This is a genomic window from Arthrobacter sp. Y3223065 (genome assembly GCF_059090885.1).
The window spans coordinates 1-57,206 of record NZ_JBNHGC010000001.1; the positions used below are offsets into that span (position 1 = coordinate 1).

The 57,206-nt window shown below is 65.5% G+C and carries 50 protein-coding genes, 1 other RNA gene and 6 pseudogenes (1 of these 57 running past the window's edge); 34 read left to right on the forward strand and 23 right to left on the reverse strand.

The features are described from left to right. Window positions 1-289: 289 nt before the first annotated feature. The 4 genes from AC5RUK_RS00005 to AC5RUK_RS00020 are packed head-to-tail and all read right to left on the reverse strand — an operon-like array spanning window position 290 to window position 7,030. Window positions 290-1,474 carry a Wadjet anti-phage system protein JetD domain-containing protein gene (locus AC5RUK_RS00005; protein ID WP_494151021.1) on the reverse strand — a complete coding sequence of 395 codons (1,185 nt, stop codon included), beginning with the start codon at window positions 1,472-1,474 and terminating at the stop codon, window positions 290-292. Then, the gene (locus AC5RUK_RS00010) at window positions 1,471-4,860 is read right to left on the reverse strand and encodes an ATP-binding protein (protein WP_494151022.1); all 3,390 of its coding nucleotides are present in this window, start codon (window positions 4,858-4,860) and stop codon (window positions 1,471-1,473) included. Before AC5RUK_RS00010 ends, AC5RUK_RS00005 begins: the two co-directional genes overlap by 4 nt. After that, window positions 4,857-5,546 carry a DUF4194 domain-containing protein gene (locus AC5RUK_RS00015; protein ID WP_494151023.1) on the reverse strand — a complete coding sequence of 230 codons (690 nt, stop codon included), beginning with the start codon at window positions 5,544-5,546 and terminating at the stop codon, window positions 4,857-4,859. Before AC5RUK_RS00015 ends, AC5RUK_RS00010 begins: the two co-directional genes overlap by 4 nt. Beyond that, window positions 5,543-7,030, reverse strand: a complete 1,488-nt coding sequence (locus tag AC5RUK_RS00020; RefSeq protein ID WP_494151024.1) for a DUF3375 domain-containing protein — start codon at window positions 7,028-7,030, stop codon at window positions 5,543-5,545. The genes AC5RUK_RS00015 and AC5RUK_RS00020 overlap by 4 nt, the downstream gene beginning before the upstream one ends. A gap of 125 nt (window positions 7,031-7,155) precedes the next feature. Here AC5RUK_RS00020 and AC5RUK_RS00025 point away from each other — a divergent pair. From AC5RUK_RS00025 to AC5RUK_RS00085, 13 genes and pseudogenes are all read left to right on the forward strand, one after another. Continuing rightward, window positions 7,156-7,983: pseudogene (locus AC5RUK_RS00025) on the forward strand (TadA family conjugal transfer-associated ATPase); the annotation flags it as partial. Continuing rightward, window positions 7,980-8,837 carry a type II secretion system F family protein gene (locus AC5RUK_RS00030; protein ID WP_494151025.1) on the forward strand — a complete coding sequence of 286 codons (858 nt, stop codon included), beginning with the start codon at window positions 7,980-7,982 and terminating at the stop codon, window positions 8,835-8,837. The pseudogene AC5RUK_RS00025 and the gene AC5RUK_RS00030, both read left to right, overlap by 4 nt. Next, window positions 8,834-9,775 (forward strand): type II secretion system F family protein, encoded by a 942-nt coding sequence (locus tag AC5RUK_RS00035; RefSeq protein WP_494151026.1) that lies wholly within the window; start codon window positions 8,834-8,836, stop codon window positions 9,773-9,775. Before AC5RUK_RS00030 ends, AC5RUK_RS00035 begins: the two co-directional genes overlap by 4 nt. Before the next feature lie 70 nt (window positions 9,776-9,845). Further along, on the forward strand, window positions 9,846-10,058 hold the full coding sequence (locus tag AC5RUK_RS00040) for a hypothetical protein (protein WP_493989302.1): 213 nt from the start codon (window positions 9,846-9,848) through the stop codon (window positions 10,056-10,058). A gap of 1 nt (window position 10,059) precedes the next feature. Continuing rightward, window positions 10,060-10,509 carry a TadE family protein gene (locus AC5RUK_RS00045; RefSeq protein ID WP_494151027.1) on the forward strand — a complete coding sequence of 150 codons (450 nt, stop codon included), beginning with the start codon at window positions 10,060-10,062 and terminating at the stop codon, window positions 10,507-10,509. 70 nt (window positions 10,510-10,579) lie between these two features. Beyond that, window positions 10,580-11,029 carry a hypothetical protein gene (locus AC5RUK_RS00050; RefSeq protein WP_494151028.1) on the forward strand — a complete coding sequence of 150 codons (450 nt, stop codon included), beginning with the start codon at window positions 10,580-10,582 and terminating at the stop codon, window positions 11,027-11,029. A gap of 86 nt (window positions 11,030-11,115) precedes the next feature. Beyond that, window positions 11,116-11,529, forward strand: coding sequence for a pilus assembly protein TadG-related protein (locus tag AC5RUK_RS00055; protein ID WP_494151029.1), 414 nt, complete (start codon window positions 11,116-11,118; stop codon window positions 11,527-11,529). Between the two features lie 206 nt (window positions 11,530-11,735). Continuing rightward, a pseudogene (locus AC5RUK_RS00060) lies at window positions 11,736-12,218 on the forward strand (ATPase, T2SS/T4P/T4SS family); the annotation flags it as partial. 106 nt (window positions 12,219-12,324) lie between these two features. Continuing rightward, window positions 12,325-13,044: an OB-fold protein gene (locus AC5RUK_RS00065; RefSeq protein WP_494151030.1), complete on the forward strand. Its 720-nt coding sequence runs from the start codon at window positions 12,325-12,327 to the stop codon at window positions 13,042-13,044. A 141-nt stretch (window positions 13,045-13,185) separates the two neighbouring features. Continuing rightward, window positions 13,186-13,536: pseudogene (locus AC5RUK_RS00070) on the forward strand (CpaF family protein); the annotation flags it as partial. Next, a complete protein-coding gene (locus tag AC5RUK_RS00075; protein ID WP_494151031.1) occupies window positions 13,533-14,390 on the forward strand; it encodes a type II secretion system F family protein in 858 nt (285 codons plus the stop codon). The pseudogene AC5RUK_RS00070 and the gene AC5RUK_RS00075, both read left to right, overlap by 4 nt. A gap of 26 nt (window positions 14,391-14,416) precedes the next feature. Continuing rightward, window positions 14,417-15,145, forward strand: a complete 729-nt coding sequence (locus AC5RUK_RS00080) for a type II secretion system F family protein (RefSeq protein ID WP_494151032.1) — start codon at window positions 14,417-14,419, stop codon at window positions 15,143-15,145. Window positions 15,146-15,224: 79 nt separating this feature from the next. After that, window positions 15,225-16,076, forward strand: coding sequence for a hypothetical protein (locus AC5RUK_RS00085; protein WP_494151033.1), 852 nt, complete (start codon window positions 15,225-15,227; stop codon window positions 16,074-16,076). 110 nt (window positions 16,077-16,186) lie between these two features. On the opposite strand, the gene AC5RUK_RS00090 is transcribed toward AC5RUK_RS00085, so the two are convergent. The 5 genes from AC5RUK_RS00090 to AC5RUK_RS00110 all read right to left on the reverse strand — a co-directional run bounded on the left by AC5RUK_RS00090 (window position 16,187) and on the right by AC5RUK_RS00110 (window position 20,300). Further along, entirely contained in the window at window positions 16,187-16,429 is a 243-nt protein-coding gene (locus AC5RUK_RS00090) for a hypothetical protein (RefSeq protein WP_494151034.1), read from the reverse strand. A 398-nt stretch (window positions 16,430-16,827) separates the two neighbouring features. After that, window positions 16,828-17,523 (reverse strand): DUF4145 domain-containing protein, encoded by a 696-nt coding sequence (locus AC5RUK_RS00095; RefSeq protein ID WP_494151035.1) that lies wholly within the window; start codon window positions 17,521-17,523, stop codon window positions 16,828-16,830. Window positions 17,524-17,767: 244 nt separating this feature from the next. Continuing rightward, on the reverse strand, window positions 17,768-18,454 hold the full coding sequence (locus AC5RUK_RS00100) for a hypothetical protein (RefSeq protein WP_494151036.1): 687 nt from the start codon (window positions 18,452-18,454) through the stop codon (window positions 17,768-17,770). Window positions 18,455-19,155: 701 nt separating this feature from the next. Next, the gene (locus tag AC5RUK_RS00105; RefSeq protein ID WP_494151037.1) at window positions 19,156-19,740 is read right to left on the reverse strand and encodes a hypothetical protein; all 585 of its coding nucleotides are present in this window, start codon (window positions 19,738-19,740) and stop codon (window positions 19,156-19,158) included. A gap of 245 nt (window positions 19,741-19,985) precedes the next feature. Further along, window positions 19,986-20,300, reverse strand: a complete 315-nt coding sequence (locus AC5RUK_RS00110) for a hypothetical protein (RefSeq protein ID WP_494151038.1) — start codon at window positions 20,298-20,300, stop codon at window positions 19,986-19,988. Window positions 20,301-20,681: 381 nt separating this feature from the next. Here AC5RUK_RS00110 and AC5RUK_RS00115 point away from each other — a divergent pair, with 381 nt between their 5' ends. The 4 genes from AC5RUK_RS00115 to AC5RUK_RS00130 all read left to right on the forward strand — a co-directional run bounded on the left by AC5RUK_RS00115 (window position 20,682) and on the right by AC5RUK_RS00130 (window position 26,734). Further along, entirely contained in the window at window positions 20,682-20,906 is a 225-nt protein-coding gene (locus AC5RUK_RS00115; RefSeq protein ID WP_494151039.1) for a hypothetical protein, read from the forward strand. Between the two features lie 382 nt (window positions 20,907-21,288). Continuing rightward, complete coding sequence (locus tag AC5RUK_RS00120) at window positions 21,289-22,821, forward strand: zinc ribbon domain-containing protein (RefSeq protein WP_494151040.1); 1,533 nt, start codon at window positions 21,289-21,291, stop codon at window positions 22,819-22,821. A 3-nt stretch (window positions 22,822-22,824) separates the two neighbouring features. Beyond that, window positions 22,825-24,453 carry a serine/threonine-protein kinase gene (locus AC5RUK_RS00125; RefSeq protein WP_494151041.1) on the forward strand — a complete coding sequence of 543 codons (1,629 nt, stop codon included), beginning with the start codon at window positions 22,825-22,827 and terminating at the stop codon, window positions 24,451-24,453. 10 nt (window positions 24,454-24,463) lie between these two features. Then, window positions 24,464-26,734, forward strand: a complete 2,271-nt coding sequence (locus tag AC5RUK_RS00130) for an FHA domain-containing protein (RefSeq protein ID WP_494151042.1) — start codon at window positions 24,464-24,466, stop codon at window positions 26,732-26,734. Window positions 26,735-26,953: 219 nt separating this feature from the next. Here AC5RUK_RS00130 and AC5RUK_RS00135 read toward each other — a convergent pair whose 3' ends face one another. Then, a complete protein-coding gene (locus AC5RUK_RS00135; RefSeq protein ID WP_494151043.1) occupies window positions 26,954-28,297 on the reverse strand; it encodes a S8 family peptidase in 1,344 nt (447 codons plus the stop codon). 302 nt (window positions 28,298-28,599) lie between these two features. On the opposite strand from AC5RUK_RS00135, the gene prfB reads away from it, so the two are divergent. The 14 genes and pseudogenes from prfB to smpB all read left to right on the forward strand — a co-directional run bounded on the left by prfB (window position 28,600) and on the right by smpB (window position 42,866). Further along, complete coding sequence (prfB, locus tag AC5RUK_RS00140; RefSeq protein WP_494151044.1) at window positions 28,600-29,718, forward strand: peptide chain release factor 2; 1,119 nt, start codon at window positions 28,600-28,602, stop codon at window positions 29,716-29,718. 258 nt (window positions 29,719-29,976) lie between these two features. Continuing rightward, window positions 29,977-31,182 (forward strand): substrate-binding domain-containing protein, encoded by a 1,206-nt coding sequence (locus tag AC5RUK_RS00145; RefSeq protein WP_493989185.1) that lies wholly within the window; start codon window positions 29,977-29,979, stop codon window positions 31,180-31,182. Between the two features lie 113 nt (window positions 31,183-31,295). Next, complete coding sequence (locus AC5RUK_RS00150) at window positions 31,296-32,060, forward strand: ABC transporter ATP-binding protein (RefSeq protein WP_493989186.1); 765 nt, start codon at window positions 31,296-31,298, stop codon at window positions 32,058-32,060. A gap of 173 nt (window positions 32,061-32,233) precedes the next feature. Then, window positions 32,234-32,932, forward strand: a pseudogene (locus AC5RUK_RS00155) (ABC transporter ATP-binding protein); the annotation flags it as partial. Window positions 32,933-33,063: 131 nt separating this feature from the next. Next, the gene (locus tag AC5RUK_RS00160) at window positions 33,064-33,939 is read left to right on the forward strand and encodes a branched-chain amino acid ABC transporter permease (protein ID WP_493979079.1); all 876 of its coding nucleotides are present in this window, start codon (window positions 33,064-33,066) and stop codon (window positions 33,937-33,939) included. After that, window positions 33,936-35,165 carry a branched-chain amino acid ABC transporter permease gene (locus AC5RUK_RS00165; RefSeq protein WP_494151045.1) on the forward strand — a complete coding sequence of 410 codons (1,230 nt, stop codon included), beginning with the start codon at window positions 33,936-33,938 and terminating at the stop codon, window positions 35,163-35,165. The genes AC5RUK_RS00160 and AC5RUK_RS00165 overlap by 4 nt, the downstream gene beginning before the upstream one ends. Next, window positions 35,162-36,757 (forward strand): class I adenylate-forming enzyme family protein, encoded by a 1,596-nt coding sequence (locus AC5RUK_RS00170; RefSeq protein ID WP_494151046.1) that lies wholly within the window; start codon window positions 35,162-35,164, stop codon window positions 36,755-36,757. The genes AC5RUK_RS00165 and AC5RUK_RS00170 overlap by 4 nt, the downstream gene beginning before the upstream one ends. Beyond that, window positions 36,754-37,395 carry a TetR/AcrR family transcriptional regulator gene (locus tag AC5RUK_RS00175; protein WP_493989190.1) on the forward strand — a complete coding sequence of 214 codons (642 nt, stop codon included), beginning with the start codon at window positions 36,754-36,756 and terminating at the stop codon, window positions 37,393-37,395. The genes AC5RUK_RS00170 and AC5RUK_RS00175 overlap by 4 nt, the downstream gene beginning before the upstream one ends. After that, complete coding sequence (locus AC5RUK_RS00180; protein WP_494108664.1) at window positions 37,388-38,140, forward strand: 3-hydroxybutyrate dehydrogenase; 753 nt, start codon at window positions 37,388-37,390, stop codon at window positions 38,138-38,140. The genes AC5RUK_RS00175 and AC5RUK_RS00180 overlap by 8 nt, the downstream gene beginning before the upstream one ends. Continuing rightward, window positions 38,137-39,120, forward strand: coding sequence for an alpha/beta fold hydrolase (locus AC5RUK_RS00185; protein ID WP_494151047.1), 984 nt, complete (start codon window positions 38,137-38,139; stop codon window positions 39,118-39,120). The genes AC5RUK_RS00180 and AC5RUK_RS00185 overlap by 4 nt, the downstream gene beginning before the upstream one ends. A gap of 88 nt (window positions 39,121-39,208) precedes the next feature. Beyond that, window positions 39,209-39,910 carry a cell division ATP-binding protein FtsE gene (gene ftsE, locus AC5RUK_RS00190; RefSeq protein WP_493979073.1) on the forward strand — a complete coding sequence of 234 codons (702 nt, stop codon included), beginning with the start codon at window positions 39,209-39,211 and terminating at the stop codon, window positions 39,908-39,910. Further along, window positions 39,907-40,821 carry a permease-like cell division protein FtsX gene (gene ftsX / locus AC5RUK_RS00195; protein WP_493989193.1) on the forward strand — a complete coding sequence of 305 codons (915 nt, stop codon included), beginning with the start codon at window positions 39,907-39,909 and terminating at the stop codon, window positions 40,819-40,821. Before ftsE ends, ftsX begins: the two co-directional genes overlap by 4 nt. A 100-nt stretch (window positions 40,822-40,921) precedes the next feature. Continuing rightward, complete coding sequence (locus tag AC5RUK_RS00200; RefSeq protein ID WP_494151048.1) at window positions 40,922-42,301, forward strand: peptidoglycan DD-metalloendopeptidase family protein; 1,380 nt, start codon at window positions 40,922-40,924, stop codon at window positions 42,299-42,301. Between the two features lie 91 nt (window positions 42,302-42,392). Beyond that, a complete protein-coding gene (gene smpB / locus AC5RUK_RS00205; protein WP_127511404.1) occupies window positions 42,393-42,866 on the forward strand; it encodes an SsrA-binding protein SmpB in 474 nt (157 codons plus the stop codon). Window positions 42,867-42,927: 61 nt separating this feature from the next. Here the strand turns inward: smpB and AC5RUK_RS00210 are convergent, their stop codons facing one another. Further along, window positions 42,928-44,067 (reverse strand): carboxylate-amine ligase, encoded by a 1,140-nt coding sequence (locus tag AC5RUK_RS00210; protein WP_494151049.1) that lies wholly within the window; start codon window positions 44,065-44,067, stop codon window positions 42,928-42,930. A 136-nt stretch (window positions 44,068-44,203) separates the two neighbouring features. On the opposite strand from AC5RUK_RS00210, the gene ssrA reads away from it, so the two are divergent. Beyond that, window positions 44,204-44,573, forward strand: a transfer-messenger RNA (tmRNA) gene (ssrA, locus tag AC5RUK_RS00215). A 70-nt stretch (window positions 44,574-44,643) separates the two neighbouring features. On the opposite strand, the gene AC5RUK_RS00220 is transcribed toward ssrA, so the two are convergent. From AC5RUK_RS00220 to AC5RUK_RS00240, 5 genes are all read right to left on the reverse strand, one after another. Then, complete coding sequence (locus tag AC5RUK_RS00220) at window positions 44,644-45,837, reverse strand: heparan-alpha-glucosaminide N-acetyltransferase domain-containing protein (RefSeq protein WP_494151050.1); 1,194 nt, start codon at window positions 45,835-45,837, stop codon at window positions 44,644-44,646. Between the two features lie 359 nt (window positions 45,838-46,196). Further along, on the reverse strand, window positions 46,197-46,565 hold the full coding sequence (locus tag AC5RUK_RS00225; protein ID WP_494151051.1) for a hypothetical protein: 369 nt from the start codon (window positions 46,563-46,565) through the stop codon (window positions 46,197-46,199). A 515-nt stretch (window positions 46,566-47,080) separates the two neighbouring features. Continuing rightward, entirely contained in the window at window positions 47,081-48,193 is a 1,113-nt protein-coding gene (locus AC5RUK_RS00230; protein ID WP_494151052.1) for a sensor histidine kinase, read from the reverse strand. Window positions 48,194-48,213: 20 nt separating this feature from the next. Beyond that, window positions 48,214-48,936, reverse strand: coding sequence for a response regulator (locus AC5RUK_RS00235; RefSeq protein WP_494151053.1), 723 nt, complete (start codon window positions 48,934-48,936; stop codon window positions 48,214-48,216). A 1,046-nt stretch (window positions 48,937-49,982) separates the two neighbouring features. Continuing rightward, window positions 49,983-50,561, reverse strand: a complete 579-nt coding sequence (locus AC5RUK_RS00240; RefSeq protein ID WP_494151054.1) for a TetR/AcrR family transcriptional regulator — start codon at window positions 50,559-50,561, stop codon at window positions 49,983-49,985. Between the two features lie 309 nt (window positions 50,562-50,870). Between AC5RUK_RS00240 and AC5RUK_RS00245 the strand changes: the two genes are divergently transcribed. Next, window positions 50,871-51,371 (forward strand): DUF2269 domain-containing protein, encoded by a 501-nt coding sequence (locus tag AC5RUK_RS00245; protein ID WP_494151055.1) that lies wholly within the window; start codon window positions 50,871-50,873, stop codon window positions 51,369-51,371. Between the two features lie 54 nt (window positions 51,372-51,425). Here the strand turns inward: AC5RUK_RS00245 and AC5RUK_RS00250 are convergent. From AC5RUK_RS00250 to AC5RUK_RS00275, 6 genes and pseudogenes are all read right to left on the reverse strand, one after another. Beyond that, window positions 51,426-51,625 (reverse strand): annotated as a pseudogene (locus tag AC5RUK_RS00250) (cytochrome c biogenesis CcdA family protein); the annotation flags it as partial. Window positions 51,626-51,683: 58 nt separating this feature from the next. Then, on the reverse strand, window positions 51,684-52,469 hold the full coding sequence (locus AC5RUK_RS00255) for a GNAT family N-acetyltransferase (protein ID WP_494151056.1): 786 nt from the start codon (window positions 52,467-52,469) through the stop codon (window positions 51,684-51,686). A gap of 5 nt (window positions 52,470-52,474) precedes the next feature. Continuing rightward, a complete protein-coding gene (locus AC5RUK_RS00260) occupies window positions 52,475-53,347 on the reverse strand; it encodes a F510_1955 family glycosylhydrolase (RefSeq protein ID WP_494151057.1) in 873 nt (290 codons plus the stop codon). A 103-nt stretch (window positions 53,348-53,450) separates the two neighbouring features. After that, window positions 53,451-54,059, reverse strand: coding sequence for a DUF305 domain-containing protein (locus AC5RUK_RS00265; protein WP_494151058.1), 609 nt, complete (start codon window positions 54,057-54,059; stop codon window positions 53,451-53,453). A gap of 107 nt (window positions 54,060-54,166) precedes the next feature. Then, entirely contained in the window at window positions 54,167-54,652 is a 486-nt protein-coding gene (locus AC5RUK_RS00270) for a DUF6153 family protein (RefSeq protein WP_494151059.1), read from the reverse strand. A 77-nt stretch (window positions 54,653-54,729) separates the two neighbouring features. After that, window positions 54,730-55,058, reverse strand: a pseudogene (locus AC5RUK_RS00275) (heavy metal translocating P-type ATPase); the annotation flags it as partial. Between the two features lie 491 nt (window positions 55,059-55,549). Between AC5RUK_RS00275 and AC5RUK_RS00280 the strand changes: the two are divergent. After that, entirely contained in the window at window positions 55,550-55,972 is a 423-nt protein-coding gene (locus tag AC5RUK_RS00280; RefSeq protein WP_494151060.1) for a four-helix bundle copper-binding protein, read from the forward strand. Window positions 55,973-56,443: 471 nt separating this feature from the next. Here AC5RUK_RS00280 and AC5RUK_RS00285 read toward each other — a convergent pair whose 3' ends face one another. Continuing rightward, window positions 56,444-57,206, reverse strand: the final stretch of a protein-coding gene (locus tag AC5RUK_RS00285; RefSeq protein ID WP_494151061.1) for a S8 family serine peptidase. 1,727 nt of this gene lie beyond the right edge of the window; 763 of the gene's 2,490 nt are visible here — the last part of the coding sequence; its start codon lies off the right edge, out of view; its stop codon occupies window positions 56,444-56,446.

A 57,206-nucleotide genomic window follows, 5' to 3' on the forward strand; every position in this document is an offset into this window, starting at 1 on the left:
CCCCCCCCCCCCCCCCCCCCCCCCCCCCCCCCCCCCCCCCCCCCCCCCCCCCCCCCCCCCCCCCCCCCCCCCCCCCCCCCCCCCCCCCCCCCCCCCAGTCTGGGACTCTTGGCTTACCGTGTGTGTTGCGGTCTTCACCACCTGCCGGAGGTCGCTCTCCGGTCTCTTCAGGTGACAAGCAACTTATCAAGAGTCTCCATCGGCGTCCGCCGAAGCCACGCTTCGTTTGCAGGAGGAGGAACGAAACTCCCCATATCCCGGGTCAAATGTCAGCGCATCCAGCGGCAAGTTATTGATCGCAACAGCTAGAGTAGCCCTGCACATCATCAATGGCGAAGCCTGCCTGCGATACAAGAGCATGCGCAATGTCGAGGGGGATGCGTTCCTGTTCGACCCGGTACGGTCCGTCCCAGTCTGGGTCGGTGAGTATCTGGTAGGCGGCCTGTTCCTCTGCGGTGAGCAGGGGCAGGATTCTGCGAGCCCGGAGCAGGCTCTTGCCCTCCCGGTCTTCGCGGATGCCGTACCGGGCATATTCATGCAGGGCGGCGGTGTCCATGAGGATGGTGCGAACGTTGAGGCCGTTGCGGCGGTAACCGTCGAGGATCTCAAATCCGTCGGCGTCGAGGTCGCCCCAGTAGATAACGGTGGCGCATACAGTAATCCATGGCAGGTGCGGGATATGCTTCGGTCCTCTGTCCCCGTCGCCTTGTATAGCGACGCCGTGGTCGAGGTCCGGGAAGAAGAGGGTTGTGTCCTTGTTCTCGGTGATGATAACGGTGTTCGGCTGGTAGGCGGGTGCGGCGATGTCGCCGAGCGTGAGGCTGTCGTAGCGACGGCCACCGTTCATCAGGTGTGCGGGGTCGAGATAGGTGTAGTGCAGGGTGCGGGGACGGTCTACAAGTCCGAGGTGGTCCCGGCCGCTGAAGTGGCGGACGAGGTGCTGTCTGGTGTTCAGCCATTTGCTGTCCAGCCCTTCGACGGGGACCTGCCTCGGGGTCAGACCGGTCGCGTCATGGGTGCGGAACCACTCGGCGGCTACGAGCAGCAGGTCGAAGTCGACGGGGGACAAGCCAGTAAGCTCGCGCAGGACGGGGCCCGGGTCCACGTCCCGGAACCAGACGGCTGTGATCGCGGTTCGGTCCCGAGCAGTGTGGAGCAGGGTCGGCCATTTGCGACCGAGCAGCCGGGCTGCGGTGTCGAGGTCTGGGATGGTCAGGTAGGCGGGCAGGTGCTGGGAGGTCCCGGCGACGCGTCGCCCCTCGGTTTCCAGTGCCATCCTGTGCACGGCTGCCCAGTCCTGCCACCGGTGGGTCCAGTCCAGTGCGGCGGAGAAGTCCTTCTCCAGTGCCGCACCGGACGGGGCGCCGAGTTTGATCCGGCGCGGCCAGTCGGCGGCCGGGTCGAGGACGGAGCGGTGCCAGTTCGCCTCCAGCCACTTATCCAAGGCGGTCAGGACCTGCTCAATGGTCTTCACACCATCTCCCGTTCGGTGACCTCGACGGGCACCTGTTCCGGCTCGGCGGCGGGCACTGCACGGATGGGGCTGATCTTGGAGTAGTTGTCCGGCTTGTTTATGCCGAGCATCAGGTCCACGTGCCGCTCGATGCCGCTGACCTTGTCCAGCGGGGCGCCGATGATGAGCTGGAAGCCCAGTTTTTTCCACGCCCCGACAGCGCGTCCGGCGAATTCGGCGTCGGCTTTGATGAATCCTTCGTCGAGCAGGACCGGTGCGAAGCGGGGCCGAGTGCTGCTTTCCTCGTCGCCCAGCTGGTAGCGCAGGGCCGCGCCGACGATGAATGCGACGAGTTCCTGTGTCTCCCCGCCGCTCTTGCCGCCGAGGCTGTCGTAGACGCTGAGCTGGTTTCCGTCCTCGTCGATGCGTTCGGCGGTTATGGTGACGTGCCGGTGCACGTCCAGATAGTTGTCCCGGGTATTGGTCGCGCCCTTGGGCAGGGTGTCCGGGGTGCGGATTATGGTGATGAAGGATTCAATGTCCCTGAACCGGGCGTCGGTCTCCTCATCGGTGTAGGTCACGGTGGCCCCCTCCGCGATCCTGCGCAGGCGCTGGATGAAGGTGCGCACCTGCTGGTTGGGCAGGCGGCGCAGGGTGATGCGCAGCCGGTCCCGATCGCGGCCGAAGGGGATGTGGGTGAGGATGGCGTTCACGGCGTCGAGTCGCTCCTCGATGTGGTTGATAGCCTCGCGCATGGTGTAGGCGAGGGTCACGAGGTCCCGGCCGGTCCACTGGGCCATCTCCCGCTTGAACTCCTCCCGGCGCTCGGGCAGGGCCTCGGCCACGAGACCGTCGAGGACCCGGCGGTAGTCCGAGTAGGACTCCACATTCTCGCCGAGGTCGGGATCCGGCCAGAGCTTCTGGTAGGTCTCGAAAGCCTTCCGCAGCGCCTCGGCGGCCTTGGATTCCTTCTCGCTAGCATCTTCCGCCCGCCCGGCAAGATAGCGCCTGACCTTCTCAAAGGAATTCTGGAGCAGGGACAGGTCCCCGGGCGTCCAGTACTCGGCGTGGACCGCGTCGAGTCCTTTCTGCTGCTCGTCGGTAAGCGCCGTGCCGTTTTCCATATCCTCGATGGCCTCAGTCACCTCGTCCTGCCGCTCCACGAGGGGGCCGTGCTTGGTGTCCAAGGCGCTGATCGTCGTCTCGGCGGTCACTCGCTCGCGGTTGGCGACGATGTGCCTCTCGTTAAGCTCCTTCCACGCGTCTTGGAGGGCGGCCAGCACGGAGTTCGCGCCACTAATCCGCTTCTTTTCCGCGTTGGCGGCGGCGATCTTTGCGTCCACGGCTGTGACGTCGATCCTCTGCCACAGGGTGTCGAGGACGTACCGGTACGCCCCATGGCGCAGCCGGAGGCTTTTGCCCTCAACTTCGAGTCGTGCGCTTTCCTCGCCGAGCGCGGTGAGCTGGAGGGTCAGCTTGTGGAGATGGTCGGCCACGTCCCGGCGGTGGGCTTCGTTGGAGAAGCCGATGATGAACTCGCCGGTCCGGCCGCCGTGTGCGCCACGCTCCCGGTCCTTGACTTGACCGCTCAGGGTCACCTGACGCCGGTTGGCGGGGGTGAAGTCCCGAGCGGTGTCTACGCGCTCGTGGTCGAACTGATTCGCCACCTCCTGCTGCACCCAGCCGTTGTACGGGGAGTCGGCGAAGTTCAGCGTGGCGGCCAGCGTCCCGTCGGGGATGGCGGTGCCGGACAGGCCGGTGGGCACGGCCCGGAAACTGACGCGCTGGCTCAGCGGCAACGAGTCGATGCTGCGGCGGAATTGCTCTGTTTTGTCCCGGTCCACGAGCATCACGGTGGCGAAGCCGCGCATGACCAGTTCGGCCGCCTGCCGCCACTGTTCATGCTCGGGCAGGATGTCGATCAGTTCGGCGACGAACGGCAGGTCTTTCGGGTCCATTCCGGCACGTGCGGCCATCTTGGCGCGGGCGTCGATATAGTGCATCGGCAGCTTCGTGGTGCGCTCCTTTAGCGACTTGTATTCGCGGGCCAGCTCTTCCTGCTGCGGCTGGAGGGTCCACTCCTCGCGTTTGATCTCGTCTCGCCGGGCCGTGTTCTTCGCTTCCCGATCCTCGAACGAGTCCACGAAGCCCTGCGCCTCCCGGCTCAGGAGTTCGTACTCTTCCCGGTCCTCCGGGGCGGAGACTCCGAGAGGCTCGATGCGTTCGCTGAAGCGCCGCCGCTCATAGTCGGCGTTTCCGCGCTCGTCGGCGTACTTCTGAAGACGCTGTTCGATGTCCTCCAGTGCCTTGCCGCCGTTGGCGCGCTGGTTCTCTCGGTTTTGCTCCATCTGCTGCGACAGGTCCCGCTCCTCTGCGAGCGCAGTGCGGTACCTTTCCGAAGCGGCCTTGTGTGCGGCACGGTTGGCGTCGACGGCCTCGTCGAGCAGAGTCCGTTCGGTGCACAGCTTCCAGAGCAGGAACGGGGTGGCGCCCTCGCCATAGATGTTGAAGGTGTCGACCTCCTCACGTTCGCGCTGCGCTGCGGTCATGTCCGCGTGGTGGCCGGGGATCGGGTTGAGGACCTCGACCTTCTCGGCGGCGGTCTGCATCGCCTCGTGGGTCTTGGCCAGATCATCGAAGTGGGCAATCACCTCGTCGGCCTTGGCGTAGGTTTCGGGCTTCTCCAGCACGAGCTGCTTGTAGAGCGCGTCTACGGATTTAACGTGGTGGCCGCCCTGAATCCGGGAGAGCAGTTTCATGGCCCGGGCACCATCCCCGTTCTGTCCGATGCCGAGGGTGGTGTGCAGGACCTGCGAGAACGTGGAGTAGTATTCGTGGTTGCGCATGCCGGGGAACCGGATGGTCAGAGCCCGGGGAGGGAACCTGTCTGCGGAGAACTTCTCCATCTCCTTCAGGTTCAGGGTCCCGTCCACGGTGAGCATGCGCATGGTCACGTGGGCGGCCGTCGAAGCGCCGACCTTGGCGTGGTAGAGGCGCAGGGCCGTGAAGCGCCGGCCGTCGTCGTTGCGGAACGTCGTTGCGATCGCCGACCATGTGGCGGTCTCCCGGCCCCGGAGCACGTAGTCGACGAGTTCGCCGGTCTCCTCGTTCCGCACGGTATCGACCGCGCCCCGGATGTAGGACAGGGCGCTGCGCTGGTCCTTGCCCCGCGCCCGGCCCTTGCCCTCGTTGGAGGCGCCGTTGAACGGGGTGTTGGAATCCATCATCAGGGCGGTGTACGCGTCGAGCAGGGTGGACTTGCCGGTGCCGGATGGGCCACTGATGAGGGTCGTGCGTTCAAAGTCCACGCAGTGGTAGCCGTGGAAGGTACCCCAGTTGACCAGTTGCATCCGGTCAAGCTGCCACTGGTCAATGTCCTCCACGGTGAAGAGGGGAGCGCCGCTCATTCGTCTGTACCGCCTTCCGTGTCGCTGATGACCCACTGGCGCAGCTCGCGCAGCTTTTCGACCGTAAGCACGGAATTGATCACGGGGGCGACCCGGAATCGTTCCTCGTCACCATCGGTCTTCATGAGGATGCTTTCGTCGACCAGACCCTTGATCGCGTTCTCGTCGCGGTTGCGGGCGTCGACATGGTTCGTGGCGTCGGGCCGTCGGTAGGCTTGCAGCCAGTGCAACAGTTCCTCGCGGTCCACGTGCACGGCGGCCGCGCCGCTAGCCCATTCCCGGGCGTAGCGTTCGCGCAATTCGACCAGCAGGACGGTTTCTTCCAGCGTGTACTGCCGGTCATGCAGCAGGGTCGGGAACTTGCCGCCCGCCTCCGGGGTGGCCCCGCGCTTGTAGGCGTACTGCCGCTCCTCGTCGAGCACGAGCACCTGAAAGAGGTCATTCAGCCGGGACGCGATCGCTGCGCGGGATTCCAGCAGCGTCTGCCATTCACGAGGGTATTTATCGGCGGCAAGGTACTTGCGCTTGAGGAGGATTACCAGCGTCCGGCGCTGGGCGAGGGTGAGCTCGCCCCGGTCGCCTTCGAACAGCCCGCCGCCGGTCTCCCCCTCGTCAAGGTCCGGGTCGACATCGTCGAGGTCATCGTCGGCGTCCCCGAGGTCGTAAACAGTCATCTGGTCGGTCACTGGGCCTCCTCGGCTTCGGCGAGCGCCTCGCGCTCCTCATCGGTAAAGGTCAGGTGCGGCGCCCGGTAGGCCACCCGGGTGCCGTCGCTACGGACTGCTTCGAAGACGTCCTCGCCCTCGCTGCGGACCACCGCCGTGCCTGCGACGTGCAAGACACCGAGCACTTCGACGGGGCGCCGATCGGCGGCGGGCAGACGGTTGAACACTTCGGCGGCGGTCAGGGTCCGGTCCTCGGCCAGCCCGTCCAGCAGGGCTCCACGGAGCACCTTAAAGGACGGGCCGCCCTGCTGGCGGATCTCCTCGGCGGACAGAGCACCGGATTCTTGCCCGGCCTCCTCCAGCGGCGGCGGGGGCGCGTGCTCGGCCGGGTTATAGGGCCGTTCACGCAGGGTGGCGACTTCGAGCTTGGCCGGGGTCAGCGGCAGGTCCGTCTTGGTGCGCACGCCGGAGCGCTCGATTCGGTCGGTCAATTTCTGCTTTAGATCGTTCAGCAGCAGATCGAGCTCTTGGCTGCGCAGGGCCTCCTTCTGCGCCAGATTGGTCCGCAGGGTGGCGGACAGGTGCCGTTGCTGGTCCTGAATGGTCTCCACCCCGCGCATCAGCAGCGCGGCGAGCGCGGTGACCCGCTGCTGTTCGTTGCGGGGCAGAGACCGCGCGAACGGGTGGGCAAGGATAGTCTCGATGTCCTGCCGTAGCGCGGACAGCAGCTCCTCGTGGGCGAGTAGGTCTAGGGCTCCCTGATAAGCCCGTCCCTCCGCAGAGTGGTTGAGCACGTCGCGGGAACGCTGAAGGTAGTCACCGACGACCTCCCCCTTGGGGCGTTCATCGGTGCGGAAGTCGCCGATAATCTTCCGGTGCATGCCGGAGACGCTCTCCTCCACCCGCTGGAAGTCTGCGGGCAGGTCGGCCAGCAGGTCAGCGAGGTTCATGAACGCCTCGAACATGCGGGAATCGGAGGCAGTCTCGATCGTCCCGCCGTTGAGGATGCGGTCCCGTTCGGTTTCCAGCCGAGTGATCTCCTCGTTCAGGTACTGGAGCCGCTCATCACGGTCTGGGTTCGCGTCCATTGCGCTGCGTCGGGCAACGTCAAGGATGGTGCGGATGCGAGATTCGGAGAGCAGGGCGCGCTCTCCGCTGAGCCCCTGCACGAAGGCGATGGCGTCCCGGGCGTGGGAGGTGAGGGCGTAGAACTCCTCCCCGTCCTCGCGGGAGTCAAGGACCAGCCACTTGCGCTTGACGCAGAACCGGCACCACTGGCGCGCTTCCGACGGGTCCGGGGCGTCGTACCCGCTGGCGGCGAGGACTTCGAACAGGGTCTGCACGTGGGCGTGGAAGGCGGTAGTGGCCACCTGTCCGGCGTCTCGAGAGAACGTTGTTCGGAAGATCGCCACGTACAGTGGCGCGTCCTTCTGGTTGAGCAGCCCAAGGGCCGGGCGCCCGAATGCTGCCTGAGCGCGGTTAAGTTCACGTACGATGTCGGACAATTTTTCCTCCTTGTCCACAGGGTAGGCGATGGCCCTGACAAAAACGGCAAGCGCCAATACGGTTGGTGATCCCGTTCGAAGCAGAGTGATCTCAGTATTGAGCACCAGTAGTTATTGTTCAGTTAGTGGATGCGGCCCTCCCGGACGGATCGAGGCTGCATGTCGTCATTCCGGACATCACCCGCCAGCACTGGGCGGTCAACATCAGGAAGTTCATCGCCCGTGCTTCGCGGTTGGAGCATTTGGTCGAACTGGGCTCGCTGACGCCGGAAGCATCCCGGTTCCTGGGAGCGGCGGTCAGCAGCGGTCTGAATATCCTCGTGTCAGGGGCAACGCAGGCGGGCAAAACCACCATGCTCAACTGCCTCGCAGCCGCTATCGGCAGCCGGGAACGGGTGGTCACGGTTGAGGAAATCTTCGAACTGCAACTGCCCCTGCGCGACGTCGTAGGGCTGCAGTGCCGGCAACCGAATCTTGAAGGGGAAGGTGCCATACCGCTGCGGTGGCTGGTCAAGGAGGCACTGCGCATGAGGCCCGACCGGCTGATTGTCGGTGAGGTACGGGAAGCCGAAAGCCTTGACATGCTCGTGGCCCTTAACAGTGGGCTGCCTGGGATGTGCACGGTCCATGCCAATAGCGCCCACGACGCCATCACCAAGATTTGCACCCTGCCGCTGCTGGCTGGACAGAACATCTCGTCCGCCTTTGTGGTTCCGACTGTGGCATCGTGCATCGACCTCGTGGTCCATTGCGTCCGCCGTCCAGACGGCAGGAGACAGGTCGCGGAGATCGTTTCGCTGGGCCGGCGGGTGGAGAACGGGATCATCGAAACGTCCACGTTGTTCAGCCGCCAAGACGGCCAGCTTGAGGTGAGTCCTTCTGCCAGCCCCGCGGAGGAAAAGTTCGCGCGCGCAGGATATGAAGTCATGCAACTGTTGGAACCGGTCCCATGACGACGGCGGCGGGACTCCTTGGCGGCGTGGGGCTCTTTTTGATTTGGTGGTCCTGTTGGGAAAAACCGCCCACCCGGCAGGTGCGGCGGAAGCGGCCGGGCCGGCTCCAGCAGATGATTAGCCAGGCAGGCATCGAGAAGGTATCGCCGAGTGCGCTTCTGGCCAGCTGCGTGGCAATGGCAGCTGCAACTTTCCTGATCGTGTTGGCACTCGCAGCATCCGGTCCCATCGCAGCCTGTTTCGGCTTGTTCGGGGGATGGCTCCCGTTCGCCCTGGTGAGTTGGAGGGCTCGCCGGCGCGCCGCTGTCTTGCGCGAAATCTGGCCGGACGCCGTCGACCACCTCCGTTCGGCCATCCGGGCAGGACTCTCGCTGCCCGAGGCGCTGGTGCAGTTGGGAACGCGGGGCCCGGTGGAGCTGCGGCCGGCCTTCAGGGAATTCTCCTCCGATTACCGCGCGGGCGGGAATTTCGACGACGCCTTGGAGCGGCTCAAAGCAAGGCTGTCCGATCCGGTGGCCGACCGGATCGTGGAGGCGCTGCGCATGACGCGTGAGGTCGGCGGTACCGACTTGGGCAGATTGCTCGGAACGCTGGCGGAGTTCCTCCGCGATAGCGCACGGACCCGCAGTGAACTTGAGGCCCGCCAATCATGGACTGTCAACGCCGCCCGGCTCGCCGTTGCTGCCCCTTGGATCATCTTGATGCTGCTGGCTACCCGGCCGGAAGCCGTGGCTGCCTACAACACGACCGGTGGGGCGGCCGTCCTGCTGGGCGGGCTCGTGGTGTCGATTGTGTGCTACCGACTGATGCTGCGCATTGGGTCGCTCCCTGAAGAGGAGCGGGTGCTCCGGTGAGCCACACAGCTGCAACGACAGCGCTATTGGGCATCACGTTGGGAGTGGGCCTCTGGCTAACGGGCGTCCGGTTGCCGTTCTTCCGCCGCAGCCGCTTCGCGGATCGGATCGCCCCGCAATTGAGGTCGATCGAGATGAAGTCGCGGCTGCTGGACGGCGGATCGGGAAACGTCACGCCGTTTGGCCCTCTGGAACGGATTTTCCGCCCGGTGCTCCGTGACTCGGTCACCTGGCTCGGGAAGTTCCATTTCGGTTCCACTTTATTGTCGAAGCGGTTGCTGCAGGCGGGACGCCGGCAGGGCACCGTCGATTTCCGCGCCGAACAATTGCTGTGGGCGGCGGCGGGCCTCGTCATCGGTATTGCGTGGACGATCACCTCGGCGGCAGGAAATTCGCTGGATCCGGTACTTGCGGTGATTCTCACCCTGGGCCTGGCAGTGGGCGGATTCATGCTGCGGGATTACCTTCTGAGCGTCCAAATCCAACGCCGTGAGGAAAAGATGCTGGCGGAATTTCCCAGCTTGGCGGAGTTGATGGCACTTGCCGTCAGCGCTGGAGAGAGCGCCACGGGAGCACTGGAGAGAATCTGCCGCAGCGCCCAGGGCGAACTCGCTGGCGAATTTGCGGTGGTGCTCGCACAAACGCGATCCGGTACGCCGATGCTGACGGCATTGCAGGAGTTTTCACACCGGACCCGCTTGCCAGCGCTCGTGCGGTTCGTCGACGGAATCACCGTTGCCGTGGAGCGCGGAACTCCGCTGGCGGACGTCCTGCGGGCGCAAGCCCAAGACGTGCGTGACTTGGCGAAGCGGAATCTGATGGAGTCGGCCGGAAAGAAGGAAATCGGCATGATGGTGCCGCTGGTTTTCGGGGTCTTGCCGCTGACCGTGCTGTTTGCCGTGTATCCGGGCATTGCGCTGATTAACCTCGGCTGGTGAAGTGCACCGAGGGAATTTCTCAATGGGGGTCTAAAAGGGGAGGAACTACGACATGATGAAACTCTCGCTCATGTTCACCGTCACGATTTCGCTGCTGTGGAGCGGCGGGCTGGACCGACTGCGACGTGCGGCGCGGTCCGATGATGGCGAACGCGGAGATGTACCGGGGTGGGTGATGATCACCCTGATGTCGGCCGTGCTCGTGGCAGGCATCCTGGCCCTGGCCAAACCGGCTCTGGAAGGACTGTTCAACGACGCCATTGGCCGCGTGACCCAGCCCTGACATGGGATCGAGGGAAAGTGCCCGCCGGGTGCGGCGGTCCACCGCTTCCGGCGTCGGCAGCGGTTCCGACCGGGGCCGGGACCGTTCCGACCGAGGCTCTGCGAGCGTGGACTTCGTGCTGGTCGGCGGGGTCCTCACCCTGATTTTTGTGTCGATAATGCAGCTGAGCCTGGTCCTGCATGTGCGCAACACGCTTATCGACGCAGCGGGGTCCGGGGCCCGCTACGGGACCTTGGCCGATCGAGGCGCCGCCGACGCGCACGAAAGGACTGTTGACTTGATTTCTGCTTCGCTGACCGACGATTACGGTCAAGATGTCCAGGTTGAAGAGATCGTCCGGTCCGGCGTCCCCACGTTACGGGTCACGGTCCGGGCTCCGCTGCCTGCGCTCGGCCTGATCGGTCCCCGGGGTGTGCTGGAAGTCCAGGGTCATGCGGCTCTTCCGCGCTGATGGGGCACCGGACGGGGCGCCGGCACCAGCGGTCGCCGGACTCATCCCGAAACGTGCCGGAGGAGCGCGGGTGACGGGCTTGCGACAGCGACTGAAGGACTGCCTGCATGGAGAGGAACCCGAAAGGGGGAGCGCCGTCGTTGAATTCGTCTTTCTGGGAACGCTGCTCCTGGTTCCGGTGGTCTATTTCGTCATCGCGGTCTCGCAGGTGCAGGCGGCGTCGTTCGCCGTCGTGAATGCCGCGGACCAAGCGGCGAAAGTGTATGCGGGGTCGGACGAGGCCGCAGCTGCTGGTCAGGCCGCGCAGCACGCGGCGCTCTTGGCCGCCGAGGACTTCGGGTTTGGCCCGGAGCGTGTGGATATCAGGATTAGCTGCGGCAATGGGGCGTGCTTGGAGGCGGGCTCTTCGGTCACCACGGAAGTCGCGATTTCGATCCCGCTGCCGTTGCTGGATGGCACGGGCCTCACCATGGCGAACGTGAACTCCTCGGCGACTCAAATAGTGGAACGCTACCGATGATGCCCGGAAGATCTTCAGGCTCCCGGAATGCACGTTGCGCCAACGGCGTAGGAGGCCGAAGGGGCAGAAACGATGATGAGGGGCAGGTGCTGGTTCTGTTGATCGGCTTCGTGTTGTTGAGCCTGTTGATCCTGACCGTGGTGATGGGTGTCTCCATTGTCTACGTCGAACGGAAGAAGCTGCTGTTCGTTGCCGATGGGGCTGCGCTCGCTGCCGCAGACACCTTCGCCCTAGCCGACGTCGAGACGAATTCAGGGGTGCCGGTGCCATCCCTGGATGAGGATTCCGTGAGGGGATCCGTCTCGCGGTACTTGTCCGACACTGGTGCGTACGGGAGGTTTGACCAGCTGACCGTCGGGGGCGGCACCGGCTCCCCGGAGCAGCGCACGGCGCACGTGGTGCTGAGCGCGGTCGTCCGGCCGCCGGTGGTCAATTTCCTCGTTCCGGCAGGTATACCGATTACCGTTTCCAGCGACGCGCGCTCGGAACTCAGACGCTGACCGGACGGGGAAAGCGCGGCCGGCCAGGGTGATTTCCTTGAGGGCGCCCAGGGTCTCGTACAGAATCTATGGGCTTGCCTCCAGTCGCCAGAAGAGCCATGCCGGCCGGCAGCGCCGTCGAAGGGATCATAGACAAGTTCCCCGCAATTTCCCGAAGTGAGATAAACCGCCCCTGCGAGTCCTTGAAGAGGTCAATCTTTTCGGGGCCGGACGGATCGAGGCTGCATGTTGTCATTCGGGACATCACCCGTCGGCACTGGGCGGTCAACATCAGGAAGTTCATCGCCCGTGCTTCGCGGTTGGAGCATCTGGTCGATCTGGGCTCGCTGACGCCGGAAGCATCCCGGTTCCTGGGAGCGGCGGTCAGCAGCGGTCTGAACATCCTCGTCTCGGGAGCAACGCAGGCGGGCAAAACCACCATGCTCAACTGCCTGGCAGCCGCCATCGGCAGCCGGGAACGGGTGGTCACGGTTGAGGAAATCTTCGAACTGCAACTGCCCCTGCGCGACGTCGTAGGGCTGCAGTGCTGGCAACCAAATGTTGATGGGGAAGGAGCCATACCGCTGCGGCGGCTGGTCAAGGAGGCACTGCGCATGAGACCCGACCGGCTGACTGTCGGTGAGGTCCGGGAAGCCGAAAGCCTTGACATGCTCGTGGCCCTCAACAGCGGGCTGCCTAAACCCTGCACGACCGGGCAACACTTGAAGACTGCCGCCATTTTTGTCCGACCATCGCCATATAATCAAACCATTCACTCGCACGTGATGTGATACATACCTGAAAGTTGGGGAACCAATGACCGCAAACAACCAATTCCCGCCGCCCGGAACATGGGAGACGCCGAAGCCGGCACCTAAAGCCAAGAAGAAGAAGTGGCCGTGGATCGTGGGCATTATCGTCCTGCTGTTCATCTTCGGTAGCTGCGGCGCTGCCGGGTCTGCTGAACGTGAGGCTGAGGCTGCGGCTGCGGCCAGCGCCAGCGCTGCGGCACAGGCCAAGGCTGACGCTGAGGCGGAAGCCAAGGCTGAGAAGGAGGCCGAGGAACAGGCCAAGCGTGAGGCTGAGGAAGAGGCCGAACGGCTGGCCGCTGAGGAAGCGGCCGCGAAGGAAGCCGAGGAGCAGCGAAAGAAGGAAGAAGCTGAGGCCAAGAAGGAGGCCAAGGCTGAAGCCAAGAGGCTCAAGGCGGAACAGGCAGCACGCACCGTCAAGGTTGATGCCGGCTCGCTGCTCAACGAGTACGAGGGCAACGAGGCCGCTGCCGACGAGAAGTATGACGGCAAGGTTCTTCAGGTTACCGGCGTCGTGGACAAGGTTGACACTGAGTTCTTTAGCGTGGACGAGTACACTGTGCAGCTAACTGACGGAGACCCTTGGCGCTTCGTCAGCGTGAACTGCCGCGACGTGCCCAAGAAGCAGGCTGCGAAGATTCAGGCCGGCAGTACGGTCACCGTGCGCGGTGAGTTCACCGATGGCGGCGACCTTGGTGTAGAAATCGACGACTGCAAGGTTCTCTAACCTGGGCGGTCCAGGCCGGTGTCTCTTCGTAGGTACAGGCTTGGACCGTTCTTCTTTTACAAACAATTATTCCTTCCCACGAGTGGGGCTTCCGTCACTCCTTCCGGAAGCGGGCAAACCCTTTGTACTGTGAGCATTTTCGGGCTGCCTGGGATGTGCACGGTCCATGCCAATAGCGCCCACGACGCCATCACCAAGATTTGTACCCTGCCGCTGCTGGCTGGACAGAACATCTCGTCCGCCTTTGTGGTTCCGACTGTGGCATCGTGCATCGACCTCGTGGTCCACTGTGTCCGGCGGCCAGACGGCAGGAGGCAGGTCGCGGAGATCGTTTCGCTGGGCCGGCGGGTGGAGAACGGGATCATCGAAACGTCCACGTTGTTCAGCCGCCAAGACGGCCAGCTTGAGGTGAGTCCTTCTGCCAGCCCCGCGGAGGAAAAGTTCGCGCGCGCAGGATATGAAGTCATGCAACTGTTGGAACCGGTGCCATGACGACGGCGGCGGGACTCCTTGGAGGCGTGGGGCTCTTTTTGATTTGGTGGTCCTGTTGGGAAAAACCGCCCACCCGGCAGGTGCGGCGGAAGCGGCCGGGCCGGCTCCAGCAGATGATTAGCCAGGCAGGCATCGAGAAGGTATCGCCGAGTGCGCTTCTGGCCAGCTGCGTGGCAATGGCAGCTGCAACTTTCCTGATCGTGTTGGCACTCGCAGCATCCGGTCCCATCGCAGCCTGTTTCGGCTTGTTCGGGGGATGGCTCCCGTTCGCCCTGGTGAGTTGGAGGGCTCGCCGGCGCGCCGCTGTCTTGCGCGAAATCTGGCCGGACGCCGTCGACCACCTGCGTTCGGCCATCCGGGCAGGACTCTCGCTGCCCGAGGCGCTGGTGCAGCTGGGAACGCGGGGCCCTGTGGAGCTGCTGCCGGCCTTCAGCGAATTCGCCTCCGATTACCGCGCGGGCGGGAATTTCGACGACGCCTTGGAGCGGCTCAAAGCAAGGCTGTCCGATCCGGTGGCCGACCGGATCGTGGAGGCGCTGCGCATGACGCGTGAGGTCGGCGGTACCGACTTGGGCAGATTGCTCGGGACGCTGGCGGAGTTCCTCCGTGACAGCGCACGGACCCGCAGCGAACTTGAGGCCCGCCAATCATGGACTGTCAACGCCGCCCGGCTCGCCGTTGCTGCCCCTTGGATCATCTTGATGCTGCTGGCTACCCGGCCGGAAGCCGTGGCTGCCTACAACACGACCGGTGGGGCGGCCGTCCTGCTGGGCGGGCTCGTGGTGTCGCTCGTGTGCTACCGACTGATGCTGCGCATTGGGTCGCTCCCCGAAGAGGAGCGTGTGCTCCGGTGAGCCACACAGCTGCAACGACAGCGCTATTGGGCATCACGTTGGGGGTGGGCCTTTGGCTAACGGTCGTCCGGCTGCCATTCTTACGCCGCAGGCGCTTCGCGGACCGGATCGCCCCGCAAATGAAGTCGATCGAGATGAAGTCACGGCTGCTCGACGGCGGACCGGAAAACGTCACGCCATTCGCTCTGGAACGGATTTTCCGCCCGGTGCTCCGTGACTCGGTCACCTGGCTTGGAAGGTTCAATTTCGGTTCCACCTTGCTGTCCAAGCGGTTGCTGCAGGCCGGACGCCGGCAGGGCACCGTCGATTTCCGCGCCGAACAATTGCTGTGGGCGGCGGCGGGCCTCGTCATCGGTATTGCGTGGACGATCACCTCGGCGGCAGGAAATTCGCTGGATCCGGTACTGGCGGTGATTCTCACCCTGGGCCTGGCAGTGGGCGGATTCATGCTGCGGGACTACCTTCTGAGCGTGCAAATCCAACGCCGTGAGGAAAAGATGCTGGCGGAATTTCCCAGCTTGGCGGAGTTGATGGCACTAGCCGTCAGTGCCGGAGAGAGCGCCACGGGAGCATTGGAGAGAATCTGCCGCAGCGCCCAGGGCGAACTGGCAGGCGAATTTGCGGTGGTGCTGGCACAAATGCGCTCCGGCACGCCGATGCTGGCGGCATTGCAGGACTTTTCACACCGCACCCGCTTGCCAGCGCTGGTGAGGTTCGTCGACGGGATCACTGTCGCCGTCGAGCGTGTTCCATAGTCACAAGATATTGTTGCCAGCAGCGTTGCGGTAGCCTAGTTGGCGCCGAGTTGCTGTGACTTGTGGCACCATTGGCGATGTGACGAATGAATTGGCGAACTCGCTCCCGAAAAAGGTATTTGTTGTTTCGCCCATAGGGCATCTAGGAACCGATGAATACCGAGATGCCCGGTATGTACTGGAGTATCTCGTGCGCGCGGCACTGCCCGCTCCCGAATGGGAAGTTCATCGAGCGGATGAGGGGAAAAGTCCAGACTCGATAGGTCAGCACGTCATTCGAAGTTTGCACGAAGCGGACTTGGTTGTAGCGGACCTGTCAGGACACAATCCAAACGTCTTTTACGAACTGGCCGTTGCTCATGGGCTCAAAAAACCAGTGGTGCACCTGATCACCGAGGGGCAGAGAATCCCCTTCGACATTCACGACATGCGTACTATTCATTACCTCATCACCGATCTGGAGTCGGTTGAGCTGGCCAAGAAGGATTTGCGCGATTTTGCTGTGCATGCGATCGAGCACGTCGACGAACTAGTAACGCCTATGTCCAGCTTCGATCGGTTTGTAACCATACGCTCCGATGCAGCCGATGGAGGCGAAGCGGTAGCCGATGTTTTGGAGCAAATCGTCGCTCGCCTCGGAACTATCGAGCGGCGAATGGAACGGGCTGTGAGGGCAAATAGTGGTTCGTCCGCGGAGTTTCTCCTGGACGACAGCGGTGACCTCTATATAAGAAGGTACGAGCATCAACTCTTGTACTTCTTGGAAGAATTGGACCAGTTGCGCGCCAATGATGACGGGTCCGACATGCATGCTGAGAAGATCAAGCTTCAGGAAAACAGGATAGATGAGATGTGGAGGAACATGCCTCCCTCTATGCGCCGTCGTCTTGAGAAGCGTGGGAAATTGAGTTCGTACCGCCTTCCTTCATAGCCGGATAGTCAGAGGCGATATCGAGGCACACAAAAATGCGTCTAAGCCGGGGAAGGTCGCGAGAGGGGAGGGGCCATACCCGGGGCCCTTACCTTCTTGTAGGTCTTGAATTAGATGTGAAAGCGGGCTTGGAGGGTAGCCGCCAGACCGTCCGTCAGTTCAGCCTCGGCGCCCTCAAGACCTTCTACGAACTCGACACCGCCCCCCTCGGGGGTCAGTCTCGCGTCGATGCCGAGGGCAGTACATAGCGCGAGGAGCCGCCGCGCGAAATCATCCGGGGCGAGCTTCGGGCCAGGAAGGCGCGGCACCCGCACATCAACGGTTTGGATTGTTCCGTGCGGAATGTGTGTCATGGCTGCGAACCTAGCACGCGAACGTGTCCGCGATAATGCTGTGCGGGATGACTGGACCGCAGTCACTGACTACCATTTCGCCGCTCGCTGGGCTCGGACTTGCACCCTTTGCGCTTGGTTTCGTCGACGAGGACGCGGCCTTAGCTCTCGTTCTAGCTCCAGCCAGCAGTAGCCCAGCCCAGCGCCAGCCCCACAGCCCGGGGCTCGGCGCAACATGGGGGCGCTGCAATAAGGGGCAGGTAAGCGGCGGGCAGCCAGTGCCAGGATTGTCTCCCGAGTCGGTAGGGGTACGGGCTGGGTGCTGGGGAGGGTTGAAGACAAGCCCCTTCTGCCGGTTGTCAGATGCGTGAATATGCAAAACCGGCGTCCGGGGCTCACTGATTATGTGGGGGCTTCAGCTACGAAGCTGCGCTGCCGAGATTGCCCATATCCCGACGCAACTCAGCGGGCATCTCATACTCGTGGCGGATGAGGTGACGGACGAACTTGCCCAGTCCGGCGGCTTCCTCGGCGGTCACGTCGTCGTAGTCTTCCGGGTGGGCACCCTCATTGCCCAATTGATTAAGATGATCAGCCCAATCCCATAGGGACTTATGCAAGTCGCCGTCATTCTTCATGTGCTTCAGAGCGGACTTCAAGTGCCGCTCGCCCTTGGCCTTTTCGCTTCCCTTGTCCTTCACGAACAAGGCAAGCGCAGAACGAAACATGACGGCGGCAGCACGGTTCGCCTGAATACTCAGGCACCGGACGCCTTCGTCGTAGGCCGAAGCGACACCAGGTTCTACGGCCGGATCGAGAGTTCCCGCCCCGGGGGCGGGCCACCAGTGAATCCCGTATCCGTCTTTGTCAGTGATTACTGCCGTGCCTCTCCCGCAGCCGGCGCAAGTCAGGCTGGAGAGCCGCCGCGTAATGAGATCGAATCCAAGCCCGTCCATCTCGGCAGTGTCAAGTGCAATGTGTTGCGCAACTTGGAAGTGTGCATTTCGACCACACCACGGACAAGGACCGGCGGGGTCGTCGGGGGTGGGCAAAGTGTCCGGGTTGGAGATCACGTTTAATTTTTTAATCGTGGCTTGCCAGCGTCTCAGGTACACGCTAGTGCACTCCACAGCAAAGCGGCCGGCGAGGACACCAATCCCAGTGATCAGAAAGTCCCATACCGGACTTACGTAGAGGGCGACCGAGGCTACGCGCGGCAGATCCTTCGAAACGAGAAAGAGCCCCGCCGGGCACAACGGCGCAGCGGGGCTTTCCTCGTGGAGTCACGGGCACAGACACGCCGCCTGGCCGGGAAGGAGCCCCGGCCCGGCGTTTCCGGGGCTCCTTAGCTGGCGGGGCTTACATGAAAGTCAGTCGCTTGTAATTGCGCTTAACGTACTGCTCGGCGGTAGCCCGCTCCTCGGCGCGCTTGGCCTCGCGCGCCTCGATCGCCTCGGCGACCTCGGCGGGCGTGGCAATGATCGGCCGTGCGCCGTTGCGGATCGCGTCGAGCATGGCGTCGAGGGTGTCCTCACGGGGCGCCTTGCTCGGGTCGCTCCAGTAGCGCGAACCGCGTGGAGCGCCGGACGGGTAGGCGTATTGGACGCCGGGGAGCAACGCGATAGCTTGCTGGGCCTTGTTGATCTTGTCGCGGTAGAAAGGCGCCGAGGCCAACAAGGCGGCCTCCTCGTGCTTGCCTGCCCTCACCAACTCGTCGATGCTGTAACCGCCAGGGACGCGCTCGGCGACCTTGGTGAGCTCCTCGGCGGCAGGGCCGTGGAGCTTGTCGCGAATGCCCTCGACGAGCCGAGAGATGCGGCCGGAAGCGGTGCGGTGGATCTCATGCGTCAGCTCAAAGACGGCACCGTCGAGGATTTCGCGGTGAGTGTCCAGCGCGGCGATTTGCGCCGGGGTCGACTTGGCGAGCTTGCCAGCCTTGGCGGCGGCGACGGCGTCGCGCATGACGTCGGCGGCGGCAGGCAGGGCGCCGAGCTCAGCCCTTACGCGGTCGAGCTGGGCGAGCATTTCTGCGAGTTCGACAGGCAACTCGACGCCTTGAGCGGCGAGACGGCGTATATGGTCGAGGCCGGAGCGGATCGGAGTATCGCGTCTGCATCGTCCGCTTCCACTTGGCCGAGGCCGGGCCGAGATTAGCGGGCAAATCCTGCTGGGCTGCCTTCCTGCAGCCATCCGGTCCATCTGTCGCCGTCACCGGCAACCCTTTTGCCGCCAATTTGCTGGTGGCAGTGGAGCGGACCGGGGTCTCCGTACCCTAGTCTGGCGCTACACGGCCCTCGGGCCCGCCCAAGGTGCTTCTCACTTAGCCTTTCGGGCTGGCTTTCCGGCAATCTCAGCGGCGACTTCCTTAGGGTTAGAAGTCATCCTCGGAGAGGCCGAACTTTGAGGGGTAGCGGATGCCTGCCGGGGACTGCCCGTCTTCGAGCTTCTGCACCCTGATCCACCAGGCAGTCCGTTTTCTAGCGCCTCAAGTGGGGGCAGGTGATGGGCAGTGGCGGCGCGCCTACACGAGGGTCTTGATTTCTGACGCCCGTGCCGCATTGATCGCGCATACCTACTGCCGGGTCCCGCAAATAGGGGCCGGTCCGAAGAGTCAGCGGACACTGGGACGACCGTGGTGCGGCCAGGGCCGCGGTCCGCCGGGTAATCGCCGCGGACGCCGACCTGCGCGAGCGGATCGAACCTGGAGCCGGTCGCCCCGTTCTAAAGCGCCCGCGGCGGGGGTCCGGCTACTGCTGCGGCGGCGTGTAGTTCATGCACCCCTCATCGATAGGCGGGCTCCAAGGACTGGGAACAGTCTGAAGAGGAACCTTGTCGATGATCACGAACACGAGCGACCGGAAGGAAGCATTGATGCCGCCTCCTTTGCATGCGGGCCCGGTGTGGACAAACATGCTGCCGCCAACCCCGTACCCGGATCCGACGTCACCGACGTAAACCACCCCGCCCCTGACTCCGCGTCCGTTGGTGTCCCGTTGCTGGTACACATGCATTTCAATCTCATGGTCCGTTTTACACGCGATCTCGGCGCCGCCCATGAAGTGGAAGTTCGGCCTCCCATGTTTGTTGTCGAAGGCGGCGCCTACTTTGATTTCGCAATCCGCCCAGGTGACTACCTTAGATGCGACCCACGGGCTCACAAAGGTGGCATGCCCGTCGGTGGCTTGGGCCGGCGGGGCGCCGAGCAGGGATGACGAGGCCAGCACGAGCAGGGTGCCCAGGAATCTGGCGGCACGACGGGGCTGCCGCCGCCTTGGAAGGACGACGGTTCCTGGCTCGTTGGGGGCTTGGTTGGATTCTTTGAACGCACGCATGGCCGTTCCTTTGCTGTGGAGCGATGGATTGCCCCCCAGATTTCCAGCGTACAACCGGCGCTCGGGGCATGTCACCGGGTTTTTGCGATGGGGAGGGTTCCGCCTGGCTCCGCACACCTCGGAAGGGGAAGGCAGCGGACACTCTGCCGAATCCACACTGATCGAAAGGACTCCCCAGGAGGAACGGTTTACATGGCGCAAGAACGAAAAGCCCGAGGAAACGGAACACTAAGGCCGCCGACAATCTATGGCTTCCGCGCATGGCGGAGGGCAACCTTGAGCAGCTCGATCCGGTAGCCGCGTTGTGCCTGCTGACTACCCTGCTGACTGCCAGTGCCGGCCTTCGAAGACGAGGACGACGCCGGGATGGACGGCCGCGCAGGCTGGTTGATAAGCCACTGGAGCTGGCCGCCTGCATTGCGCGGCTGGAGCCGTGCGAGCGCGAACTGAAGGCCGTCATCCAGCGGGTCTGGCACCGGGGTGATCACTTGGAACCGCATCCAGGCGGGAACCAGGGCAGTCAGGTGCGGGACCGTTTCGGCAGCTGAACTTCCTGGCATGGCCAGGACGGGGGAGCCAACGATGTTCGTGGAGACATCGTCCTCCGTGGCACCCTTACGGCTTGCATGGTCGTACGGAACACATCCGTTGCTGCTTCCAAACGCAGCGGAGTCAGCGCAGCCGGTACGTAGTTCCTGCTTGGAAAGGAAAACGGTCAGCCTTGGACTCGTTGCCGGTAAAGGGCCGCCAGTTCGTCTGGAGATTCAGGAACTGACTCCACGTAATTCTCGAAATGTCATCAGGTAGCTGTCCCTGGTTATCAAGCAAACTGGAGCAGCATTGCTAGGGGTTAAACCCGGCTAGAACACGCGGTTGGATGTGGGGTCAGATTGACGAGCTGATGGCACGGCCACATTTTTGCATGTCCCGGGTAGGGCGGGATGTACAATTCCCTGAGGGGATCCGTCTCGGGGTATCTGTCCGACACGGGCGCGCACGGGAGGTTTGACCAGCTGACCGTAGGCGGCGACACCGGCTCCCCGGAGCAGCGTACGGCGCACGTGGTGCTGAGCGCGGTCGTCTGGCCGCCGGTGGTCAATTTCTTGATGCCGGCGGGAATCCCTGTGACCGTTTCCAGCGATGCGCGCTCGGAACTCAGGCGCTGAACAAACGGGAAAGCGCCAGGTATATTTCCTTCAGGGCGCCGAGCGGTTCGGGGTCAGGGAACCGAGGCGGCGTAAACGACAACAGAAGCTGCAGGAACCGCCACGATATGCCTCTTCGGATCCTGAGCAGGGGCCGATGTCTTCCCGCCGCTGATGCGACCTGCTAGCCTCACGGGCAAGGGAGCAGGGGACCACTTACGTTGGGGCAGCAGTGCGGACTGTGCTTGTCAACAGAGAATCCTTGAAGTCGTCGGCTGGACGCTTCGGCGATGCCCACACGTGTGCTTCCTTATTCCTAATCCTCCTCGGCATTCTCACGGCGGTGGCGCTGACGGCGGCAAGCAGCCCCGTTCCGTCCCCGTCAGGCAGGCTGCACAGCGGCATGGAGGGTGCCAAGGCTGCGCTTGTGCGGATCGAGCTTCGAGCGGTCGCCGAGATTGCCCACATCGACCACACCACCGGGGAGGTGGAGGTCAAGCGCGGCCGGTCCACCGTGCCCCTCGGGTCCGCCACCGGCGTTCTGGTTTCTGCGGACGGGATCGTGGCAACCACTTGGGAGAACCTCGCCGTCGACCGGGACGCAGTGGCCGTTTATGCCGCGAACGAACTGTTCGCCAACGAGATTGGTGTGCCGGTCCGCAACGGCGGCAACCCTGCCCGGCGGGGAACCACACCACACCGCTATTGGGCCCCGCACTTGCACCACTGCTATGACCAAGTGACGCACTGTGTCCTTTTCCGCGTCCCGCAATACCATGTGCGCACCTACACCTCTGAGCCCGGCGGCGTCATGGCCGAGTTGCTCAATGCCCCGTCCAAGCCCCATGACGTTGCGCTGCTTCGTATTAGTGGCGGCGGTGCCACACCTACAGCATCGCTGTCCCCGGCGGACACGGAGGCCGGCGCGGCCAGCGTCCTGCTGGGCTTCACCAAGCGGCCGGCGCCCGAGGCTGGCCCGGCTGAGATTCCGGTGAAGGTGGACGCGGCGGCCAGCCGGATTAGCTCTCCGGAGAATCTTGGAGCGCCGCTGGACGCCGGTGTCTCCGGCGGACCTGTGCTCGACACGGCGACCGGTCAGGTCCTCGGCCTCGCCGGGCCGCGTCAACGGGACGGACGTGCCACGCTCGTGCCCTCCGCCGCCATTCAGGCGGCCATGGCGAAGGCGGGAGTGGCGGTGACGCCGTCGAAGTTCGACGCCGTGTTCCGCCGGGGTGTCGACCACCTCGCGTCCGGAAACCGGGGTGGATCGGCGGAGAGCGCGCTTGAGGAGTCCTTGACGTACTACGACTCCGCCTTGGCGGCGAGCCATCTCGAGGAGGCTCGTACCATGAGGGACGGACAGTCCGACGGCGTACCAGCGGCAGAGGCGGAAATGGACACGGGGGACTCGTTGCAGCCCGAACTCCTGCCGATCCTCACCGGGCTCCTGCTCCTGGCGGGCGTCATCGGAGCCATCGCTCTGCGCCGGCGTAGCCGGTCCGTGACCACTCAAGCGGGTGGCGGCGCCACTACAGCGGGCGCCGGCCGCCCGTCTCCAGCTCCCGGGGCAACGGCCCCGGCGAACCGTTCCAAAACCGCCGACGAGCTACCCACTCGGGCTGGGTCGACGACGGCAGCATGGCTCGACCGGGAGCAAGCAGGCCGCGGACGGACTGGTTCAGGCCGGACCGAAGCCGCAGAGCACCAGACCCCCGCCCTGCGGCATCCTCCCGCACCCGGCAGGTCAGCTGCTGAAGCGGCACCGCCGGTTCCGGACGCGAATCCAGGTCCGGCGGCCGCCGACCACACCCGCACAGCGGTTCCCCTGGCACCCCGCGACTCCAACACACAAGCCGTGGCGTTCTGCCCCCAGTGCGGCCGGCAGGTTCTGCCGGGAGCGCGGTTCTGTGTCCGCTGCGGTCATCGGGTCGGCTGAGCCGTGGCGCATCTGGGAAGTTATCTCAATCCCGGGACCGAGATCGCAGGCTACCGCATCCAGTCACTGATCGCCCGCGGCGGCATGGGCGTCGTTTACCGGGCGCTCGACGTCCAGCTCAGCCGCTCCGTCGCACTCAAGCTCCTCGCGCCTGAACTCTCGGCCAATGAAAAGTTCCGCCAGCGGTTCGCGCGTGAGTCCCGGCTTGCAGCCTCCGTGGACCACCCCAACATCCTGCCCGTCTACGGCGCCGGCGAGTGGTCTGGGCAGTTGTACATCGTCATGCGCTACGTACGCGGCACCGACCTCAAGGCCGAGCTCGACTCACGCGGCCGGCTCCCGCTGGGCGAAGTGCTTCGAATCCTCTCTGACACCGCCGCTGCGCTCGACGCCGCACACGCGGCCGGACTTGTACATCGGGACGTCAAACCCGGCAACATCCTGCTCTCTGACGACCGGGCGGACGGCCACCGGCACATCTACCTCACCGATTTTGGCCTCACCAAGCGAGCCACGTCTGCGACCGGAATCACGACGGCGGGCCACTTCCTCGGAACCTTGGATTATGTCGCGCCCGAGCAGATCCGCGGCGAAGACGTCGACGGTCGGGCCGACGTGTACGCGCTGGCGTGCGTCGCGTATACGTTGCTCGCTGGCCATCCGCCGTTCGACTACGACGACGACTCGGCCCAGCTCTGGGCCCACATGACGGAGGAGCCGCCACTCCTTTCCGAGGAACGACCGGAACTCCCTTCCACCGTCGGGCTCGCCATCCTGGACGGCATGGCGAAACGACCGGAGGACCGGCCGGCCTCCTGTGGCGCGCTGGTCGCCATGATGTCCGGCGGCGCCCCCGATGGCGATGCGCCGGCCCTGTCCCCCGAAGATGCGACCGCCGACACCCGGCCTGCAGGGACCGCGCCTTACAAGGAAGGCGATGACGACCTCACCAAAGCAGGACGACCAGTCGGCCTCGCTCCCCAGGATGGCCGGCGCGGCGGGTCGCTACGCGTGCGGGGCGCGCCGCGGCGGGCACGCGCCGGGTTGCTGGCGGCGCTGGGCGCTGTGCTCGTCCTGCTTCTCGCTGTTGGTTTGCTCCCGCGGATGCTCTCCGCGGAGGAGCGTGTGACCTTCCGTGCCGACGGCATCCCGTACACGCTTGAGGTCCCCGAGAGTTGGACCCCCCGCACCCACGAGGCGGGTGACAGCACCGTTAGTGTGCTGTCCGACGCTGATCTCACTGCGCTTTTCGCCGACGAGCCGGATGCTCCGGCGGCCGCAGCCCGGACCGCCACCGATGACCCAGACCGCGTCGTCGGGCTCACCATCTACCACCGGCCCGCTGGGTTGGGCGGTCAATCTCCGGATGCCCGGGTCGGCACCGCCGAGGCCCTTTTGCCCGGCCGGGACGCGCACCTGGTGGATCGCGGCGCGACCACAGTCGGGGAGGTCGAGGGCCAGGCCATGGAAGGCACGGTGCCCCTCTCGTCCGCTGTAACGCTGCAGGTCCGCGCTCTCGTCGTGGAGACCGACCCGGTTCAACTCCTGGTGTTCTTTGCCCCCTCGTCACTGTTTGAGGAGCGCCTCGAGGTCTTTGACGAAGTCGCCGGATCCCTGCGCCGGAAGGAGTGAGAGGTACCCAATGCCCGAACATCTGACTCCGTCCCCGAACGAAACGGTGCTATACGTGCACGTGGACGGGCGCGGCTGGAGCTTCCCGCCTGCACACACGATCCATGTGGGTCGAGACCCGCGCGCCGACATCCGCCTCGACGACGAGCGTGTCAGCCGCGAGCATGTCCGCCTCTGGCACCGCGACGGCGCGTGGTGGGTCGCCGACCAGGCCAGCCGCAACGGCACCTGGATCGCAGGGACGGACCAAGTAATCGACGGGCCGGTACCGCTCCAATCCGGCAGCCTCCGCCTCCGTCTTGGCGGCCCGGACGGACCTGAACTGCTCCTCAGCACCGAACCGCGCCGGCAACCGGCGACACAGCGTGTGCTCACGATTGGGCGCTCGCGGTCATGCGACGTCGTCGTAAAAGATCCGCTCGCCTCCCGGCACCATGCGACCGCCGAGATCGGCGAACAACACGCCGTCCTGCGTGATGCCAGCAGCTTCAACGGCACCTTTGTCAATGGTGAACGCATCCAGGGCGACGTGTCTCTCAGCCCGGGTGACCTTATCGGGATCGGGTCCACTACCCTGACATGGGACGGTATCCACCTGTCGATGCGAGCACCGCAGCGTCCCGTGTTCAGTGCCCGGCACCTTGAGGTCACCACCAAAACCGGCGTGCACTTGATGGACGACGTGTCGATTACCGTTCCTGCCGGCACGCTCGTGGGGGTTATCGGGCCGTCAGGCGCGGGGAAGTCGACGCTCCTCGGCGCGCTTACCGGTTTGCGCCCGGCCACCCGCGGGCACGTCACCTGGAACGGGCGGGACCTCTACGCCGAGTACGCCCAGCTCCGGTTCTTGGTGGGACTCGTGCCGCAGGAGGACATCCTCCACCGGCAGCTCACCGTCCGGCGTGCGCTCCAGTTCGCCGCCCGGCTGCGCCTGCCGCCGGACACGAGCGCCGCCGAACGGGACGAGCGGGTGAACCAGGTCCTCGCAGAGGTCGACCTGACGAAGCAGATCGACCAGCGGATCGACTCGCTTTCCGGCGGGCAGCGCAAGCGAACCTCGATCGCCTTGGAACTGCTCACCGCACCCCAGCTGCTGTTCCTGGACGAGCCCACTTCCGGGCTCGACCCTGGGTTGGACAAGCAGGTCATGGGGAGCCTGCGCGCGCTCGCAGATGCCGGCCGTGTCGTGCTGGTAGTCACTCACAGTGTCCTTGCCCTTGACGAGTGCGACCGCGTGCTTGTCCTGGCCCCAGGCGGACGGGTGGCGTTCTTCGGACCGCCGGCGGACGTGCTCCCCTTCTTCGGGGTGGACAATTACCCGGCCGCGTTTGCCGCGCTCGAGGACCAGGCATGGGTGGGCCGGTACGCCCGCTCGCCCGCCCGCGACGCCTACGTTGGACGGACAGCGTCCGCCCAAGTACCGGTCCCGGCGGCTGACGCGCCTCCGCCGCCGCGCGCGGCTCCGGTGCGACAGCTGTGGACGTTGATCCAGCGCAACGTCGCCGTCGTCGCCGCGGACCGGCTCTTCGTTGTCCTCCTCGTCGGCATGCCCATGCTGCTCGCGCTGATGGCACACGCCTTTCCCGGAAGGGCGGGGTTGTCACTGAGGGAAGCTGAAGGTGATCTACATCAGGTCCAGCAGCGGTTGGTCGTCCTCGTGGTCGGTGCCGCGCTCATGGGCACTGCCCTCTCCGTGCGTGAGCTGGTTGTGGAACGGCCGATCTACCGGAGGGAACGGGCCGTCGGCCTTTCCCCGGGGGCGTACCTGCTGAGCAAGGTGGCGGTGCTCGGCGTGCTGGTTGCCGGCCAGTGCGTGCTGTTCACCATGCTCGCGCTCCTTGGCCTTCCGGGGCCGGACGAGGCCCGGGTGCTGGGCGACGGACGTGTGGAGGTGGCGGTGGCGGTGGCGGCAGTCGGAGTCACCATGACTGTCGCCGCGCTCGTGATCTCGGCCGCGGCGACGTCGACGGAGCAGACTATGCCCGCGCTCGTCGCCTTGGTAATGGCCCAGCTCATCCTGTGCGGCGGGCTGTTCGAGATCGCAGGACGCGCCGGTCTCGAACAGGCGTCCTGGCTGCTTCCCGCCCGCTTCGGCTACGCCGCAACAGCGGTCACCGTGGGACTCCAGCAACCCCCCGCACCGGACGTCGACCCGCTCTACGACCCGACCGCCGAGCAGTGGCTCGTCGACCTCGGACTGCTCGGTGCCCAGGCCCTGGTGTTCCTTGCGCTTGCGGCCTGGGCGCTGCACCGCTCCGTGACTCGGCAGCCGTGGCGGTGAGATGTCTCTCTTGCCACTTTGGGTCCCGAGGAGGTGGACACGGGACACCGGGCGGGAAAGGATCGGGTCGACGACCCCCCATTCTTCTTCGCTGTTGTCGGCCCCGAGTGCGTGCAGGCGATGATCGGAATGCTCGCTTCGAAACAGCGTGCTGGCTCATGCCTCCCGGTAGAGGTGGCAGGCCAAGATGCGGAACTTACACAGCTGGCCGCCTGTGCCCTAGAAGGGCATCACGGTCGTCAGGTAACCGTAGTATCGGCCCGGGACCGGCCGCAGGGGGTCACCGATGAACCCATACTGGGGATTCTCGTGGTTGTACTCCGCGACCACTGCGCGGAATTGCTCTATCACGGCCGGCCCGTCGCCTTGGCAGACCTCGCTCGCCAGGCATCGGGCCACCGAGCCGGCGACGATCGGACTGGAGAAGCTGGTGCCGTGTGCGGTGGCGTACCGGTCGCCCGGGACCGTGGAGGTCATGCACACTCCGGGGGCTGCGACGGTGTGCTCCTGGTCCGCAGGCTGGGTGGCGAAGTTGGAGAAGAAGGCGAACTCGTCGTCGGGGTTGGGAAAAGACGCTCCGCTGCAGCTTGCTGTTCCCTTGCCACCGGGGCGGCCGTCGTAGTCAGCCATGGCCGTGGCGGTGAGCACCTCGTCATAAGCGGCCGGAACAGTGTTCGAGAAGTCCGCGGTCGCATTGCCGGCGGCGACCGTCCAAACGACCCCCTTCTCGGCGCCCTGGCAAATCATCTTGTGCAGGGGATCGACCCCGTTGCCGCAGGTTCCCTGCTCTTGGCCGGGGCTGCCGATGCTGATGTTGGCGACCCTGATGTCGTTACCCGGGTCCTCGTCCGTGTGAGTGGAGACGACCCAGTCGGCGCCGCAGAGCAGGGCAGCTTCTGTGATGGTGCCGTCGTCTGCAATAACCCGGACGGACCACAGCGGTGCGCCGCTCGCGGTGCCGATGATCCCTGCGTTGTTGTTCTTCGCGCCAAGGATCCCGGCGACCATGGTTCCGTGTCCGAATAAGTCGACGGGAGCTACCTCGACCGGGGTGCCTGACGAGCAGTCCACCCCGCCGCGCACGTTCAGGTCCGGGTGGGTGCTGTCGATACCGGTGTCGATCACTGCGGAGTTGACCGTGATCTGCCGGCCGTCCGCGGCTGCCTCCTGCGGCGTGCCGCCGACCCGCAGCCACCCGGGAGGGAGGAATTCCGCGCCGCTGGTTTCGTTATTGTCGCCGGCCACGTTTTCCGGCAAGGCGAATTGCCGCTCGGGTGCAATGAATTCAACCGCCGGGTCGGCGGCGAGCAGCTTCGCCTCCGAGACCGTCATAGTGCCGGAGTAGCCCTTCAGCGCGTGTTCGTAGGTGTTGGACCGCGTAAACCCGTACTTCTCCCCGTGGGCCGTGGCGGTGGAATCGACATTCCCGATGCTGTCCTTGAGGACGACCGTATAGCCGTGTTCTTCTTCCGCGGCTGCGGCCCCCGCGGCTGCGGCCCCCGCGGCAGCAGGTCCCGCGGCGGCGGGTCCGGAAGCGGTGACGAGGGTTGCTGCGGCCAGCACGAGCGCGCCGAAAGCCCCCAGAATTCTTCGCGATGTGGTTGATTGTGGCGGCCCGTCGTGGCGGCTTCCGAGCTTCTGCCTCTTTCGCTGGCTCTGAACGGATCCGTGACTTTGACTGGGCATTGCAGCCTCCCCCAATTAATGGACATAGTTCAGGCCCCAGCCCCATACGCGGCACCTGCGCAAACTGCACCCCGCACTCTCCAAAGGTTATTGCAACTGCCCGCGCTTGAGCTAGGGGCTGTCAGGCGCCGCTTTCGCGGGATAGAGGATTCCCCGCCATGGCGTAGGCTGGGAGAACCATGGCTGAGATCGACTTTCCCGCTGAAATCCGCGCTCTGCGCGCCACATATGAATCCATTGAAGCCGTCTCCGACGCGGAGGCGATCCGGAAGGATATCGCCGAACTGAGCGAGCAGGCGGGCGTACCGGATCTGTGGGACGACCCGGCCGCCGCCCAAAAAATCACCTCCAAACTTTCGCACCGGCAGAGCGAACTGGAACGGCTGGAAAAGCTCACGGCACGGATAGACGATCTGGAAGTCCTGGTCGAACTGGGCCAGGAGGACGCCGGCGACGAGGCCTCCATGGCCGAGGCGGCCAGCGAGCTGACCTCGCTCAAGAAGGCGCTCTCCGAACTCGAAGTCGTCACGTTGCTCTCCGGTGAGTACGACGAGCGCGAAGCCGTGGTGACCATCCGCTCCGGCGCGGGCGGCGTCGATGCCGCCGACTTCGCGGAGATGCTGATGCGGATGTACCTGCGCTGGGCCGAACGCCATGGCTACCCGACCCAGGTGCTGGACACCTCCTACGCCGAAGAAGCCGGGCTGAAGTCGGCCACGTTCGAAGTCAAGGCACCCTATGCCTTCGGCACCCTCTCCGTGGAGGCCGGCACCCACCGCCTGGTGCGGATCAGCCCCTTCGACAACCAGGGCCGGCGACAGACCTCCTTCGCCGCCGTCGAGGTCATCCCGCTGATTGAGCAGACCGACTCGATCGACATCCCGGACAACGAGATCAAGGTGGACGTGTTCCGCTCGTCCGGCCCGGGCGGGCAGTCCGTGAACACCACCGACTCCGCCGTCCGGCTGACCCACATCCCCACCGGGATCGTTGTCTCGATGCAGAACGAGAAGTCCCAGATCCAGAACCGCGCCGCCGCGCTGCGCGTGCTGCAGTCCCGGCTGCTGCTGCTGAAGAAGGAGCAGCAGGACGCCGAGAAGAAGGCGCTCGCCGGCGACGTCAAGGCGTCATGGGGCGACCAGATGCGCTCCTACGTGCTGAATCCGTACCAGATGGTCAAGGATCTTCGCACCGAACACGAGGTCGGAAATACCAGCGCAGTGTTCGACGGCGAAATCGACGACTTCATCGACGCCGGCATCCGCTGGCGCGCCAACAACCGCAACGCGGAAAACTAACCGCGAATCGTCGCACGAGGCCCGGCCGATCCTTCAGGAGCGGCCGGGCTTCGTCGTCTAGGCGTGTGCCCGCCCCCGGAGGTCCGGCCGCCTGCAACCGAATCGTGACCTTCTGACTCCGCGCGACTGTTGACACCCCTGTGAGCCACGCCATAGATTTGCCGTAATCTGAATCACCTTTCAGGTTGGGGGGCCTGACCATCAGGTTCAGACAGTTCCAGAGTTACTCCTTGACAGATTTCAACGAAAGGCATCGGAGTGAAGGCAACGAAGAAGTTCCTGATGGCCGCGGCGCTGGTCACCGGACTGGCGGCGAGCGGGTGCGCGCCGACCGCCGGCGGCGACACCGCCGGCGCGGCCGGCGAGGAAGGCAGCGCCCCCGAGAGCATCAACGTGGGCATCGTCTATTCCGAATCCGGCCCCCTGGCCGCCTATGGCGCGGCCTACTACCAGGGTCTCCAGGCGGGCATCGACTATGCCACCGAGGGCACCGGCGAGGTCAACGGCACCAAGCTCAACCTGACCTACCACGACGACGGCGGTGACCCCGACAAGGCGGTCAACGTCGCCAAGGACCTGATCGGCAAGGACTACAAGATCCTGGCCGGCACCGTGGTGTCCGGCATTGCGCTGAAGCTCGCGGAGCAGGCCGCGCAGAACAAGGTGCTCTACATCTCCGGCCCGGCCGCCACCGACGCGCTGCAGGGCATCAACGACTACACCTTCCGCTCCGGCCGCCAGAGCCTGCAGGACGTGGCAACGGCCGGCACGTTCGTGGACGACCTCAAGGGCAAGAAGGTCGTGGTGTTCGGCCAGGACAACGCGTTCGGCCAGGGCAACCTCGCCGCCGTCGAAGCCGTCCTCGGCGAGCAGGGCGCCGAAGTCGACGACGTGCTGGTACCCGAAGACGCCACCGAGTTCACGCCGTTCGCCCGTCAGCTGATCGATGCGAAGCCGGATCTGGTCTTCGTGGCCTGGGCAGGCGCCACGTCGGGATCCATGTGGCAGGCGCTGAGCCAGCAGGGCGCGTTTGATGCCGCCCCGATCGTGACCGGCCTGGGCGACGCCGCGACCTTCGGCGCCTACGGCAAGGCCTCGGACAAGATCAGCTTCCTGAACCACTACTTCCCGGGAGCAGCGGGCAACGACGTGGAGAAGGCCATGATCGAAAGCGTTGAGGCCGAGGGCAAGAAGGCCGACCTCTTCACCCCGGACGGCTTCGTCGCCGGCCAGATGATCGTGCAGGCGGTCAAGGAGGGCGGCAACGACGTCGACGCCATGGTTGAGGCGCTGGAGGGCTACAGCTTCGAAGGGCCCAAGGGCGAGACGACCATCCGTGCCTCCGACCATGCGCTGCTGCAGGAGATGTACCAGGCCAAGCTGGTGGAGAAGGACGGCGAGTGGGTGCCTGAGCTGATCAAGGCGATTCCGGCCGACGCGGTGGCTCCGCCGGAAGCCAAGTAACCGCAGCAACCACAGGCAGGCCCGCACTGCTGCAGTTCCGGGGCGCCGCCGACCTACCCGGCGGCGGCGCCCCGAACGCGGACAGGGTCCTCGACCGGACAGAAAGTGACATGATGACCTCCCCAGATCAGCCCGCGCTCACGGTGCACGGCCTCGGCCTGCAGATCGGCGGCGCCCGCATCCTCGAGGATGTCGGATTCTCCGTCGCGACCGGAGAAATGGTCGGTGTGATCGGACCGAACGGTGCCGGCAAGACCACCTTGTTCAATCTCATCTCCGGAGTCCTGAAGCCGACGGCCGGTTCCATCACGCTCGACGGCAAGGACGTCACATCGGCCTCGATCCACAGCCGCGCCCGCGCCGGCCTGGGCCGGACGTTCCAGACGTCCAGCCTCTTTCCGCGGCTCAGCGTGCTGGAAAACGTCCGGCTGGCGGCGCAGGCAGCGCTCGGCGGAAGCGTCACGGTATTCCGGTTCCCCTCGCGGACCGATTCCGCGACCGCCGCCGCGAAGCAGAACGTGGCCGAGGTCGGGCTGGAGGATAAGCTGCACACCGCGGCCGGAGACCTCGCCCACGGCGACAAGCGCAAGGTGGAGATCGCCATGCTTCTGGCCGGCAACCCCTCGGTCATCCTGCTCGACGAGCCGATGGCCGGGGTGGCCTCCGGCGACGTGCCGGGGCTGAGCGCGATCATCCGCCGGATGCACCGCGACCGCGGCTGCACCGTGATGATGGTCGAGCACCACATGGACGTGGTCCTCGGGCTGGTCGACCGCGTCGCGGTCATGCACCACGGCAAGCTGCTGGCCATAGACACCCCGGACGCGGTGATGGCCAATCCCACCGTCCAGAGCGCCTACCTGGGAGAACCCGTATGAGTCAGCAACCGGAACGCGGCGCGGCCGCGCCGCAGGACGCGGCCCCCGGGCCAAACCGGGCCGACGCCACCTCCATTGCCCCGGCCCGTCATCAGCCGGACCACGCCGCGCCCGCGCCCGCGGCCACGGCCACGTCGCCGGCCGCGGCACGGCCGGACGGCCGCGCCCGCCCGGTGCTGGAGATCGCGGGACTCAGCGCGCACATCGCCGGCCAGCAGGTGGTGGAGAACGTCAGCTTCTCCGTGCCGGCCACCGGCATCACCGCCCTGCTGGGCCGCAACGGCGTAGGCAAGACCAGCACCATCAAGGCCATCATCGGCCTGATCTCCCGCAGCGGCAGCGTGATGCTGGACGGCACGCGGATCGACAAGGAAACGACCTACAAGATCATCCGCCGCGGCGTGGGCTACGTACCGGAGGACCGGGAAGTCTTCTCCAAGCTGACCGTGGCGGAGAACCTGCGGCTGGCCGAACGGGACGCCTCCCCGCGCCGGCAGCTGGTGGAGGAACTCTTTCCCGACCTGCTCAAGCGCGCCTCGCAGATGGCCGGGACACTCTCCGGCGGGCAGCAGCAGATGGTTTCGCTGGCGCGTGCGCTGCTGAATGAAAACAAGCTGCTGCTGATAGACGAGCCGACCAAGGGCCTGGCGCCCAAGATCGTGCAGGAAGTCTCCGAGACGCTGGAACGGGCCGCCGAAACGGTGCCGATCCTGCTGGTGGAGCAGAACCTGCAGGTAGTCCGCCAGCTGGCCGCCGGCGCGGTGGTGCTCTCCGGCGGGAGGGTGGTCCACACAACCGACAGCGCGCTGGAGTTCCTGGACAACGAAGACCTGACCCAGCGGCTGCTGGGCGTCCACGCCGAAGGCGGGCGCGGCGACGAGGCCGCCCCCGCCGCCGGCGCACACGGCAGCGCCCCCACCAGCGGCGCCCGGCACGGCCGGGACGCGGCCCCCAGTGCCGCATCCCGCGCCGAGACCCGCACCGACCCGAACGGGGTGCACAAGTGAGTACCATCGTCCTGCTGACAGTCACCGGCCTGGGCCTGGGCGCGCTCTACTTCCTGGTGGCCTCCGGGCTGAGCCTGATCTACGGGCTGATGGGCGTGCTGAACTTCGCGCACGGTTCCTTCCTGACGCTCGGCGCGTTCGCCGGCTGGGAGGTGGCCCGCCGCGCCGGCGCCGACAACTGGTGGACCTTCCTCGGCTCGCTCCTGGTGGGCGCCGTCGTGGGGGCCCTGTTCGCCGCCTTCACTGAGTTCGTGCTGATCCGCAAGCTGTACGAGCGGCATATCGAACAGGTGCTGGTCACCGTCGGCCTCTCGCTGGCGTCGGTCGCCCTGTTCGACGGGATCTGGGGCACCGACCCGGTCTATATCTCCGGACCCGAATGGTTCAGCCAGACCACCAAAATCCTCGGCGCCGACATCGCGAACGACCGCTTCGTGGCCATCATCGCGGCGGTGTTCGTGCTGCTGGGCCTGGTGTTCTTCCTCAAGCGCACCCGCTACGGCATGATCATCCGCGCCGGCGTGGAAAGCCGCTCCATGGTCACCGCGCTGGGCATCGACGTCCGCAAGGCGTTCACGCTGGTCTTCGCCATCGGCGGCGCCGCGGCCGGCCTGGGCGGGGTGCTGGCCAGCCACTACTTCGGCTACGTCTCGCCGCTGCTGGGCGGGTCGCTGCTGATTTTCGCCTTCATCGTCACCGTGATCGGCGGCCTGGGGTCGCTCACCGGCGCGGCCATCGCGTCAGTGGTGGTGGCGCTGCTGCAGCAGTTCGCGAACTTCTACCTCAACGGCACCGGGGATTTTGTCGTCGTCGTGGCCCTGGCCCTTGTCCTGCTCTTCCGGCCCTCCGGCCTGCTCGGGAGGAAATCATGACCACCAGCAAGACCGACCCGCAGTCGGACGCGCAGCCGAATCCGGGCCCCGCAACTGCCGGGCACAGAGAGACCCCGGGCGCCACCGGCGCTAGGACGCTGCGGCGCGGGCAGAACGGCAAGGACGACGGCGGCGCTGCCGCCGGCGGAGTCCGCGGGCTGCTCAAGTGGGCCGCCGGGGGAGCGGCCGTGGTACTGCTGGCCCTGCTGCCGCTGCTGAACCTCTCCCTGCCCGGCGTGTTGCCCGGGCCCACCTACACCCCGGGGTCGCTGCAGCTGATCGCCATGTGCATGCTGATGGCCGCCGCGGCGCTCAGCTACCACCTGCTGCTCGGCGTCACCGGCCTGCTGTCCTTCGGCCACGCGCTGTACTTCGGCGCCGGGGTCTACGGCCTCGGCGTCATCCTGGACACGTTCGACCTCCCGCTGTTGCCGGCCATGGGCCTGACGCTGCTGCTGGTCATCGTGCTGGCCCACGTGGTCGGCGCGGTCGGCCTGCGCGTGACGGGCATCCCGTTCGCCATGGTCACCCTGGCCTTCGCGGAGGCCGGCCACGTGCTGGTGGGCCGCAACCCTGGCCAGGCCACCGGCGGTGAAGAGGGCCTGACCCTGGCCACGGAGAACCTGCCCGAGGCCCTGCTGGGCGTGGCCAACACCCGCAACCTGTACTGGCTGGCGCTGATCGTGCTGCTGGTGGTCTTCGCCGTCGTCAGCTGGGTGCAGTTCAGCCGGGCCGGCCATGTGGCCGCGGCGGTCCGGGAGAACGAGCTGCGCGTGCGGGTCATAGGGCTGCAGCCCTATCTGGTCAAGCTGCTGGTGTTCGTGGTCGGCGGCGTGCTGGCTTCGGCGGTGGGCATGGTCTACCTGTTGCTGCAGTCCGGTGCCGTCCCGCGCAGCCTCTCGGCCGACTTCACCATCACCCTGCTGGTCATGGTGGTGCTCGGCGGCGTGGGCTCGCGCTGGGGAGCGGTCATCGGCGGCGTCTTCTACACGCTGCTGGACCAGCGGCTGACCGCGCTGGCGCAGTCGGAGGCCATTGCCAACCTGCCGGACATCCTGCGGATCCCGCTCTCGGAGCCGCTGTTCATCCTCGGTACACTGTTCATCCTGGTGGTCCTGTTCCTGCCCGGCGGCATCACCGGCGCGGTGCAGAGGGCCACCCTCAGCCGCGGCCAGCGCCGCCAGGCAGCCGCCCGGCAGCGCGAAATCCTGGAGAAAGCCGAGTGAACCTGCACCCCCATCCGCCAGCCGGCGGTCTCCATACCCTCGGCCGCTGGACCGCCGACCGTGCGGTGTCCACCCCCGACCGGGTGGCGATTGACGACCGTGGGGTCAGCCTGCGCTACCGCGACCTCGATGCCCGGGCCGTCGCCCTCGCCGCGAAGCTGCGCGCCGCGGGCTACGGCGTGGGGGACCGGATCGCCACCCTGACTGGCAACTCCGCGGACCACGTGGTGCTGTTCTTCGCCTGCGCCAAGGCCGGCCTCGTGCTGGTCCCGCTGTCCTGGCGGCTGTCTCCCGGGGAGATCGCCGAGCAGCTGCAGCTGGCCGACCCGGCGCTGCTGCTGGTGGAGGATGAATTCGATGCGCTGGCCGCGGCGGCCGCCACGATGCTCCCGCTGCCGCCGCGCACGGCGGCACTGGGGCCCTCGGGAGTGGAGCGGCACGTGCCCTGCCCCACCCGGCGGCTGGCCAGCGCCACGGCGCCGGTCCAGCGGGAAGTGCGCGACGACGATGCCCTGCTGATGATTTTCACCTCCGGTACCGAGGGGCCGAGCAAGGCGGCCATCCTGACCCACGCCAACTGCTTCTGGACCAACCTCTCGCTGTCGCGGACCATGGAGCTCTCCAGTTCCGACGTGGTGCTGGCCGCATTGCCGCAGTTCCATGTGGGCGGCTGGAACATCCAGCCGCTGCTGGGCTGGTGGACCGGCGCCACGGTGGTGCTGGAGCGAACGTTCGACGCGGGCCGGATGCTGCAGCTGATCGCCGAGCGCAGGGTCACCACCATGATGGGCGTCCCCACCCAGTACGCCATGCTGGCCGAGCACCCCGGTTTCGCGTCCGCCGACCTGTCCAGCCTGCAGCACGCCATCGTGGGCGGGGCGTCCATGCCCGCGCCGCTGCTGCGGATCTGGCACAAGCGGGGGGTGGCCCTGAGCCAGGGCTACGGCCTGACCGAAGCCTCGCCCAACGTGCTCTGCCTGCCCAACGAAGACGCGGCCTCCATGATCGGCTACGCGGGCAAGCCCTACCCGCACGTCAGCGTGGCCGTGGCGGACCCGGTCACCGGCCAGATCCTCGACGGCGCGGCCACCGGTGAGCTGCTGGTCTCGGGACCGGGCGTGTTCGCCGGCTACTTCCGGAACCCGGAGGCCACCGCGGCGGCGCTCGCCGGCGGCTGGCTGCGCACCGGCGACCTGGTGGAACGCACGGCGGACGGCTTTTTCCGCATCGTGGACCGGATCAAGGACCTCTACATCTCCGGCGGCGAGAACGTGGCCCCGGCCCAGGTGGAGCAGGTCCTGCTCTCGCACCCGGCAGTGGCCGAGGCCGCCGTCGTCGGGGTTCCCGACGAACGCTGGGGCGAGACCGGGCTGGCCTACGTGGTGGTCCGGCCGGGCCGGATCACCGATGCCGAGGAGCTGGCCGAACACTGCAGGGCGCAGCTGGCCGCCTTCAAGGTCCCCGGCCGTTTCGCCTTTGTTCCCGCGCTGCCGCGCACGGCATTGAACAAGGTGGTCCGGGGGAGGCTGCGGGAGGCCGCCGGCCGCCCCGGCCGCCACCCGCTGACTGCAGGATCGGAGCAGGAATCATGAGCGCTGCACCACGCACCGCCCGGGGCACCCGGACGCGGGCCAAGCTGCTGGAGGCGGCGGAAGCGGTGTTTGCGTCGGTGGGCTACCACGACGCCTCGATCGTCAAGATCACCGAGCAGGCCGACGTCGGGCTGGGCACCTTCTACCTCTACTTCCAGGGCAAGCAGGCCATCTTCGACGAGGTCGTCGAGGACCTCAACCGGCGGGTGCGCCATGCGATGACCGAGGCGGCCAAGTCGGCGGAGAACCGGCTGGAGGCCGAGCGGGCCGGGTTCAAGGCGTTCTTCCGCTTCACCGCCGAACACCCCGCGCTCTATCGGATCATCCGGCAGGCGGAGTTCGTGTCGCCCGGCGCCCTGCGGATGCACTACACGCGCATCGTCAACGGCTACATTGAGGGACTGAAGGCGGCGCAGGCCACCGGCGAGGTCCGTCCGATGGACCCGGACGTCGCGGCGTGGGCGCTGATGGGCATCGGCGAACTGATCGGCATGCGCTGGGTGCTCTGGGAGGACGACGCCGGTGCGCAGCCGGTCCCGCGGGAAGTGCCCGACCACGTATTCGAAGAAATGATGCAGTTCATTGAGCGGGCGCTGGCGCCCGGACAGCAGACGACGGAAGGACCCACCCATGGCTGACAAGACTCTGACGGGCCGCAGCGCCATGGTGACCGGCGGGGCCAGCGGCATCGGCGAGGCCTGCGCGCGGGCCCTGGCCGACCGCGGCGCGAAGGTCACCGTCGCCGACCTGGACGGCGCGTCCGCCGAACGGGTGGCGCAGGAGATCGGCGGCGTCCCGTGGCAGGTGGACCTCAGCGACACCCGGGCGCTGGAAACGGCCGCGGTGGACACCGACATCCTGGTCAACAATGCCGGGATCCAGCGGATCAACCCGATCGAGGAGTTCGATCCGGAGGCCTTCCGGCTGATGCTCCGGTTGATGCTCGAATCCCCGTTCCTGCTGATCCGCGCGGCGCTGCCGGGCATGTACCAGCGCGGTTTCGGCCGGATCATCAACGTCTCCTCGGTGCACGGGCTGCGGGCCTCCGCCTACAAATCCGCGTACGTCTCCGCCAAACACGGCCTGGAAGGCCTCTCGAAGGTCACCGCGCTGGAGGGCGGCGCGCACGGCGTGACCAGCAACTGCATCAATCCCGGTTACGTCAAGACGCCGCTGGTCGAGAAGCAGATTGCAGACCAGGCCCGGATGCACCAACTGCCGGCGGAGGAAGTGGTCGCCAAGGTGATGCTCACCGAGAGCGCCGTCAAGCGCCTGGTGGAGCCGCACGAGGTGGCCTCGCTGGTGTGCTGGCTCGCCGGCCCCGACGCCGGCATGGTCACCGGCGCGTCCTACACGATGGACGGCGGATGGTCCAGCCGATGAGCGCCGAACCGGCGGCCCTGCCCTACGCCGCACTGGACGTGCCGGTGCGCGGCGGCACCCTGCGCACCGGCGTGTGGGGACCCCGGGACGCGCAGGCACCGGCCATCCTGGCCGTGCACGGGGTGACGGCCTCGCACCGCACGTGGGGCCTGCTGGCGCAGGAGCTCGACGGCGTGCGGGTGATCGCCCCGGACCTGCGCGGACGCGGGCGCAGCAACGGGCTGCCCGGCCCGTTCGGGATGGCCGCGCATGCCGACGACCTCGCGGAGGTGCTCGCGGCGCACGGCGTCGGCCGGGCCGTCGTCGTCGGCCATTCCATGGGGGCCTTCGCCTCCGTGGTGCTGGCCCGGCGCCACCCGCGGTTGGTGGAGTCGCTGGTGCTCGTCGACGGCGGCCTGCCGCTGCAGGTGCCGGCCGGGCTCAGCGACGAGGAGGTCATCCAGTCGGTGCTGGGCCCGGCTGCCGAACGGCTGGCCGCGACGTTCCCCAGCCGGGAAGCCTATCGGGACTTCTGGCGGGTGCACCCGGCGTTCGCCGAGCATTGGAACGCGCTGGTGGAGGACTACGTGGACTACGACCTCGCCGGCGAGCCGCCGCTGTTGCGGCCGGCGACGAATTACGAGGCGATGGCCCGCGACACCGCCGACCTGAACAGCGGCGCCGTCCTGATGGACGCGCTGGAATCACTCGACGTCCCGGCGGTGCTGATGCGGGCCCCGCGCGGCCTGCTGAACGAAGACGCGGGCCTCTACACGCCCGGATACGTGGACGACTGGGCGCGGCGGCTGCCCGCCCTGCGGGTCCGCGAGGTGGCCCGAACCAACCACTACACCATCGTCATGGACCGCCCGGGAGCGGCGGCGGTGGCGGATGCCGTCCGCGACGCCTTGGCCGGGCGGCCGGCCGACCGGGCGGCCGGACAGTCTGCGGGGCAAGCTGCCGGACAGGTGAAACGACACACCGGCAGGGCTGCAGGATAAACTCAAGACTGCGTGCCTATAGTCGAGAGGCTGAGGTTTCTTCCCCCAAGCACAAGCCCTCGTCCTCGGCCTGAGGCACAAAGTAGTCATGATTCGATTCGATAACGTCACCAAGATCTACGACCAGAACTCTCGTCCGGCCTTGGACAAGATCAGTCTGGAGATCGACCGCGGCGACTTCGCGTTCTTGGTCGGCTCGTCCGGGTCCGGGAAATCCACGTTCATCCGCCTGGTCCTGAAAGAAGACCGCGCCACCCGTGGCTCGGTCTACGTCGCCGGCCAGAATGTGGCCAACATTCCCAGCTGGCGCGTGCCCAAGCTGCGCCGGGGCATCGGCGTCGTGTTCCAGGATTTCCGGCTGCTGCCCAACAAGACCGTCTTCGCCAACGTGGCGTTCGCCATGCAGGTGATCGGACGCAGCCGGGCGGTCATCCGCGAGACGGTGCCCGAGGTGCTCAAGACCGTGGGCCTGGAAGGCAAAGACCACCGCATGCCGCACGAGCTTTCCGGCGGCGAGCAGCAGCGCGTCGCCATCGCACGCGCCGTCGTGAACAAGCCCGGGATCCTGCTGGCCGACGAACCCACTGGCAACCTGGATCCGACCACCTCGTTGGGGATCATGAAGGTGCTGGACCGGATCAACCAGAACGGCACCACCGTGGTGATGGCCACGCACGACAACGTGATCGTGAACGAAATGCGCAAGCGCGTGATCGAGCTGCGCGACGGCGTCCTGGTCCGCGACCAGTCCGAAGGCATCTACCTGGGCGAACCGGAGGAGGCCAAATGAGACTGGCTTTTATCCTCGGCGAAATCGGTTCCGGCCTGCGCCGCAACCTGTCCATGGTGGTCTCCGTGGTGCTGGTGACCTTCATTTCGCTCAGCTTCGTGGGCGCGGCCGGCATGCTGCAGATGCAGATCAACCAGATGAAGGGCTACTGGTACGACAAGGTCCAGGTGGCCATCTTCCTGTGCGTTGACACCTCGACGACGGCAAGCTGCGCGGCCGGCCCCGTGACCGACGAGCAGCGTGCGGAAATCGAGGCCACGCTGACCAGTCCGGCCGTGGAACAGTACGTGGACACCTACCTGTACGAGTCGCAGGACGATGCGCTGGGCCACTTCCGCGACCAGTTCGCGAACTCCCCGATCGTGGACTCGGTGACGGCCGACCAGCTGCCGGAGTCCTTCCGCGTCTCGCTGGTGGATCCGCAGAAGTACGAGGTCATCAACGAGATCTTCTCCTCGCTGCCCGGCGTCGAAGTAGTGGTGGACCAGCGCGAGATCCTGGAAAAGGTCTTCAGCGTCATGAACATCGCCTCGCTCGTGGCGGTGGGCATCGCCGTCGTGATGATCGTCTGCGCCATCCTGCTGATCGCCACCACCATCAGGCTTTCCGCCTTCAGCCGCCGCCGGGAAACCGGCATCATGCGGCTGGTCGGCGCCTCCAAGGCCGTGATCCAGCTGCCCTTCGTGCTGGAAGGGGTGATCGCCGCCGTGCTCGGGGCACTGCTGGCCTCGGTCACCCTGTGGGCCGTGGCGCACTTCTTCATCGGCGACTGGCTGGCCAGCCAGTACCCCGACACGGCCTTCATTTCCTCCAGCACCATGCTGGTGATCGGTCCCGCGCTGGTGCTGCTGGGTGCCGTTCTGGCCGGAATATCGTCCCTTTTGACACTGCGCCGCTACCTTAAGGTCTAGACTCATGACACGTGCACAGAACTTGACATTGGGGAGCCAGGCTGTGAGCCGTACTAAGCCGCGGAAGAGATGTCTTCCGCAAGGGATTTTGAGTGCCGCCATGGCCGCCCTGCTCGCGTTCTCGCTGGGCTCCGCCGGCCCCGCCCAGGCAGACGACCTCGACGACCGCAAGGCCGCCCTCGACCAGGAAATCCAGCAGATTGAATCGTCGCTGGAGTTCCTCAACGCCGACATCATCGAGGCGGTCAAGGAACTGAAGCAGCACCAGAGCCGGCTGCCGGCGGCCCAGCAGAAGCTCGCCGAGGCAGAGGGCCGGGTGGACGCCGCCGCCAACAAGGTCGCCGCACTGGCCCAGCGCGTGGACCTTGCGCTGCAAACCAAGGACAAGATCAACCAGCAACTGGCCAGCGACGCCGCGGAGCTGAAAGAAACCAAGAAGGTCATCGGCCAGATCGCCACCCAGGCCTACAAGCAGGGCGGGGTGCCGTCCAACCTGTCGCTGTTCTTCGGTTCCGACGGCGACGCCGGCCTGGCCAGCACCATCGACTTGGCGGACCAGGCGCTGCGCAGCCAAAACGCGGCACTGGACAAGCTGGCCCAGCAGAACGCCACGAATGTGAACTCCCAGGCGCGGCTGGAAGCCGTGGAGGAGGAGATCCGGGACCTGAAGGCGCAAGCCGAGGAGGCACTGGCGGCCGAGCAGGTCGCCCGCGACGAGGCGGCCGCCGAAAAGCAGAAGGTCGACCAACTGATCGCCGAGACCTCGGCGCTTTCGGACAGCCTGCAGGCCAAGAAGCCGCAGATCGAGCAGGAGCTGGCCAAGACCGAGCAGGCCCAGAACCAGGTGCTCTCGCAGATCAAGGAGCGGCAGGAACGGCTCCGCCGCGAGGCGGCGGAGAGGGCCAGGCGCGAGGCCGAGGAGCGGCGCAAGGCCCAGGAAGCCTGGGAGCGGGAACAGGCGCGGATCAAGGCAGCACAGCAGGCGGCGCGCAACAGCGGCCAGCCGGTGCCGCAGCTGGTCCCGAGGGTGCCGCCGCCCCCTCCGGCCAGCCAGGCGCCGTCGTCCTTTGGATTGATCTCCCCGGTGAACGGGCCGATCACCTCCGGCTACGGCTGGCGGCCCACTCCGGCGGGCACGATGGACTTCTACGGCACCGGAGGCTACATGCACAGCGGGATCGACTACGGTTCCGCCTGCGGCACGCCGGTCTACGCACCGGCCGCCGGCACGGTGGCGCGCGCGGACAGCACGGTCTGGGGCGGCGGCAACAGCGTGACGATGAGCCACGGCGTGGTCGGCGGCAACGCGCTGGACACGAACTTCTACCACATGACCCGTTATGTGGTGTACGCCGGCCAGAGCGTCGGCCGGGGCCAGTTGATCGGCTACGTGGGCAGTACCGGCAACTCCACCGGTTGCCACCTGCACTTCGAAACCATCGTCAACGGCAGCTTCGTCAATCCGATGAACCTGCTCTAGGCGTCCGCCGCGGCACTTGGCGCGCTGCGGCACGCACCCAAATGCCGCGGCGCCGCTATAATGGAACGTTCCGACGACGAAGGAGTACCCCGTGCCCAGAGAAAGTGGCCGAAAGGTAGTGGCCACCAATCGAAAGGCCCGGCACGACTACCACATCATGGATACCTACGAGGCCGGCATGGCCTTGATGGGCACCGAGGTGAAGTCTCTGCGCGAGGGCCGTGCGTCGCTGGTGGACGGCTTCGCCATCTTCTACAACGATGAGTTGTACCTGGAATCCGTGTACATCCCGGAATACCTCAATGGGAGCTGGACCAACCATGCAGCCCGCCGCCGGCGGAAGCTGCTGCTGCACCGGGCCGAGCTGGAGAAGATCGCCCGGCAGACCCGGGAATCGGGCTACACCATCGTGCCGCTGCAGCTGTACTTCAACGACGGCCTGGCCAAGGTGGAGATCGGCGTCGGCCGTGGCAAAAAGGACTACGACAAGCGCCAGACGCTGCGCGAGAAGCAGGACAACCGCGAGGCCCTGCGCGCCATGCGGGAAAAGAACCGCGGGGCCTGAGGCACTGCCGCTACACCGCTGTCCCACGCCATGCGGCGCAGGGGAAACCCGGTGCGTGGCATCAGTCCGCCGTCAGGGACCGGCGCACCAAATCCAGCCACCCCGGTAGGCCGCCGCTGGCCAGCGCCTTCCGCTGGCGCTGCGCACCGTTTCCCTCCAGCCGCAGCCGTGCGGCCTGCTCGCGGACCCAGCCGCCGTCCCCGTGTTGCTCCAACGCCTCATCGATGTGGCGCAGCAACAGCTCGAGGACATCGAACGCGGGCCAGAGGGTGGCCGAATCCAGATGCACCAGTTTCTCCGACAACCCGAACCGGGCCGCCTGCCAGAGCGCCACGTCCAGATGTTCCGGATAGAAGTTGGTGACGGGGCGACCGGCGACGACGGCGGCCTGCTCGGTGGCGACCAGCGCCCGGACCAGCCCGGCCAGCAGCACGCTGTCGGCCGCGGTGAGCTGGCTGTCGGCGGCCCGGATCTCGATGGTGGGGTAGTGGTCTGCCAGTCTGGCCAGCCAGGAGAGGTGTCCGGGATCGGGTACCACCCCGGAGGCGTACAGCTGCCGCACGCGGACGCCGTAGTCGTGCAGGTCCGCGAAGAACGGCGGGCAGCCCTGGACCTGCCAGCGGCGGTACAGGATGGTGCGCCAGCTGGCGAAGCCACTGTCCGCGTGCCGCCAATACGGTGAGTTGGCGGCGACGGCGGTGAGCAGCGGGAGCCAGGGCCGCAGCCGGTTAAGGACCTGCAGCCGCACCTCCGGATCCGCCACTTCCACGTGGATGTGCATACCCGTCACGTACTGGTCGGCGATGAGGGCCGGGGCGCGCTCGGCAATGCTGCGGTACCTGGGGGTGTCGGTCACGGATGCCGGGCGCAGGTCGGCGTCGAAAATCACGCCGATGCCGGCCGCGGCCGACCCTGTTGCGGCGGCGCTGCGGGCCAGCTCGTGGCGGAAGTCCAGCAGGGCTTCTGCGGCCTCGGACAGCTGGCGGCACACCGGGGTCGAGGTTTCCACCTGGCAGTCGAGCAATTCGTAGCTGACCCATTCCGGGGCGGCTCCCAGGCGCAGGGCAGCCCGCACCGCCGGACCGGTCGTCACCGGAAAGGCAGTGCGGGGGTCCATCAAGAGGAATTCTTCTTCGATGCCGAACGTTGCCGGGGTGAGCGCCGGCGTCGGTGGCGTGCCTTGGGCTCGGCCCACAACCATGGTTCGAGGGTAAATCCCGCGACCGCACGCTGGCTACGCCGGAGCGGTGGGAATACATCGGTGCCGGCATGGGTTACACTGGGTGGTCCGGACAGGTAACTGCCCGGCACCAATGGTTATTTTGATAACTACATACGGGGATGACAGGTTTCGACGATGTTAGTCGCGCCAGGGGAAGCGGGCCGAGGATGCAGAGTTATCTCGGAAACGCTCTCTGCAAACCAATAAGTGCCGAATCTAAGCGCACTGACTTCGCTCTCGCTGCCTAAGTAGCATTGCAAGTCCGTCAGCCCGGGGTCGCTCTCGCCCCGGATGCTGGCGTCATTAAGAGGGCCACTGCTGAATACCTTCGCCGTTGGGGTATTCGGGACATTTAGACGGCTGGGCCCGGGTCAACCACCTGTTTGCGGGATGGTTGGGGCCAAGAAAACCCGAAGCAAACTGCGCCCGGAGAAGTCCTGGCAACACAACATCGGACGGGGGTTCAATTCCCCCCATCTCCACTGATTTGGCCCCGGTTCTCCGGGGCTTTTTCTTTGCCCTGCTACGGTAGGCGCCCCGGCAGGAGGACCCGAATCACCGGGAAACCGTTCCGGGTGCTCCGGTGGTCCCGGACGATCCATCGTCCACGAGCTGCCGGAAGTTTTTGGCGGCCGCAGCAACCGGTCTTTCCAAGGGGCCTTGTCCCAGCCACCGGCTCCAGATCAGGCCGAACGCCATGGCGACTGCAATATGGATGATGAACCACAGGACGGGTTCCTCGTAGTGCACCTCGAGGCTGAGCGCGAGCAGGTGCGCGGAGTAGAGGGTCAAGGTCATCGACCCCATCGCGGCGAGGGGTGTCAGCCAGCGTGCACCCGCCAGCTCGACCAGGAGGAACACACCGGTCACCATCAGGCCGATGCCGAGGCTGCTGGCGATCGCCAGCGGCGTGTTGGTGTGCGGTGTCGCAATGGCTAGCCACCACGAGGACGAATCCGGAATGGTCCCGAATCCCCACACGATCTCATGGTCCAGTTCTTCCCCCGACATCCCGCTGGCAGCCACCAACTGCTGAAAGCCTCCCATTGCATACAGCAGGAGTGCCGAGGCCACATTGGCCAGGATCGCCAGCCCGGCGCCGATCCCGGCGAGATAGCCTTGCACCTTGGGCTTTCGCAGATCCAGTCGTCCGATTCCCAGCCCGGTCAGGATGTAGCACATGTACATCAGTGCCGGATATGAGCCGGTCAGCAGTAGATCCGAGGCCACACCGGCCGGCTCGAAGAAAAGATGCTCCACCGTGGGGTTGAACGTCGACGATGTCGGAAGCATTGGATCCAGCTTCTGCAGCAGGATCGGTGAGACGATGCCGAAGGCCGCTGCACTGATGAACAATATTTTGGGCCGCAGATGGAGGAACGGAATGGCCAGCAGGAAGAACACGGAATAGTAGAGCAAAATGCCGTAGGCCGGGGGGTCCTCCTGCGGCATGAAAGCCCCGATCACCAGGGCTATGACTCCGATCAGGAGGGCCCGCACGAACAGTCCCAGGCGGTTCCCCGCCATCCTTCGCCCCGGGTGCGGTTTGTGCCCGCCGGTGGACAGGGCCAGGCCCACTCCGGCCAGGAGGGCGAACAGCGCAGCGGAGTCGCCGGAGAACAGAAGCCACGACAGTGTCGGCTCGTGGGTTTCCTCGTCCGCCGCTGGCAAGATGTGAATGGCGATGAGCCCGATGAGGGCCAGGCCGCGGGCCGCGTCGACGCCGATCAGCCGCCGCCTGTTCTGCATCGACTTAGCGTCTGCAGGACCAACGTCGCGTCCCTGCCTGTCCGGAATAGGGCCCATCTTCGTCCTTCTCTCTTTCGGTGTGTCCACCGCGGGGTGCTCGTGTCTTCCGCTCTTCGCAAAACGGTCGCAGATGGCCTCGAACAGCTGTTCCAGGCGTTCTCCCGGGCTGCCGGCGAACACCTCGGTCGCCGGCAAGGACGAGGAAACCACCGTCCCGGTTCACCGGCCTGTCGGGAGACGTCGGGGACACGGGCTGCGGTTGGCCGGCCTCTTAAAACCTCTTCGTCATTCGTTTCTCGTTCCCTTCCTCGTGGGGTGGACTGCGGCACCCTTCAGCGAGGCGCGCCTCCTGCGGGGTCCTACGGATCCAGTCCACCGTGGCGGGAGAGAAACACTCTGGCCCCGACCACCGGGATCCAGCCCCCGACCATCGGCACGACAGTGGCCTCGGTGCCGTTCACCGCTACCACCTCGGCCTCGACACGGGGCTCGAAGCAACCAGGCCGCCGGGGGCCGGGGACGGTTTCCCAGCCGGAGATAGCCACCACGTCCCCGACGATGACGTCGAGCCCCCGGATGATGGCGTGCCGCCCTTGGGAGGAGACGACGGTGCCGTGGGCGGCCGGGGCGGCCAGATCGTGGGCGGCGTGGTCCTCCTGGATGCGAGGCTCCGGCAGCAGATCAGTGGGGCCAGTCAGGCCAACGCCTTGCGGCCGATCGCCCCGCATGCATCCAGTACTCCACGACGAGGTAAGGAGTTGGACCCGTGCCCCAGGCTGGGATATTCCGTTCACCGTCGCCATCACGTTCACCCGTGCCCCTTGTCGGTGCGGACCGGCACCAGTCCGAGAGGACGAGGCCGACGGGTCCTGAACAGGACCCGCATCATCAGAATGGCAAAGGCACTTTGCGCTGGCGTTGCGTGATTCTCACAATTCTCTCAAGGAAGAGCGCGATGTAAGCAGTCATGAAAAACTGCCAGCCCTGCTGGTCAGGCTGATGGCCTAAGAACATGCGCAAAAAGCCGGCTACGATCCCCCGCCTCAAGGCGGTGTTCACGGTCACCCGGTGGCCCATACATCCGGAGACCAGGGCCGCCACACAGTGCTGATAGCGGACTCGCTCACGCGACGTGATGGCCGAGCACTACGCGTCCATCGAGGTGCTGAGCTTCTTCTCCGGACGCCGAGGAGCCCGTGGGCCTCGGCCGTGGGGGCCGGATCGTGGAGGAAATTGTGCGGGCTCAGGAACGCACGGAGCGGGGCAAGAGCAGCTCGAAGCTCGCTCCGCGGCCCACACCCGCGCTGTTGGCCTGGAGTCTCCCACCATGGGCCTCGACCAGTGCCTTGCTGATCGACAGTCCTAGGCCCGATCCAGGACCGGCCTCCCTCCCGGAACGGGCACGATAGAACCGGTCGAAGACATGGGGCAGATGTTCCGGCGGAATCCCGTCCCCGGTGTCGGTTACGGCGATTGTCACCGCGTCCGGGGCGTAGTCGGTGTGCACCGTAATCTTCCCTTTAGCAGGGGTATGGCGCAGTGCATTAACCAGCAGATTGCCCAGCACTTGGCCGATTCGCTCCCGGTCCATAAGCACTGACCCTGTGTCCAGTCCGGACGTGGTGGTGCTGAGCGTGATGTCCTTGGCCGCGGCTTCCTGCTGTACCGAGGCGATCGCCTCGGCGACCACCTCCGCTGGATACTGCGCAGCCAATTGGAGATGCACGAGACCTTGTTCGGCCTGGGCCAGCAGCCGGATGTCACCGGCCAATCGTTCGAGCCGGCCAGTTTGGGAGTACAGGATGCGGGTAGTCTCCTCATCCATCTCCAGCACCCCGTCTTCAACCGCCTCCACATGAGCCTTGATGCTGGCCAGCGGGGTACGCATCTCATGAGCCAGATCGGCCAGCATCTGGCGCCGCGTAGTGTCCACCGCCGAAAGCCGGGCGGCCATATCACTGAACGAGGACGCAAGGGTATCGAACTCCGGGCCCAATCCCGGCGATGTGAGTTGGACCTGGTAGTCGCCCGAGGCCACCCGCTCGGCGGCAGAGCTGAACGCCGTCAGCGATCGGCCAATCGTCCGGTAGAGGTAGAAGCTGAACAATACAGCGACAAAAAGGGCCGGTAGCCCCCCGACGATCACGGCACCGAAGCTGACCTTTCGGAAGGCGTCCTGCAGGATTTCCTCACCCACGAGCGCCGCTTCCTCGGCATGGCCGGACACCGCCAGCTCGTGTGAGAACATCGACGGGCCGAACCACGAAACCGTCGCGAGCGTGACGACCAACCCCACCAGCAGCACCAAGGCCTGCGCCAACATCAACCTCAGCGTCAGCGGTTGCCAGGAAGTCACAGTAGGCGTGGAAGCGCTCGTCATCGTCCATCTCCGATCCGGTACCCGACCCCGCGGGCCGTATGGATGAACCGGGGAGCGGCGGGAGGATCGCTGAGCTTCTTGCGGATCCGCCCGATGTGGACGTCCACGAGGTGCTCGTCCCCGTTCCACTCTGCGTTCCAGATCATGTCGACCAGCTGCCGACGGCTGAGCACCTGCCCGGGATGCTCCACCAGGGCGGTTAGCAAATCGAACTCGATCCGAGTGAACGGCACCGATTCTCCGTCCACGCAGACTTGGCGAGCGGCACGGTCTACCACAAGGTCCCCGATTGTCACGGTCCGGTCGCCCAACGTTGGCTCGGCTCTGGGTGCCGCGTCGAGTTGGTGGATCCGGCGCAACCTCGCCTGTACCCGGGCCAGTAGTTCACGTTGGCTGAACGGTTTTGTCATATAGTCATCGGCCCCGACCGACAGTCCCATGACCTTATCCAACTCGTCGTCACGGGCCGTGAGCATCAATACGTGGCAGTCCGAGAACATACGCACTTGCCGACAGACCTCGATACCGTCCAGCCCCGGCAGGCCCAAGTCCAGTACCAGAACATCCGGAGTGAAAGCCCGCACCGCGTCCACTGCCTTCGCCCCGTCGTGGCACACTGACACCTCCAGCCCGAACGTGCGCAGGTACTTTTCCACTACGCGGGCTAAAGTCACCTCATCATCGACCACCAGCACACGGCCTGCTCGAACTGCAGACATAAAAACTCCTTTAGGTGCAGGAGGCCCCGTAGCTGCTCAGGCGAGAGAACCGCATCGTTGCCGCTCCGCGTATACAACCATTCTGCTGGATGGCACGCTCGGTCTCTACCTCGTTCCAAACCTAAACTTAACGGTCTACCGACCCTGACCACGAAAGCACGGACCCAGATCGACTTGGCGGTGATTGGTTCCGGCGTTGAGGCCTTTGCGGCTGGATCCCGCGCTAGTTCGACCGCATCGGCGGGACATTCCGCTATTCGTCAGAGACGCTTACCAGAGCCCAACCGACCCAGCCCGGGTGCTTCCGCACTTCCAAGGTGCACAGTGGAGAAGTCGACGTGGCACGTACTTGGAGCCGCCAAAACTCGATGTCGATGATGTGGCCCTGACCGCGCCGCGCCGACAGGGCTGACTCCCACCAGTTCCACCGGCTGTACCAGTGCAACGGTTCCGCCGTTACCGGCCAGAGCCGGCCGCGCCAGCGTACCGCCAGTGTCACTCCCTTCGGGGTGAACCGGAGTTCGACCGGATCATTAAGCGTCCGCGGCCTGTCTGTTGCTGTACCGCCGTCATCGCTTGCGGTCCTGTCTCCCAAAGCCGTCTTCCGCACCTGATCGTTCCGTCGCCGCACAGCGGACGCCCACACCCACGTCACCCTCCGAACCCCGGCATCGAACCAGGTGACCTGCACCTTCCTCGATGTCCACCCGAACGCCTCTCCGGCGATTAGCTCGGCTGCTTTCGGGAACCGTACCCATGCCCACACAGGCACACCGGGCACAACTCGGGTTACCTTGCAGTGCTCAAAATCGAGTTCGTCCCTTGTCAGCGACACCGGCTCGGCTCGGCTGGCGTAGCGAGCGCGACTCTCGCAAGCGCGCCCGATCCACCCATCAAAACTGAGCCACCGGCGGCATTGGCGCGGGATGTGACCCACAAACCATTCGGCCGATGCCGCTTTGCGTTGTGGGCAGGCGTGAAGTGCGCGCGTAGGCGGTGTGGATGGAGTCTCGCGTTAGGGCGCGAAAGGCCCCTTTGCTTGTTTGTTAGCTACAACGTGAGCGCGGCGTGAGTCCGTCGAGAACCAAGGTGACCAGGGTCTGCACCGCTTCCGGCGAGGGGAGAGAGTTTGCGGCGTTGAGAGCATTCAAGACGTAAGTGGCCAGTTCGGCGGGGGGTGCGTCGGTGCGAATAGAGCCGGAATCTGCTGCTGCCGCAAGGAGTTCCTGGATGAACTGCTGCAGGTGCAGCTGCGCCTGGGATGTGTAGGCAGCTTGATGCAGGAAGGCCGGCACCTCGCCTTGTCCGCGGTGATGGTGCATGAGTGCATAGGCCTGCAGGACTGCCTCGAGTTCGGCGCGGGGCCCTGCGGTCTGCGCCCGTACTGCCTCCAAGTGCGCCAGGTGTTCTCCGATCAGGCGGTGATGCCAGGCCTGGAGGAGAGATTCCATGTCGGGGAAATACTTGTAGAGCGTGGCGCGCCCGATCCCGGCCTGCGCCGCGACTTTGGTCATCGTCACCGCGGGAAAACCCGCCGCTGCCACCAAATTGGACACAGCATTGAGGGCTGCTTCGCGCACCGCTTGTCGGTGTTCTTCAATGGTGTCGTTCCAGATCCGGGGCATGGCCTTACTATACGCAACGACGAACCATCGACATCGTGTTCTTATCTGTACACTGTGTATTGAAAAATTACTTGACCGATGTGAGAGGCCTCCGATGACTGACCCTGCTGATATGCCCCGAAATCCGCAAAAGAATCCGTCTAGGCCGGGTATGCCCCGCTGGGTGAAGGTCTTTGTCCTGATTGTTGTGGCGCTGGTGCTGGTGTTACTGGTCGCGCAGTTGCTGGGTGTTGAGCACGGCCCCGGAATGCATGGCGCAACCGGGGCCACATTTTGGTTCGCTAGTGAAGGTCTGCGGTCCTGAGGGTGATGCCGCAGCGGCTGCGCAAAGCCTCCCTGATCGCCCATGTGGCTTGCTCAGTGGGCTGGATTGGTGCTGTCGCAGCATTCCTAGTCCTGGCAGTGGCGGGGATGACCGCGGTCGACGAACGGACGATCCGGGCGATGTACACTTCGATGGAGGTCATCGGTTGGTACGCGCTTGTACCTCTGAGCATCGCATCACTTGTCACGGGGGTCCTGCTGGCATTGGGAACGGCATGGGGTCTGGTCCGCCACTACTGGGTGCTGGTAAAGCTGCTCATCACCGTCGTCGCGACGGGAGTCCTGCTGTTGTACATGAAAACGCTCTCGCTGTTGGCTGACGCTGCCAACGATCTGTCCCTTTCCGTAAGCGAAGGCGAGACTTTGCCCAGTTTCTCGCCTGTTTTACACGCGGTAGCGGCGTTGGTTGTTCTTCTCGTCGCGCTGGCCCTGTCTATCTATAAGCCCAAGGGCAGCACAGGCTTTGGGTGCACGCGCACACCCTGAAGGTTTGCACAGGAGAGCTGGTCGGCCGCCCCCGCCAGCTCGCCTCTGAAGGGGCAAGCCGGCGGAGGCTGCTAAGGATAACCCGACGCCAACGACCACCCGCCGCCGGTTGTTCGGAGCTGTTGGGTCGCTCAGCCCGGGCACGTACCCAAGTACCCAGGGACCAGGGGCAGGATGCAGGGGGAAATGAAGGAAACGACCCCTGCGATCATCGCCAAGGGCATCGCGACCAGCAGAGCCCCGGACTGCACCATCTCCGCGAAATAGGTACCGATGGTCAACGGCACCCCTTTGAACGGATGAAGCCGCGAATCATTCAGCCGCCTCAGTATCCAGCTCGTACCGGAATGTCAGCGCACGGGAACTGTCTTTGGAGAGGTGTTCCCCCACGGGGGTCCAGCCCAGCCGCCTGTAGAAGGCTTCCGGCCCGCCTGAACCGGTCATGACGACCAGTTCAGCCCGAAGGGCTCCAGCTGCCCGGACTTGATCAAGGAACCGGTCGGTCAGATCCTTTCCGGCGCCGCGGCCCCGGGCTTCGGGAGCCACAGCGATAGCCGTTATGACGGCGATTCCTTGCCGGTCCATTGCCCCGTTTAGGCCGTCACCCTCTTGATCAGACCCGACTTCCGCCGCGGCCGGCGGCCGGAATAGCCGGCGGCTATAGGCCATTGCCCGTGTGCGCAGGAAATGTGCGGCTAATCGGGGACGGACACACAGAGCAGCTGCGCCGGCTATTCCTAGCCGGAAGCGGTTTCTCCGGACAACGTCGTCAACGTGGCGTACTTGGTCTGATGATCCGATGAGGAAACCAACCGGTGTCGGCACACTTCCAGGGGAGGTGAGCTCCGCCATGAGTGCTATTCCGAACGGAGAATCAAGAAACGTCGTATGCCAGTGGCGGACAAATCGTTTGCCCAGCCGCGGGAGAAGGCCATGCGGCAGGAAAGAGCACTGCCAAGCAGCCATCCGCTCCAGGTCGTCGCAGGTCGCGGGGCGGACTACGACACGGGATGGATCCGGTACGATCACGGGCACCTCTTGGAAGGGGCGGAAAGAGTGTCGGAGCGCACCCAGGCTAGGCACGGAGCCGAGCACCATCCGGGTCAGTCCAATACTTCAAACGTCGTTCCGCCGTCCCATGAATATTCCACACCGGACGTCGTGGCGACCCAGACACTAGCCCGTCCGCCGTCGCCCATCGCTGCTGCGATGGCGGCCGGCTGCCCTGCCACAGCTCCACCCGTCGGTCGCCAGGATTTCCCTGCATCGTCGCTCACCTGAACGGTGCCGTCGGGAGCTACTCCGACCGCTGTGGCGTCGTCGGCAAAGGTCGTGACGAGCAGGACAGGCGCATCGGCGGGCAACTCCCAGGTCCGACCCGCGTCATCTGATCGGTGGACTCCCTGCTCAGTTGTTGCCAGGACTACCGGACTCACGGGTGTGCCGGAGAGGTTGTAGGGCTGGATGTCGGTTTCTACTGTTGCCCATGTTTCGAGGTCACCCGTACGCCGAACCTGGCCGTCGAAGCCGACGATTCCGTCTCTAGTGACGGTTAGGGCGTGGAAATCTGATTCACCTTGAAGGGAGAGCGGCTCCCAAGTCTCCCCGCCGTCGGTTGAATGGATCAGGCCCAGAGGATCGGGCATGTCGGTTCCCATCCCGGGGTGGCCGGAGGCGTAGAAGTGGTCTTCACCGGCAGGAGCAAACCCCATCAGGTCGATAGTGGGCCCGATTTTTACGGGCGCACCCGAGGTCACGTCGTAAAGACCCTCGTGGGCCGCGAGCAGGATCTGCCCGGTGTCGGCGTCAACGTGCATCCCGTGCACATGACTAATGGTTTTGGTGCCGCTGGGTTGGCCTGCGTTTGGCGAGGCTGCCGGTTGTGGTGCGCAGGCTGCGACGGCCATGGCCAGGGGGAGGGCGGCTGCTGCGAGCGTGGCCAGGCGGGCACGGGCGGTGAAGGTCTTGGGGGACATTGCTGTGAGGCTCCAAACGGAAAAAGAAGGACAGAAGAAGAAAAGGCGAGCGTCGCCGGGCACGCCGGGGTTCGGCGATGCCCGGCAACTGGTTCCGGTTGGGTTAGAGGCCGGCGAGAAGCTTATTCATCTTCTCGATTTCCTCTCCTTGGTCGGCAACCACAGTCTTCGCCAGTTCGACGGCCTCGGGGTTGGCGCCTTGGGCGACTTCGTCTTCTGCCATGGAGATCGCCCCTTCGTGATGGGCGATCATCTGAGCCAGGAACAGCCGGGCTGCCTCATCGCCTTCCGCGGCCTTTAGCTGGGCAAGATCCTCGTCGCTCATCATCCCGTCCATCTCGTGGTCCCCGGACATTTCCGCCGGTTCGCCCCAAGCATGAAGCCAGGAGTTCATCTTCTCAATCTCGGGACCTTGGGCGGCTTTGATGTCTTCGGCGAGCTGGACAATTTCCGGGTCGAGTCCGTCCTTGACGAGCATGATGTCGCTCATCTCCACGGCCTGCTCGTGGTGAGGGATCATCATTTGGGCGAACATGGCGTCCGCACTGTTGTGGTGGGCGCCGGCATCGGATGCTGCCGGGGTTTGGGACATGTTGCCGTGGTCCATGCCGGGCATGGCACCTTCAGTCTCCGAGCCGTTGTCCATGCCGCAGCCGGCGAGGAAGAGGGCAGCGGCAGCGGCGGTTGCCGATATGGCGGTATAGCGCTTCACGGGAGTTTCCTTCTCAATAGTCGTTCAATGGTGGCTATCGCGTGCACACCGCGGAGAGCCCGCAAGGCATGCCTGAGGGACCCTTCCACATGGAAGGGCTGCCGGTTTTAGGTCCGGCTGATAGAGAGTTGAACGAGCGAAGGAGCCCGGGACAGCACATGGTGTGCAACTGCCATGCACGGCGGTGCGCGTAGGCCATGCCTTGCTTTGAGACGCAGCTGCTTCGGGATGAAGAGAAGACTGAAGAGGCCGGTGATCATCAGTACGCACATCGCGGTCATGACGTCGTGCCCGGAGCCGCAGGACCCGGCGCACGCAGCGAGGTGCATTCCGCCCACGGCCCCGAGTGAGGACGCGGCGGCATCGTGGTGATGTGTTTGATGCGAGGGGTGGCCGGCTGAGAGTTCCTCAGCAGCCACCGTCTGGACGGGCGCGGCCTGGGCCGGGCCGAGATGGGAAAGACTCAGCGTGTGCATGCCGAGGATGCCCAAGATGATCGCTGCCAGCCCCAGGGACAGAAGCACCGGACGGCGGATGGGCAGGAGCAGGGCGAGCATGCGGAACATCATGCGTACCTGCCCTTCGTGCTTCATTTCTGTATTCCAACCGTAGCCCGATGTCCCCCGGTTCCGCGAACCCGGGACTGACCTTGGCGCTCCCGGGCGCGGGGTTACCGGAGGGTTGCCGGGCCGAGGTTGATGCGTCGCAGTAGCTGGGCGTTAAGCGCCACGACGGACATCAGAATCGCCGCGACGGCCGGAGAAATGCTCACGCCGGCAAGGCCAGCACGCCGGCCGCCAACGGGACGGCGATGGTGTTGTAGCCGGTGGCCCAGATGAGGTTCTGGATCATCCTGCGGTAGCTGGCACGGGACAGCTCAACCATGGAGAGCCCAGTGCGCGGGTCGTTGCTGGCCAGCACCACGCCGGCTGATTCCATCGCGATATCTGTGCCGGCGCCGATGGCGATGCCGACGTCTGCTTTGGCCAGCGGCAGGTCGCGGTTGGATGTGCCACACATAGTGATCTCCTCCTCAAGACGGTTCCGAGATGCTGCATGGTGCCGAGTGCTTCCTGCAGGAAGCCCTCGAGCCGAGCCATCGTGTGGACCTTCAGAGCGTAGGGACCAGAGCGGTCAGACGCAGGTTTCCGGTGACGTCAAATTATACCCTGAGGGGGTATAAGTCCATTCGAGAGGGGTGGTAGTTCCGGGCAGCCTCCGTCACCCGCCCTACAACAGCGCCTGAGCTCCTTATTGAAAACCCTTTCCGGGGGCTGGTGCGGAAGGTGCCAGCCCATTCCGTGTTCAATACGCTTGCCGTGGCCGAACATGACCGTCGCGGTGCGCCTTTTTATTTCAGGAGTGCTTCCGGTAACTCAGTATCCGTACGGGTAGGGCTGATGGTAGCCAGCATCCAATAGCAAGGCTACGGTGGCTTAAATGGCGGCCGGCACCCGTTGGCCTGCAACCCGATGAACAGGATCAGGATCATGACGCACATCAGTTCGATGCTCGATACTTATCCCAAGGACCTGGGCGGCGTGGACCGCCAGAAACTCGCGGAGTGCATTGCCGCCTGCTTCGAATGCGCGCAAACGTGCACCGCGTGCGCCGACGCGTGCCTGTCGGAGGACATGGTTGCCGACCTTGCCAAGTGCATCCGCACGAATCTGGACTGCGCCGACATCTGCGCAGCCACTGGCCGCGTCCTCTCGCGCCACACTGGCTACGACGCCAACATCACCAGGGCACTGCTGGAGGCCTGCCGCACTGCCTGCAAGGCCTGCGCTGACGAATGCGGGCAGCACGAGGAGATGCACGAACACTGTAAGGTTTGCGCAGAAGTCTGCCGCCGCTGCGAAAAAGCCTGCGACGAACTCCTGTCGTCCCTCGGACGCGGAGCCTCCGAATAGGAAGGAACCGGCCGGGAGCCTGCTGCCCCTCCCTGTCATCGAGGACGGGGCGGCGCGCAGCTGGATAACTCCCCGGGTGCCGAATGGTTCCTGTCCAGCCCAGATGAGATCAAGGAAATTGTGGAAGTATACGGTTCAGGTCTCGAACAGTGAGAGCGGTGTGGGGCCGCTTAATCCGCCGATTGCACCGGAACGGGAGGACATAACGCTGTCAGTAGTGGAAGACACTCGGTTGCCCATGGCTGGTGGAGTCATGGAAGACACTGCGTTTCTGACAGTTGCCTCCACTGATTTAGCCCCGGTTTTCCGGGGCTTTTTCTTTGCCCGCATGGTCCGACCGGCATCTGCCGACGACGGCGAAGCCCGCCTGCAAAGGTAAGCATGGAATGAACCGGTCCGGCCTGGGATTTCCGGAGCCGGATTGTTCCGCGTGGTGGCTGGGACAGGCTTCCTGGGCCGGGCTGTCTCGCGCTATCGAAGGCGTGCGGTGGAGAGCGAGTACCTGTTGGCCGTGTTGTACCCGGTCTTGGATCCGGTGACCCGCACCTTGATCGTGTCGTACCGGTCCGTGGCGGTGAGCCGGTAGGTCTTGCCCGTGGCGCCGCGGATGGCCGTGCCGGAGCGGTACCACTGGTACTTCAGCGTGGTGCCCGCCGTCCAGGTGCCCGGATACGCGGTCAGCGTGTAGCCGGGCCGCAGCGTGCCCTTGATGACCGGCGCGGACGTGCGCAGGGTGCCCTTGGCAATCGCGGACGTCTTGGCCGAGTAACGGTTCAGGGTGGTGTAGCCGCTCTTGGATCCGGTCACCCGGACGGAGATCTGCTTGCCGGCGTCGGAGCCGGTGAGCACATAGGTGCGGCCCGTCGCCCGTGAGATCGCCGTCGTTCCGCGGTACCACTGGTACCTCAACGTGGTGCCCGAGGTCCATGGTCCGGCGCTGGCCGTCAGCGTGTGGCCGACCTTCTTCGTGCCGGTGACCGTGGGGACCGCCCCGGCGAGGGTGCCGGAGGCGATGGGCCCGCTGGGGTCGGAGGTCACGGCAGCGGTTGTGTAGCCCGGGGCGGCGCCGGTGACGCGGACGGTCAGGTATTTCCCGGCGTCGGCCGCGGTCAGGACGTACCGGCTGGCGGTGGCCTCGTCTATGGCCGTCCCGGACCGGTACCACTGGTACGCAAAGGTTGTGCCAGCAGTCCAGTTGCCCGGGACTGCGGTCAATGCGTAGCCGACTTTGCGG

Bases quoted from the DNA above. Each gene is read 5' to 3' on its own strand.
- AC5RUK_RS00090 (WP_494151034.1), bottom strand. From the start codon at position 16,429: ATGACACACATTCCGCACGGAACAATCCAAACCGTTGATGTGCGGGTG.
- AC5RUK_RS00245 (WP_494151055.1), top strand. From the start codon at position 50,871: ATGCCGCAGCGGCTGCGCAAAGCCTCCCTGATCGCCCATGTGGCTTGC.
- AC5RUK_RS00010 (WP_494151022.1), bottom strand. From the start codon at position 4,860: ATGAGCGGCGCTCCCCTCTTCACCGTGGAGGACATTGACCAGTGGCAG.
- AC5RUK_RS00130 (WP_494151042.1), top strand. From the start codon at position 24,464: ATGCCCGAACATCTGACTCCGTCCCCGAACGAAACGGTGCTATACGTG.
- AC5RUK_RS00065 (WP_494151030.1), top strand. From the start codon at position 12,325: ATGACCGCAAACAACCAATTCCCGCCGCCCGGAACATGGGAGACGCCG.
- AC5RUK_RS00115 (WP_494151039.1), top strand. From the start codon at position 20,682: ATGTACAATTCCCTGAGGGGATCCGTCTCGGGGTATCTGTCCGACACG.
- AC5RUK_RS00260 (WP_494151057.1), bottom strand. From the start codon at position 53,347: ATGTCCCCCAAGACCTTCACCGCCCGTGCCCGCCTGGCCACGCTCGCA.
- AC5RUK_RS00235 (WP_494151053.1), bottom strand. From the start codon at position 48,936: ATGTCTGCAGTTCGAGCAGGCCGTGTGCTGGTGGTCGATGATGAGGTG.
- ftsE (WP_493979073.1), top strand. From the start codon at position 39,209: ATGATTCGATTCGATAACGTCACCAAGATCTACGACCAGAACTCTCGT.
- AC5RUK_RS00045 (WP_494151027.1), top strand. From the start codon at position 10,060: ATGGGATCGAGGGAAAGTGCCCGCCGGGTGCGGCGGTCCACCGCTTCC.
- AC5RUK_RS00280 (WP_494151060.1), top strand. From the start codon at position 55,550: ATGACGCACATCAGTTCGATGCTCGATACTTATCCCAAGGACCTGGGC.
- AC5RUK_RS00180 (WP_494108664.1), top strand. From the start codon at position 37,388: ATGGCTGACAAGACTCTGACGGGCCGCAGCGCCATGGTGACCGGCGGG.
- prfB (WP_494151044.1), top strand. From the start codon at position 28,600: ATGGCTGAGATCGACTTTCCCGCTGAAATCCGCGCTCTGCGCGCCACA.
- AC5RUK_RS00200 (WP_494151048.1), top strand. From the start codon at position 40,922: ATGGCCGCCCTGCTCGCGTTCTCGCTGGGCTCCGCCGGCCCCGCCCAG.
- AC5RUK_RS00075 (WP_494151031.1), top strand. From the start codon at position 13,533: ATGACGACGGCGGCGGGACTCCTTGGAGGCGTGGGGCTCTTTTTGATT.
- AC5RUK_RS00255 (WP_494151056.1), bottom strand. From the start codon at position 52,469: ATGGTGCTCGGCTCCGTGCCTAGCCTGGGTGCGCTCCGACACTCTTTC.
- AC5RUK_RS00030 (WP_494151025.1), top strand. From the start codon at position 7,980: ATGACGACGGCGGCGGGACTCCTTGGCGGCGTGGGGCTCTTTTTGATT.
- AC5RUK_RS00105 (WP_494151037.1), bottom strand. From the start codon at position 19,740: ATGCGTGCGTTCAAAGAATCCAACCAAGCCCCCAACGAGCCAGGAACC.
- AC5RUK_RS00110 (WP_494151038.1), bottom strand. From the start codon at position 20,300: ATGCCAGGAAGTTCAGCTGCCGAAACGGTCCCGCACCTGACTGCCCTG.
- AC5RUK_RS00225 (WP_494151051.1), bottom strand. From the start codon at position 46,565: ATGCGGGGCGATCGGCCGCAAGGCGTTGGCCTGACTGGCCCCACTGAT.
- AC5RUK_RS00040 (WP_493989302.1), top strand. From the start codon at position 9,846: ATGTTCACCGTCACGATTTCGCTGCTGTGGAGCGGCGGGCTGGACCGA.
- AC5RUK_RS00240 (WP_494151054.1), bottom strand. From the start codon at position 50,561: ATGCCCCGGATCTGGAACGACACCATTGAAGAACACCGACAAGCGGTG.
- AC5RUK_RS00175 (WP_493989190.1), top strand. From the start codon at position 36,754: ATGAGCGCTGCACCACGCACCGCCCGGGGCACCCGGACGCGGGCCAAG.
- ftsX (WP_493989193.1), top strand. From the start codon at position 39,907: ATGAGACTGGCTTTTATCCTCGGCGAAATCGGTTCCGGCCTGCGCCGC.
- AC5RUK_RS00210 (WP_494151049.1), bottom strand. From the start codon at position 44,067: ATGGTTGTGGGCCGAGCCCAAGGCACGCCACCGACGCCGGCGCTCACC.
- AC5RUK_RS00165 (WP_494151045.1), top strand. From the start codon at position 33,936: ATGACCACCAGCAAGACCGACCCGCAGTCGGACGCGCAGCCGAATCCG.
- AC5RUK_RS00270 (WP_494151059.1), bottom strand. From the start codon at position 54,652: ATGAAGCACGAAGGGCAGGTACGCATGATGTTCCGCATGCTCGCCCTG.
- AC5RUK_RS00120 (WP_494151040.1), top strand. From the start codon at position 21,289: ATGGAGGGTGCCAAGGCTGCGCTTGTGCGGATCGAGCTTCGAGCGGTC.
- AC5RUK_RS00150 (WP_493989186.1), top strand. From the start codon at position 31,296: ATGACCTCCCCAGATCAGCCCGCGCTCACGGTGCACGGCCTCGGCCTG.
- AC5RUK_RS00220 (WP_494151050.1), bottom strand. From the start codon at position 45,837: ATGCAGAACAGGCGGCGGCTGATCGGCGTCGACGCGGCCCGCGGCCTG.
- AC5RUK_RS00185 (WP_494151047.1), top strand. From the start codon at position 38,137: ATGAGCGCCGAACCGGCGGCCCTGCCCTACGCCGCACTGGACGTGCCG.